This is a genomic window from Prevotella conceptionensis 9403948 (assembly GCF_000312305.1).
Lineage (GTDB): Bacteria > Bacteroidota > Bacteroidia > Bacteroidales > Bacteroidaceae > Prevotella > Prevotella conceptionensis.
Map to the genome: position 1 here is coordinate 150,442 of NZ_HE999447.1, position 57,671 is coordinate 208,112.

A 57,671-nucleotide genomic window follows, 5' to 3' on the forward strand; every position below is an offset into this window, starting at 1 on the left:
TTAACTCATAAACTCATCAACTCAAAAGTTGTCAACTTATCAACTTAAAAGTTCATCAACTCAAAAGCTCATCAACTTAAAAAATCATCAACTCAATAAACCATCAACTCAATAAACCATCAACTCAAAAAACCTTCAACCCACAAACCCTTCAACTCAAAAAGTTAAATTATTACCTTTTATTTTACAATATCGTACAAAATTTCGCTCCGTTCTAGCGAAAATATAGGCCATAAAGTAGGTAAATCGCCACTTTTTCTAGCCTTTTACGCCTTCCAGCATGTTCGTTTTTAAGAAAAAAGGCTGCATTTCGCACCATTTAGCCTTTCTAGTTTGGTTATTCACTCATAAATCTTCAAGCCTGATTACCCAAATTTAGCACCCAAAACCCCACTTTTTAATACCTATTTTGTCCTTTTGGGCAGGTTTTTACCGACCACAAAAGGTTTTGTTTATTCTATTACTGTGGATGTTTATGCATATCATCTCGCATTTTGCAGCATTTTGCACTGCATTTTGCACCATTTCACCTTGCGTTTAGCACCAAAACGCACTGCATTTAGCACCAAAACGCACTGCGTTTTGCGGCAAATTGCACTGCGTTTTGCGGCAAATTGCAGTACATTTTGCCGCAAATAGCCCCAAATGTGGTGCAAATGGCGGCCTTTTCAAATAAATATTCATTTCGCTGCATTCACACGCTAACCCCTTTTTGCATCAAAACAAACCTTCGCGAGAATCGATTTTTTGCGGCAAAGTGGGCAATTGGTGGATAAAAAGGGTACTCATAGTGTTAAAAATCTTGCTGAAAAGGTTACAATGATTAGCGTGTTAACGAGTGGACAGGTTGGCAAGAAGACAAGTGAACAAGTGAACGAGTTAATCGTTCTTTTGCCGTTCCTCTAAAAGTGCGTTTTCTCGCCATGACAATGTTCGAGTAAGCTCGACATAGTTCATTTGGCTTAACGAAAACGTTCATCTTTCATGTTCAGGCATAAATACGTCCATGTTGACATAAGAACATAAGAACCATGAAAAGTTCCTCTTTACTATTCCCTCTTAATATGCCACGGGAAAGATACCTTTAACTTGTAAAGAATATATTGAAAGAACTCCCGCCAAGTTTCCTTTTTGGGGCAAAGCCCTGTTTTGTCACAGACGAATGGGGCAGAATTTCAGATTTCATCATATATTTTTCCAACACTTCCTTACATGAACGGGGCGTTCATCTTGTTTTTGCAGACAAAGACACAAACTCCTCTCAATCTGCAGAAAGATTAAAGGGAAAGAGAATCTTATCTCCTCAATGCAAACAACGCTAAAGCCGTAACAAACTTTAACGAGAATTGTTAGATTTCCGCGCGTTGCGCGCAATATATAATAAAAAATATGTAATTTTGCACGACATGAACTTTTTAGAATCATTGAAACAACTCAAGGCGTTTGCTCGCCAAGACGGTGCCATTTTGGCATTGGTATGGATTGTGGCCTTTCTTTTCACCATGCGGCTACCCCAATCCATGACGGGAAATCTCCTAACCCTTTCCACACCATTCGTCGTGGCGTGGCGGTTGCGTGCGTTCCGTAACAACGCCCTTGATGGCGAAATCTCATATCGACGCGCGCTGGCCTACTCGTGGCACACCTTCGTTTATGCCTCGCTCATCTTCGCATTGGCTCAATACCTCTATATTCGTTTCTACGACCCTGAATCGCTCATCACCATGATGCGCGATTCGATACACTCATTTAGTGCAGCTTATCAGCAAATGGGTATGAACGAAACCCAAATGCAAGAGTCGGTTAAGCTACTTGGCACACTTCAACCCATCGAGTTGGTGTTCCTTTTCTTCACCCAAAACATCTTCATTGGGCTCTTCCTCAGTCTCATTATTGCCGCATTTGGAATGAAACATAGGAGATAACAAGCTTGGTTGACACTTGAAAGCAAACGGAATCAGCAATGAGAGCTGTCAAAACCATAACCATTGGCTAATTAAAGTTCCCAAAAGGTCAGACAAAACCCATCGCCGCCCCCTAATCAAGAATAAACGATTAAGAAATATAATAGATAATACAACACAAACAACAATGGACATTTCTGTAGTTATACCCTTGTTCAACGAAGACGAATCGCTGCCCGAACTCTACTCATGGATTGAGCGGGTGATGAACGACAACCATTTTAGTTTCGAAGTGATATTCGTCAACGACGGCTCTACCGACCGTTCGTGGGAGGTGATAGAAGAACTGAGCAAACAGTCCGAACACGTTCGGGGGATAAAGTTCAGGCGCAACTATGGTAAAAGTCCCGCTCTGTTTTGCGGTTTCAAGGAGGCCAACGGCAACGTGGTTATCACCATGGATGCCGACCTACAAGACTCGCCCGACGAAATACCCGAACTCTATCGCATGATTACGGAAGAGAAATACGACCTTGTTTCGGGTTACAAACAAAAGCGATACGACCCGCTTTCTAAAACAATTCCCACCAAACTGTTCAATGCCACGGCTAGAAAAATAAGTGGGATAAAGAATCTGCACGACTTCAACTGTGGACTGAAAGCCTATCGCAAGGCCGTGGTGAAGAACATCGAAGTGTACGGTGAAATGCACCGCTACATCCCCTACCTGGCCAAGAACGCAGGCTTTGGACGCATTGGCGAGAAAGTGGTACAGCATCAAGCCCGTAAATACGGTAGTTCTAAGTTCGGTCTGAACCGTTTCTTCAATGGTTATCTAGATCTCATCACACTTTGGTTTCTCAGCAATTTCGGCAAAAAGCCCATGCACGTGTTCGGTCTTTTAGGCTCGTTGATGTTCCTTTTGGGTTTCATTGCCACTTGTCTATTGGGTGCCGACAAGCTGTATTGCCTTGCCCAAGGCATTCCTCAACGCCTGATAACCGACTCGCCCTACTTCTACCTCTCGCTAACAACGATGATGATAGGCACGCAGCTTTTCCTTGCCGGTTTCTTGGGCGACCTTATCAGCCGCAATTCGCAAGGAAGAAACGATTACCAAATAGAGGAGGAGATAAGATGCGGAGACTGATTCCATTGCTCGTATTGGGCTCGGCCGTGCTGGCCGCATGCTCGTCGATAGACTGTCCGTACAACAATACGGTCTATTCACAATATGTACTGATGAAAGGTGGCGGCCTTAAACCAGACACCCTCACCGACACGCTAACCATTCTTACGGCACGGCGCGACGGACAAGACACCATTATATATAATAAAGGAGTTAAGACAACAAGTTTCAGCCTGCCAATGAGCTACACGCGCGATCAAGACGCGCTGTTCTTACAGTTGAAAGATACTCTTGGCAACGTCGTGCACGATACCATCAAGGTAAATAAAACAAACACACCGCATTTCGAATCGGTAGATTGCCCCATGTCTTATTTCCACACGATAACAGCTGTCAGTACGTCGCACCACGCCATCGATTCCATTATACTCGTCAATCCAAACGTAACATATGACACATCATCGCCACATTTCCGCATCTATTTCAAGAGTGGCCATTAGTGCCTTACTCGCCTTTGGCGCGTTGTCGGCCAGTGCGCAAGGATTGAAACCAAAAACCGAACGCCCCGATACAACTCGCTTTTTCCGTGGCCTTCAAGTCATGGCAGACGCAGTCGGCCCAATACAGCTGGCAGTAAGCGACTATGGACAATACGAGGCCGCCCTGCGCATAAACTTAAAAGACAAGTATTTTCCTGTGTTCGAGCTTGGCTACGGCACAGCCAATCACGAGGACGACCCCGTTACTCACGTAGTGTATAAAACCTCCGCACCATACGGCAAGGTGGGAATGGATTTCAACATCATGAAAAACAAGCACGACATTTACCGAGTTTATGTAGGGGCGAGATACGCTTTCACCTCATTTAAGTACGATGTGGCCAGCCCCGTGTTGACAGACCCCGTATGGAAAGACCCAGCCGAAATCGAGTTAAATAACATTCCAGCCTCATGCCATTGGGCAGAACTTGTGTTCGCAGTGGATGCCAAGATATGGGGACCACTACATTTAGGATGGTCGGTGCGTTACAGACGACGCTTAGCTCACAACGATGGCGAATCGGGAAATGTTTGGTATGTGCCAGGTTTTGGAAAAACGGGCAACTCTCGACTAGGTGGAACATTTAACATCATCATCAACTTGTAGATGTCTTTGTCCACCTTCAATATAATACAAAGCAAGAAAAGTATTCCCTTTCGGTCTTTTCAGGCCGTCGACAATAAGCACTAAACAAATAAGCAAATGACCACTCCCAATAGGAAACGACGCCTGCTTTGGCAAATACCCTTTCTGCTGTTCCTCATTATTGGAACAATCTACATCATCAAACAGCAGCAAGATGCACCCTATCAACACGACAAGGGTGCAATCTTCGGTACAACGTATAGTATCATTTACCAAAGCAACGAGAATCTGAACAAGGAAATTATGGCCGCGCTCAACGAGGTAGACCAATCGATGTCTACCTTTAATAAAGGGTCTGTCATCTCCAAAATAAACCGCAACGAACAGGTACAGCCCGACAAAATGTTCGTAGACGTATTCCAATTGGCCAACAAAATATCCATCGAAACCAATGGGGCATTCGATGTTACCGTTGCTCCTTTGGTTAACGCATGGGGGTTCGGCTTTAAAAATGGAGTCCACCCCACCCCACAAACCATTGACAGCCTGAAACAATTCATCGGCTATCAAAAGGTTGCTTACGTTAACGAGCGAATCAAAAAGCAAGACCCACGATTGATGCTCGATTTCAGTGCCATCGCCAAAGGTTATGGCAGCGATGTTGTTGCCAACTTACTAAAACGCAAAGGCATTGAGAACTTCATGGTAGAGATTGGCGGAGAAATCGTAACACGCGGCATTAGCGAAAAGCGCCTTCCATGGAAGGTGGGCGTAACCAAGCCCACTGACGATTCGTTAAATGTAAACCAAGAGTTGCAAACCATCTTGAACGTAACGGATAAGTCTATGGCCACAAGCGGAAATTACCGCAAGTTCTATTATAAGAATGGCAAGAAATACGCCCACACCATCGATCCGAACACAGGTTATCCTGTTCAGCACAACATTCTTTCGTCTACAGTACTAGCCAAGACCTGTGCAGAAGCCGATGCCTATGCCACGGCTTTCATGGTATTAGGGCTCGACAAGGCCAAGAAAGTATTGGAGCAGCATCCCGAACTCATGGCATATTTTATCTATTCAGACAAGAATGGGAAAAACGCCGTTTGGTTTTCGCCATCGCTAAAAGACAAAATTCAGAAGTAAGTCCTTTGTGCCCCCCGACGGCGACAATAGGGCTAATGTCAACAAGCAACAACAGATGCACCGCATTCCTCTATATGGCAAACTAATGGAATTGCCCATGTTTCAAGGCATGAGCAAAGATGATTTGGCCGCAGTACTTGGTCAAACCCGATTCGACTTTGCGCAAAAGAAAGCAGGGGCAACGATAGTTAGAGCAGGAAACGAATGCACGCACCTTTATTTTTTGCTTAACGGACGGATGGAAGTGAGCGCGCAAGCCCACGATAATGGCTACGTTTTCACAGAAGAGATAGGCGCGCCCTACATTCTCCAGCCCGAAAACCTCTTCGGTATTTCCCCCCGTTACACCCGAACATTCGTTGCCAAAGCTACATGTAGCCTGCTCTTGCTAAGCAAGTCTGAGGTATTAAGACTTACAGACGACTTCATTATCTTCAAGTTCAACCTACTCAACACCATCTCCACACAAGCCCAAAAAGCCGAAAGGCTACCTTGGCGACATTGCGCCCCCAACCTCGAACACCGCATCACCCGTTTCATCACGACGCATTGTATACATCCCGCAGGCAGTAAGCTTGTGCACATCAAGATGCAGAAACTTGCAAACGAGTTGAACGACAACCGTCTAAACGTCTCGCGAGCTCTCAATGGCATGCAAAAGCAGGGGCTAATTCAACTTAAACGCGGCTGTATTGTGATACCCATGCTCGAAAAACTTGTGGCCGAATGGGGTTAGCCTAGGCATGTTACCCAACATCTTCCATATCAAACACAGCCCTTCTTAACCTCCCTTCTCTTGCTATTCTGCCATTCTTACCACAAATATGCGGTAAAATGCGCGCCAAATCAAATAAAAAACCTTAACTTTGTAGCTTAAAGCTATTACATCAACATAAGAATGACAAGAACAAACAATTTGGTAAATACCATTATTAAAGGAATACAAGAGAAAAAAGGCAGCAATATCGTTGTAGCCGACTTAAAGGAAATAGAGGGTGCAATAACCAATTATTTCGTTATATGCCAAGGAAACTCGCCCACACAGGTAGAGGCCATAGCCGAATCTATCGGCGAAACCGTGCGTAAAGAACTCAAAGACAAGCCCACAAGTGCCGTTGGTCTAGGCCTAAACCAGTGGGTTGCAATGGACTTTGTGGACGTTATCGTACACGTTTTCATACCAGAGATGCGCTCTTTTTACGATCTTGAACACCTTTGGGCCGATGCCAAACTAACCCACCTCACTGACATCGACTAAAATTGGCATGGCATTTGATGGAACGTTCGTGTCACCAACAATTCAATTATGAGCAACAAACAACCATACAACAATAAGCAACCCAAGATGCCACGTTTCAACATGAACTGGATTTACGGGTTGATCATCATCGCGTTGGGGCTTTTCTTCTTCACGGGGAAAGGCGACATGATGGCTGGAAGTGTTAAGCAAGAGGCCACATACACCAAATTTAAGGAATATGTGAACAAAGGCTACGTCAACAACGTGGTGGTAAACAGCGAGCAACGTACGCTTAAAATGTACGTTAAGCCTGCCAACCTGCGCGACGTTTTCGGAAAAGACCCGAAACAACTAGGCGAAAAACCATACGTAAGTGTACAATATGGTTCGGCCGAGGAACTTGAAAAGTACCTCACTGAAATTCAACAGGCAGGTAAAATCAAAGACTTTGCTTTCGATAACGATAAAGGCGGACACTTCACCGACATCCTTATCCAGTTCGTTCCATTCATCGCCCTCATTGCCATTTGGATTTTCATCATGCGTAGAATGGGCAGTGGCGGAGCCGGAGGGGGTTCGGGCGTGTTCAGCGTAGGCAAAAGCAAGGCCAAGATGTACGAGAAAGGAAACGAAATCGGCATCACCTTTAAAGACGTTGCCGGCCAAGAAGGAGCCAAGCAAGAGGTTCAAGAAATTGTTGAATTCCTTAAAAGTCCACAGAAATATACCGACCTCGGTGGTAAAATCCCCAAGGGCGCATTGCTCGTTGGTCCTCCGGGTACGGGTAAAACGCTTTTGGCCAAAGCCGTTGCAGGCGAAGCGGGCGTGCCTTTCTTCTCCATGAGCGGCTCCGACTTTGTCGAAATGTTCGTGGGTGTAGGTGCAAGTCGTGTTCGCGACCTTTTCCACCAAGCCAAAGAAAAATCACCCTGTATTATTTTCATCGATGAAATTGATGCAGTGGGCCGTGCTAGGAGCAAAAATCCCTCGATGGGCGGAAACGATGAGCGCGAAAATACTCTCAACGCACTGCTTACCGAGATGGACGGATTTGGCACAAACAGTGGTGTTATCATTCTTGCAGCCACCAACCGTGCCGACATGCTCGACAGCGCACTACTTAGAGCAGGGCGTTTCGACCGACAAATAAACGTAGACCTGCCCGACCTGCCTGAGCGTAAGCAAATCTTTCAAGTACACCTTCGCCCCGTAAAGGTCGACTCCACCGTAGACCTCGATTTCCTCTCGCGGCAAACTCCGGGCTTTTCAGGAGCCGACATCGCCAACGTCTGCAACGAAGCTGCTCTTATTGCAGCTCGCCATAATAGTAAATCGGTAGGCAAACAAGACTTTCTCGACGCCGTAGACCGTATTATCGGTGGATTGGAGAAGAAAACAAAGATAATGACTGCCGCCGAAAAGCGCACCATTGCCTTGCACGAGGCAGGCCACGCCACTGTGTCTTGGTTCTGCCAACATGCCGACCCTTTGGTAAAGGTTTCTATCGTACCGCGTGGCCGAGCGTTGGGTGCAGCATGGTATCTACCCGAAGAACGCCAAATCACCACCAAAGAGCAAATGCTCGACGAAATGTGTGCACTGATGGGCGGACGTGCTGCCGAAGAATTGTTCACTGGCCATATCTCTACCGGTGCAATGAACGACTTAGAGAGAGCCACAAAGAGTGCATACGGCATGGTGGCATACGCTGGTATGAGCGATAAGTTGCCCAACATTAGTTTCTACAACAACCAGGAATACCAATTCCAAAAGCCATATTCTGAAACAACGGCGAAAGTTATCGACGACGAAGTGATGAAGATGGTAAACGAGCAGTACGACCGTGCGAAGAAAATACTTCAAGAAAACAGCTACGGTCACAACAAGTTGGCCGACCTGCTCATCTCTCGCGAAGTTATTTTCGCCGAAGACGTAGAAGAGATTTTCGGTAAACGACCTTGGGTTAGCCGCTCCGAAGAAATCATTGAAGACAATACACCGAAGTTGGAAGACATGCCCGACGAGGTGAAAGCGGCCGAGGAAGAACACCGCAGGTCGCGTGGACTTTAACCCATAACATGCTGTCGCCATCCGCCTATCTTACTTACAAGGCAGGCAGATGGCGATACGCTGTTACCACTTTCCACATTACGCCAACACGCAAAAACACGTTCAACCGCCCACACAAAATGCCGAGGATGCCACAACGCACCTCCATCAGTTACCATTATATAACGACGAAAAAAGAGAAGACAATGACTCCTAAAATTAAGAATTTGATTGCACGAACCATAACAGGTGTTCTTTTTGTAGCCATCATGGTTACTTGTTTCTTGCGCCCATTGAGCATGGTGTTTGTTTTTGCACTCATAACGTCGCTCAGCCTTTGGGAATACGCAGGGTTAGTTAACGAGAACAAGGGCACTAGCGTTAACCGATTCATATCAACCGTTGCCGGCACATACCTTTTCTTGGCCGTTGCAGGCGTCAACAGCGGGTTCATTGCCACCAATGCCGTGTTCGTTCCTTATCTCCTAACCATCGTTTATCTTTTCGTCAGCGAACTTTACACCAAAGCTAACGACCCCATCAACAATTGGGCATACACCATGTTGGGGCAGATGTACATCGCCCTACCCCTCTCAATGATAAACGTGTTGGCGTTCAGGCAAGCCGACAACCAAATTTACTTTTACCATCTCCTTCCCCTTAGTGTGTTTATCTTCCTTTGGACCAACGACACTGGTGCCTATTGTTCTGGTTCGCTCTTCGGCAAACACAAGCTTTTCCCACGCATTTCGCCTGCCAAGAGTTGGGAAGGCAGCATCGGCGGAGGCATTCTCGTGCTCCTAGTAGCCGGTCTTATCGGCTATTTGGAAACACAATCCACAGCTCCCACAAACCTCACCATCCCCCAATGGTTAGGCTTAGGACTTGTAGTGGTGGTGTTCGGCACGTGGGGCGACCTTGTTGAGTCGCTCTTCAAACGCACACTCGGCATCAAAGACAGCGGCAACATCCTGCCTGGCCATGGTGGAATGCTCGACCGTTTCGATTCCTCATTCATAGCCATACCCGCCTCTGTGGTATATCTCTATTCATTAACACTATTTCAATAACATCGTAGAGAACGTCTCAGCATTGTGCGTTCTCTCACATACATAATATGATAGACAGTTCAGCTTTTCAGGGTAAAACGGCTGCTTACTACACATTAGGTTGCAAATTAAACTTTTCGGAAACCTCCACTTTTGGGCAAATGCTCCAAGACATGGGCGTTACAACCGCCAACGAAGGCGAGCCTGCCGACATTTGCCTCATCAATACCTGCTCGGTTACCGAAGTGGCCGACCACAAATGTAGGCAGATTATCCACCGCATGGTGCGCGAAAACCCAGGAGCCTTTGTGGTTGTAACGGGATGTTACGCCCAACTTGAATCCGAAAAGGTTAGTGCCATCGAAGGTGTAGACCTCGTTTTAGGCAGCAACGAAAAGGCCAACCTCATACAATATCTTAACGATGCTTGGGCCGACGGGCAACACGGAAAGGCTTTACACCGTCATTTCTCGGTGAACACCAAAGACATCAAGACCTTTGCCCCCAGTTGCAGCCGTGGCAACCGAACGCGTTATTTCCTTAAAGTGCAAGACGGGTGCGACTATTTCTGCACCTATTGCACCATTCCCTTCGCACGAGGTTTTTCCCGAAACCCCTCCATAGCATCGCTTGTTCAGCAAGCACGCGATGCCGCCAACGACGGTGGAAAGGAAATTGTGCTAACAGGCGTAAACATTGGCGAGTTCAAGGGCGGAGGAAACGAACGCTTTATCGACCTTGTCAAGGCTCTCGACCAAGTTGAAGGCATACAGCGTTTCCGCATCAGCAGCATTGAACCCAACTTGCTTACCGACGAGCTTATCGACTATTGCGCATCCAGCAGAGCCTTCATGCCCCACTTCCACATACCCTTACAAAGTGGCAGCGACGAGGTTTTAAAACTGATGCAACGCCGATACGACACTGCCCTTTTTGCCCACAAGGTACAACTCATCAAGCAACGAATACCCAATGCCTTTATAGGTGTAGACGTCATGGTAGGCTCTCGTGGCGAAGAACCAGCCTATTTCGAAGAATGCTACGACTTCCTAAAATCGTTAGACATCAGCCAGTTGCATGTTTTCCCTTACAGCGAACGTCCAGGAACGGCTGCCCTTCGCATTCCCTACGTAGTTAACGATGCCGAGAAACGCCGCCGCAGCAAACTGCTTTTAGAACTCTCCGACGAGAAATTGGAAACCTTTTATGCCTCGCAGATTGGCTCACAAAGCCTAGTTCTCTTTGAGAAGGCGGCCAAAGGCAAGGCTATGCACGGCTTTACCCCCAATTATGTGCGCGTTGAATTGCCAGCCTCGCTAGCCAAAGACGAATTTGACAACCAACTGTTACCCGTTAGGTTAACCCAATTCAACCATAACAAGAGTGCCATAAAGGTAGAACTTATATAACATCTTCAACATAAAATTGAGTCATGCACAAGGTAGCAATCGTTATTCTGAACTGGAATGGGCAGTCAATGCTTGCCCAATATCTGCCTTCCGTTATGCGCCATTCGCGTAACGATGCAGCGGTTTATGTTGCCGACAACGCCTCTACCGACAACTCATTAGCCTATCTCGCCCAACATTTTCCCCATTGTCAAACCATCGCCTTGGAAAAGAATTGGGGATTTGCCGAAGGCTACAACAAAGCTTTGGCACAAATAGATGCCGAATACTACGTGTTGCTCAATTCTGATGTTGAAGTTACCCACCAATGGCTTACGCCGCTCATCGAAGAGATGGACGCCCACCCCGACATAGCAGCCTGCCAACCCAAACTTTTGGCCATGCACGACAGGGAATCGTTTGAATATGCCGGTGCGTCGGGCGGTTTCATCGACAGCTTGGGCTATCCCTATTGCCGCGGTAGAATATTCGAACACGTTAGAAAAAGACGAAGGACAATACGACTATCGCCAAGAAATACATTGGGCCACAGGAGCCTGTCTCATGGTGCGAGCCAAAGACTATTGGGCCGTAGGCGGCCTTGACGCGCGTTTCTTTGCCCACAACGAAGAGATTGACCTCTGCTGGCGACTAAGACTCAGAGGAAAAAGGATATTCTGCATACCCGAAAGCACGGTTTACCACGTAGGTGGCGGCACGCTCCCCAAGGTAAACCCAATGAAAACCTACCTCAACTTTCGCAACAATCTAACCATGCTTTACAAGAACCTTGCCCCTTCACAGATGCGCAAGGTTATGGTTTGGCGACTATTCTTAGACTATGTTGCGGCCTTCCAGACTCTCGTTTTCAACAGAAACTGGGGTGACTTCAAGGCCATTATCAAGGCGCGCCGCGACTTCAACAAATGGAAACACAGCTTTGACACCGCCAGAAAAGAAATACAAAGCACCAAAACTATACACACCGAAAACCCCAATAGCCCTTTCTCCATCCTGTGGAAGTATTATGTAATGGGCAAGCACACTTTCCATGCACTACCACAAAAGTAAGCAAAGGTCTTCCCCCGCAACAGCTGCAAGGGCGTGGAAAACACCCCATACTTGCTATTATCCCCCTGTTCCACAACACCTTTCCCACAACATTTGCAATAGTATGGCCAGCAACCCATACTTGCCTTTGCATTCCATTCTCCCCTACCCTCCCACAACCAATCCTGGTCAGCAATCAGCCAAATCAAGTACACACAATTCTACATTAGGCCGGCACTTGGTTAAACCGCTTGCAGCCTTTACTCTGTTCGGTAACTCCTTTCGCCAACTGCCGCACAACAAAAACTTTCTGCTGTGGGTAAATCCAAACCTGCTGTTTCTTCCATCTGATAACGACTTGCGGATACCCACTTCACCTCATTGAAGACACATGAAAACCAGACGAAGGCCACATCCTAAACCTCACAAAGATAAGGACGATTTTGTTATTCTAGCATCAAACTTGTCATGGGTGGCTTAATGTTTCTATAACTTAAGAAGAGTTAGTTGTCTTTGTGATGTCAACACAAAAATAAACACTACTCTCGTATACGAAATGCAGAACTAATCAACCCCTCTGACCTATATACTCACGAAAGCCTAACTACTCTCGAATACTTCAACTCAGCAACTCACAAACTCATCAACTTGCAAACCTATCAACTCAAAGAAACATCAATTCAAGAAATCATCAACTCATCTGCTAATAAATTCATCAACTCAAAAACTCAGCAACTCAACAACTTAAAAACGCTGAAAATCGGCAACTTAAAAACTCAGAAACTCAAAAACCCAGAAACTTATTACCTTAAAACTCAAAAATCATAAGCAGCTCATCTTAAAAGCTCCAAAACACACAAGCTTATCAACTCACCAACACAAAGTTTAAAATATTTCTTTTATTTTACAACATCGCTCTATTTTTCATTCCATTCTAGCGCAAAATTAGGCTATAAAGTAGGCAAATATCCACTTTTTGTAACCTTCCACACCTCTTATTTTGTCTATCTGTGAGAACAAAACCTGCATTTTGCACCATTTAGCCTTTCTAATTTGGATGCCAGCTCGTAATTTTCCAAGCCCAATTACCCACTTTTTAACCACTAAACCCCACTTTTTAGCAACCATTTTGCCCTTTTTAGCCATGTTTTTGATGGGTTTAAAAGGTTTTGTTTATACCATTGCCGTGTATATTTATGCTTTTCGTCTCGCATTTAGCACCATTTTACCTTGCGTTTAGCAGCAAAACACCTTGCATTTTGCACCAAAACGCACTGCATTTTGCATCAAAACGCACTGCATTTAGCGGCATATTGCACTGTGTTTAGCACCAAAATGCAACGTATTTAGCAGCAAATGGCAAAACAAATGGTACAAATGACGGTTATTGTAAATAAAAATTCATTTTGTTGCATTCACAGGCTAACTCCTATTTACATCGAAACAAACCCTCGCGAGAATCGATTTTTTGCGGCGAGGTTGGAGATTGGTTGGCAAAAAGGGCACTAATAATGTTAAAATTCTTACCGAAAATTATACAAAAAAGATATATCGCATACAGCACGCAGAGGAAAATGGCACGGAAAACACATACGCGTGCTGCCGCCAACGCGTGCGGTTGCAGGGATACTGCTCTTGGCCAACGGAGGCTGCATCGAGGAAAAGCAGAAGTTATTTGCCATTGACTACCAGTTTTCCAACTTGTAGAGAAATGTATGGAATGACTTCTGCAAGGTCACATTTTGAGTCCCAACCACGTTTTGTCACAAACAAATGAGGCAGAATTTCAGATTTTATCGTATCTTTGCCCAGTAATACATGAGCGGGGCGTTTATCTTGGCTTAACTGCACAAAGACAATGAACTCCTCTCAATTTATAGAAACATTAAAAGTCAGGGCGTCTCCAATATGGAGACCAGCCCCACGCCGCTAATAGTAAAATCTCTTTCAAGAATCATTCGCCGAACATTTTTGTTAAGACACAACCTTGTATTGGTGAGCCTATAATGAACCAGGGAATAAGAGCATTAAATTAACAATCATACGGATAGCTAAATTGTATTAATTATGAACAGAAACATTCTTTTAGTTGGCCTGCTTTTTGCATTTGTGCCAACAAGTATCTTTGCTCAAAAGCAGCGTTCGCAAGCATTCAGAGATAAGTACACTCTTAAAGAGGCTGTTATCCTTAGTAGGCACAACATACGTGCACCACTTTCTACAAAGGGAAGTTTGTTGGAACAAGTTACTACGCATCCTTGGTTCAAATGGACAGCAGGAGCCAGCGAACTAACAACTCGTGGGGGCGCATTGGAAAATCAGTTCGGCCTCTATTTCCGCAAATGGTCAGTAGATGCTGGTCTTTTCAAAGAGAACGCCACACCATCCCGCAACGAGGTAATCGTTTACGCCAACAGTATGCAGCGTTGTATTGCAACAGCCAATTATTTTACAACGGCACTCTTCCCTGTGGCCGACGTTCCTGTAAACCATCGTTTCGTACCAAGCAAGATGGACCCCATCTTCTTCCCACAACTTACCAAGTCGAGCAAGTCGTTCAGGGCACAAGCCATGAAAGAGATTGCCGCCATGGGTGGAAAGAAAGGTATCTTAGGTATTAATGAAGGTTTGAAGGAAAGCTACGAAATTACAGCCAAGGTTCTCGACTTGAAGGATTCGCCTGCATGCAAGGAAAAGAATTTGTGCGCTTTCGACAACTACAACACTCAGCTTATTCTCGACAAAGGTGATGAACCACGCATGAAAGGTTCTTTGAAAGATGCCACTACCTGCTCGGATGCGCTTATCCTGCAATTCTATGAAGAACCAGATGCCAAGAAAGCTGCCTTCGGACACGACATTACCCTCGACGATTGGACAAAGATTTCTAAGATTAAAGACGTTTACGGCGACGTGCTCTTCACAGCACCCGTAGTCGCTGTCAATGTGGCCCATCCACTTCTCGTCTACATGCGCGACGAACTAATGGATAAAGACCGCAAGCTGGCTTTCCTCTGTGGTCACGACTCTAACATTGCATCAGTAACTGCCGCTTTGGAAGTTGAACCATACGACCTACCCAATTCGATTGAGAAGAAAACGCCCATTGGCTGCAAGCTTGTTGTCGAAAAGTTTGAAGGAAAAGACGGAAAAATGTATTGCGACATCAACCTTACCTACCAGTCGACCGAACAGTTACGGCACATTGCGATGCTTAGTCTCGACAATCCCCCACAGATTTTCTCGCTTTCATTGAAAGGATTGCAGAAAAATGCAGACGGACTGTATCTGCTTAAAGATGTAGAGGGAAGATTTATGAAGGCCATTCGTGCCTACGACAAGATTGAGGACGAGCTTTAAAAGGCTCCTTAGATTTAAGAAACATGAACAAGAAACTATTGCTTGCATTTGCTGCCAGCCTTTACATGGGGGCCGCAAGTGCACAAGAAAAGCTAGAAATTAAGGTTACGGGGCGCGCCCTCTTTGATGCAGCAACTTACACCCAAAACGCCCAAGCAAAGAGCGAAGACGGCAAGATGAACGAGGGTGTTGGCATTAGGGACATGCGCGTTGGCTTAAAAGCCACCTACGGCAAGTGGTATTTCCGTGGAGATGTTTCATACTCCAACAATAAAGTGTCCTTGAAAGATGTGTACTTACAATACAGTTTCAACGAGAACAACTTCTTGCGTGCCGGTCACTACACCGCACCATTCGGACTTTCGTCGGCTTATAGCTCGGCCAAGAAAGAGTATATGGACGAGCCTGAAGGCAACATCTACCAGCCGGGACGTCGCATTGGTGTGATGCACACCATTGCCAACCACAACCTGTGGCTACAATATGGTGCATTTGCCGACAACTCGGCCCTAACAACCAGCACAGATAAGTCTGGTCCGCAGGGCTACACGGTTTCTGGAAGGTTTGTCTATCGCCCCATCATGACCGATGCAGGCGGTTTCCATGTTGGTTTCAGTGGCATGCACGTTAAGGCAGAGGCCGTAAAGGAAGGCGAACATGCCCACATAAAATACGACAAGAAGTACCTAACAGCAGTAGACAAGCGTACTGCCACGGCTATTGACATTACTGATGCACGCTGGGAAAACAAGTTCACAGCCGAGTTTCAAGGCATTTGGCACAACTACCAACTTAGCAGCCAATACTATTGGTCGCATATCAACCGCGACGAAAACAAAAGCTACAATACAGATGGTTTCTACGTTTCAGCACGTGGCATCATCATCAACCCGGCAGACTACAAGTATAACTATGCGTGCTCTGGAGTTGACAATCCTGCCGACAAGAACCTTGAATTGATGTTAGGCTTTGGGTATCTGAACTTGAAGGATGCAAAAGCATTGGCCGATGCTCCAATAGCTGGCATGGCCAAGGCTGGTCGCATGTCCGACCTTAGTGCTGGTCTTTCTTTCTTCTGGAACAAATATGTCACCTTGCGCCTGAACTATCACTACATACATTCGCACACATGGAATCAACCCACTGCTAAGGTTGTGAATGTAGTACAGATGCGTGTTCAGTATATGTTCTAATTACATAGTTTTAAGATCAGAAACATACAAAGTACGGTTCTCGTACAACTAAGCTAGATTACGCCAGCTACCGCATAATGGCAGCTGGCGTATCGTTTTTTCATCAGCAGGCCTATACAAATACAAAGGTTTAAATTCCATCGACAAACAATACATCGCGCATAGAAAACGACAAAATAATAAGAGAGGTTACACAGCTTGTGTACCTCTCTTATTATTATCCGCTCTACTTACAGAATTAATCCATATAGAATTGAACAGGGATATTGGCCGTCAAAGGCGAATGAGATTTCTTAACGGGAGCGTTTGTACAAACCTGCGGAATAATGCCATTGGTAGGCAAGAAACCGTTTGGCAGATCCTTACGGTAAAGTACATCTTTGCGATAATGAGCCTCCGCTCCTTCGGCAATGCTCATACCAAGCATTCCACTTCGCCAGTCCCCATCGTTGTCCACCTCGTTCATCACATCCACAAGTTCAGCACAATCAGATGGGATAGCAACTTTTCCCGCTTGCATATCTTGCAACTGTTTAATCACGCGTTGCATCCACGCTTCGTTGCATTGATGCGCTTTGTCTACGGCAACGATGGTAATCGCATGGTAAGCCTCCTCTCCTTTGTGGCCAGGTTTGTACAGTTCTGATTGTGCCGCTACAACTCCACGATACACAATTGGCCCCTCACAATACTTTCTTCTCCACTTGTCTTTGCCAAACCAAGGTGCCTTTCCGGCAACAGCCTTGAAAAATTCGCTATCGACACTGCGGGGTGTCTTCATATAAGGTTCAAGCTTGGAGAGATTGGTACAATTCTCATGGCCATTTCGTATTTCCTCCTGCGTAGTACTCCTTGGATGCTTAAATTACCAAAACATCACCCACTTACAACGAACGCCCGATTGCTATTAACAATCGGGCGTTCGTTGTAAGTACAGCGTTCTTTCGCCTTATCTTTGATACTTAAAGCGTTTGATACTCTTCTTAGGCGTTTTCTCAAATTCTTCTGCATGGATTTCAATACTTGACAACTTACTATACGCAGGCAATATAGCGTTTAGTTGTTGACGGTTCTGTTCCATCAGGTTCACAAGGTCGTCGTTGTTCAATCCCAGGTTCTTAGCCTCATCAAAGTCGGGGAACACTAGGCCAACAAGCTTGTCGCCGTCTTGTACCACCACACTTTCAGTAACCATCGTCATCGAATTGAGCTTGTCTTCTATCTCCTCCGGATAAATGTTTTGTCCATTCGACCCAAGGAGCATATTCTTAGAACGACCTTTGATAAACACATTGCATTCGGCATCCATCAATCCGAGGTCGCCCGTGTGGTACCAACCATCCTTATCAAGCGTTTCGCGTGTTGCCTCCTCATTCTTATAGTAACCCAACATCACGTTCAAGCCACGCGCCAAAATTTCGCCAGGTACGTTTTGTGGGTCGTGACTATCTATTTTCACCTCCATGTGAACCACAGCTTTGCCGCACGACGTGGGGACAAAGTCCTTATAATCTGCATAAGTGATGATGGGTGCACATTCTGTTGCGCCATAACCAACAGTAAAGGGCAAGTCGATGCGTGTGAGGAAAGTCTCAACTTCGCGGTTGAACGCCGCTCCGCCAATGATAATCTCATAGAATTCACCACCAAAAGCCGCCGCTACTTGTTCTTTAATCTTTTGGTTTATCTTCTTGTTTATCACAGGCATATTAAGCAACAAGCGCATCTTGTTGTTCTGTATCTTTGGGAAAACACGTTTCCTAATAATCTTTTCGATAACCAATGGCACGGCAATAATCACCTTGGGCTTAATCTCGGCGAACGCTTGAGCGATGATGGCAGGACTAGGCATGCGATTAAGATAATAGATGTGGCATCCACAACAGAACTCGAAAATAAACTCGAATGCCATGCCATACATGTGGGCCATAGGCAGAATGCTGATAATGTGGGCACCCGGCGACACATGCGGACCTAGCACGCCCATGGCGAAGTCTAAGTTACTCCACAGTGCGCGGTAGGGAATCATCACACCTTTCGAAAAACCTGTGGTGCCGCTTGTGTAGTTGATAAGCGCCAGTTCGTCGGGGTTCTCCTCTATATAATAGTTCACATGCTCTTTACGGAAGTATTTTGGGTACTTCTTTCCGAACATTTCATTAAGATGTTCGCGTGCGTAAGTAAGCTTATCGGTACGCGAAAGCACCAACGAATAGTCGGGAATGTAGATGATACCCTCAAGTGCGGGCATCTTGGTAGCGTCTATCGTAGTGGCCACCACATCGCCCACAAAGAGCAACTTGGCCTCCGAATGGTTCACGATGTTGTGCATTTGGTCGGCGGTAAACTCGTGTAGCACGGGTACGGCCACCGCTCCATAGGTGAGCGTTGCCAAAAAGGCCACTGCCCAGTTAGTGCTATTGCGCCCTGCAAGGGCAATCTTGTCGCCCTTTACTACCCCGCTGTTTTCGAAGAGAATGTGCAATTTCTCTATTTTGCGCGCCACATCATGGTATTGTAGCGTTTGCCCTTTGAAGTCGGTCAGCGCATCAAGGTCCCAATGGTCTATGATGCTCTTCTGAACACAGGCATTAAAGCTAGGTATCTTTTCCATATCTTGTTTGCTTTTAAACGTTATACTTGGTTTTGGTGCTAACCTTTAACCGCTATTCTCTGTTTATCGTTCTTTATTATATCACACGTTTTGGTAAAGGTAGCGTTTTATGCTACGCTTGGGGGTTTTCTCAAACTCTGTGTCGTGCAACTTAATGGCCGACAGCTTGCAGTAAGTGGGCAAGATGGTGTTCAACTCGTGTCGGTTCTGTTCCATGATGGCCTCCAACTCTTCGGGCGAGAGGTCGAGCGATGCAACTTCTTCCATTTCGGGGTACACCAACCCCACTAGTTTATCGCCCTTTTGTACCACAAGACTCTCGTTAACCAAGGTCATCGAGTTGAGTTTATCCTCAATTTCCTCCGGAAATACGTTCTGTCCATTCGATGCCAGCAGCATATTCTTAATCCGCCCGCGTATATAGATGTGTCCATCGGGGCTCATCGTAGCCAAGTCGCCCGTGTGATACCATCCGTCTTTATCTAATACTTGCCTCGTTGCCTCCTCGTTTTTATAGTAACCCTGCATCACATTGATGCCGCGCGCCACGATTTCGCCTGGAACATTTAGCGGGTCGTTGCTCGCAATCTTTACCTCAACGTGTCGAACAGGCATGCCACACGAACCTGCAGCAAACAGACTTTGGTCGGTAAAGGTTAATACGGGTGCGGTTTCGGTGGTGCCATACACCACCGTGATGGGGAAACCAATATCTGAAAGAAAGTCTTCTATCTCCTTATTAAGACTTGCTCCGCCCACAATCACTTCGTAAACGTTTCCTCCGAAGAGATCGCGAACCATTTGGCAAAGGCTGCTTTTCACCTTTTTACCTATCACAGGCATGCTGGTGAGCAACTTAATGCGGTTGTTTTGTACCTGTGGAAATATCTTCTTGCGTATAATTTTGTCTACCATAAGCGGCACTGCCGAAACGATAGCGGGCTTTACTTCGGCCATAGCTTCAACAATGAGCGAGGGCGAAGGTTGGCGTGTAAGGAAGTGGTTGTGCGCTCCAACGCAGATAGCCAATAAAAACTCGAACATCTGCCCGTACATATGAGCCATAGGCAATATGCTCAATATATTACTTCCTGCTGGTACGTGCGGTGCCAACTCGTGCATCACAAAGTCGAGATTACCCCACAACGCCCTATATGGCAGCATTACACCCTTGGAAAAACCCGTTGTTCCACTGGTGTAATTGATGATGGCCAGCTCTCCGGCTTGGTCACAATGGTAAGCCACATGCTCCTTACGGAAGAACTTGGGATATTTTTTACCGAATAACTCGTTAAGGTGTTCGCGCGCAAACGACAGCTTTTCCGACTTGCACTCGCGCAACGAGAAATCGGGAAGGTAAACAATGGCCTCGACAACTGGCATCGGCTCCATCGTTAGATTTGGTGCAACAACATCGCCCACAAAGAGCAACTTCGACTCCGAGTGGTTAACAATGTTATAAATCTGTTCGGGCGTAAACTCGCTTTGCACAGGAACAACAACCGCACCGTAAGTGATAATGGCCAAATAAGCCACTGCCCAGTGCGCACTATTTCGTCCGCAAAGTGCAATCTTGTCACCTTTCACGATGCCGCCACTTTCGAACAGTATGTGTAACTTCTCTATTTTACGTGCCACATCGTGGTATTGTAGCGTTTTCCCTTTATAGTCGGTAAGGGCATTAAGGTTCCAATGGTCCTTGATGCTCTTCTCGATATAAGCATTAAAGCTAGGTATTTGTTTCATTGCACATATTTCTTAATCTTGTGCAAAGATACAACGTTGTTTGCACATTCCCAAAACTTCTGTGCAATTTGTGGTTTAATATAGTAAAATCCTCTGCCGCAACTCGTTGTTTCTGTGTGTTACACTCTTATACGAACGACAGTGCAAGCATCATTTTAGTGTTATGCCAAGCCTATATCCTTTCGCTTAACAATTCAATAAGTTCGTCGCGCCTTTCACAACTGAACACATGTATGCGGTTAGGCGTATGCACCACCACCATTTGGTCGCCGTTTTTTACGTATGCCCGATACCTACCCAAGTTGCGATTATAAAACAAGCCATAATGGCCAAAGAAGAACGAGATACCCCAAAGGCGCAAGTCCAGCCCTATTTCGTCTTTGGTTTCTACCTTGGTGATGGTGTTTAGCGGTATTCGCACCTTACCTATTTGGCGATGAATAACAAGTGTGGAATCGTTTAACGTTACTTTGCGTATCTGTATACAAAAGGCATAGAGCACCACAAAGACACAAGCGGCGAAGATAAGTAGATAGGTAAAGAAACGGGCCGAACCGAAATCGCTACGAACCATTCCGCCCATGCAAGCCATAAAGGCACCGTGCATAAGCACCATACCTATAATGGTGGTTACAAGTATGAACTTTGAGTAGGGCGAACGAAATGTGGATGTATTCATTTTTATGATGCGTTTTGTTTTATTTGGGATGTGTTGGACAACCGGTTTAAATCTCACTCAGCTCTAACCAGCGCATGCTCTTCTCGTCCAATTCATCTTTCAGCATGGGCAAGCGTTTGCTTTTCTCCGTTATTTCGGCCACCGATAATGTGCCACTAGAAAGTTGCGCCTCTATTTCGGCTTGTTCGGTTTCAAGCGCAGCAATGTCTTTTTCCAACTGCTCAAACTCCGTTTTCTCCTTATAAGTTAGTTTGCGCTTGGTTTCGTTGCGATAGGCAGGTTTCTCTTTCTTCTCAACAGGCACTACCTTACTTTCTGCTTGGGATGACAATTGGCTCCACTGGCGATACTGGGTATAGTTGCCAGGGAAGTCTTGTACCTCTCCCCCACCCTTAAACACCAAGAGATGGTCTACCACCTTATCCATGAAATAGCGGTCGTGGCTCACAATGATAACGCAGCCTGGGAAGTCTTGCAGATATTCTTCAAGCACTTGCAGCGTCTTAATGTCCAAGTCGTTGGTAGGTTCGTCTAGTACAAGGAAGTTGGGATTGCGCATCAGCACCGTGCAAAGGTACAATTTTCGTTTCTCGCCACCACTCAACTTATATACATAGTTATACTGTTCTTCGGGCGAAAACATAAAATGCTGCAAGAATTGAGATGCCGAAAGATGTCGGCCACTGCCCAAATCAATATATTCGGCAATGTCGGTAACAACGTCTATCACCTTTTTTTGTTCGTCAAACTTCAATCCTTCTTGCGAGAAATAGCCAAAACGAACGGTTTCGCCGATGTCGAAACGTCCGCCATCGGGTTGCACCTCGCCAAGCAACATCTTAATGAACGTAGACTTTCCCGTACCGTTATTGCCCACGATACCCATCTTCTCGAAACGCGCGAAGTTGTAGTAAAAGTCGTGAAGGATAACTTTTTCGGGCGACCACGCTTTGGAAACATACTGGCATTCGAATATTTTAGAGCCAATATAAACATTGCTGCTTTTAAGGCGCACTTGCCTTTCTTCAATGCGTTGCTTGGCCTTGGCCTCCAATTCGTAAAACGCATCTTCGCGATACTTTGCCTTATGCCCGCGCGCCTGTGGCTGTCGGCGCATCCAGTCCAGTTCGCGCCGATACAAGTTGTTGGCATGTTGCACCTCGGCACGCGCGTTGTCTAGTCGTGCTTGCCGCTTTTCCAAGTAATAGGCATAGTTTCCCTGATAGGTGTAGATGGTGTTATTGTCCAGTTCTACAATCAAGTTGCACACGCGGTCCAGAAAATATCGGTCGTGTGTAACCATGAGCAAGGTTTTGTTTCCTCGCGAAAGAAACCCTTCCAACCACTCAATCATCTCCAAATCAAGGTGGTTGGTGGGTTCGTCTAGTATCAGGAAGTCGGGTTCGGTAATAAGCGTGTTTGCCAAAGCCACGCGCTTTTGCTGTCCGCCACTAAGCTCTCCCATGGGCTGGTTCAAGTCGGCAATTTTCAGTTGCGTAAGTACCTGCTTGGCTTTAAGCACTTTTTCTTCGTCGCCATGATGGTTGAAACAGGCATCAAGCACGGTTTCTTTAGGGTCGAACGTGGGCGATTGCACCAAGCATGCCACGCGTAAGCCATTGCGATAGATAACCTCGCCGCCGTCTTTACCCTCTTCGCCCATCAGTATCGACAACAAAGTAGACTTCCCTGTCCCATTTTGGGCAATTAGTCCTACGCGTTGTCCCTCGGCAATTGAGAACGAAATGTTTTCAAACAGCACCTTCGCACCAAATCTCTTGGTGAGGTTCTGCACGTCTAGCACAGGTTTGGGGTTTGCCATAAGCTTTATTGGGCCTCTATATTCTTGTTTATTTCGTCGATGTAGTTAAGCAGTTCTTCGCGTCCGATGCGCTTTTCCGAGCTGGTTATGAAGTAAGGTGGCAGTTCTTCCCACGAGTCTTCCAACTGTTTCATCCACTTCTCGGCATTCTGTTTGGCCTTTACCAGGCCCAGCTTGTCGGCCTTAGTAAACACAATTGTAAAGGGAACGCCACTTTCACCAAGCCAATCAATGAACTCGCGATCTATCTTTTGCTGCTCGTGCCTGATGTCGATTAACACAAAGAGGTTTACCAACTGTTCGCGTTGAAGGATGTAGCTAGAAATCATTTGTTGCAGTTTCTGCTGCACGGTTTTAGACCTCTTGGCAAATCCATAGCCAGGAAGGTCCACCAAATACCACGAATCGTTGATGATAAAATGGTTTATAAGTAGCGTTTTGCCAGGTGTGGCCGATGTTTTGGCCAAGCCCTTGTGGTTGCAAAGCATGTTTATGAGGCTCGACTTGCCCACGTTTGAGCGGCCGATAAAGGCATATTCTATCTTGTTGTCTGTGGGACAAAGCCCTATCGAGGGGGCTGAAAGGGTGAAAGCCGACTTCTTGATGTCCATAAGTTCCGTAATTTTGTACCTTATATATATAGGGTGATAAAAGTTCGTGGGCGCGTTACCCCCTGCAAACAGCAAAAGGACGTATCCCAAACATCTATAAATGGCATTGTATCAGCACACGACGCCCGCCTTAACAACTGCCATATTCCATTGCAAAGTTAGTGAAAACAATTGGTTTTCTTGCTTTTTAAGGTAAGAAAACATGATGCGAACGGGTATCAAACAGCTACCGTATGGCACTAGGGTATAGACGCGTCTGTAACTAACGATAGATAAAAACAATATGATATACATTGGGGATTAAGAATAAATGCCTAACTTTGAAGAAATAAATCATGCAGATATGACCGTACAATATATCATCATCGCCGCCATTATAGCCACCGCCATTGGCTATGCGGCCTATAAAATATACGAAACAATTAGCAACACAAACAGCCCTTGCGGGGGTTGCAAGGGCTGTTCTATGGGTGAACAGCAGCCTGAAAACGACCTGCCAGACAAGAAAAAACCTACTTGCGACCACAAAATGTAGAAAACATTTGGTGTTCCGAATAATTATCTATACCTTTGCATCGCATTTAACAAAAGGGTACCTTGGCCGATCGGTTAGGTAACGGTCTGCAAAACCGTGTAGGGCAGTTCGACTCTGCCAGGTACCTCCACAAAGTGGGAAAGTTCTTCATTGAACTTTCCCGTTTTATTTTGATTTTAATTTACCCGATTGGCATTATTAAGGCTCAGCGGAAGATTATTAACGAAGTAATGCTTTGTTGAGCCATTTATAGCAGGTTGTAAGATTAGTGATATTGGCTCAACAATCAAACAAAATCAGCACAGGCCAAAATGTCCGATTTGGTTTAAAACACAAGTCAAAATAAATTTCCAAAGGAAACCTTAAACCGGAATCGGTTATTACGTATTTTCAAAAGCAAAGTTCTAGGAAGTTCTTCATTTATTATTTGAAATACGACCGGCGAGCTAACTCTTTGCGCGTGTTCAGCGTTTTCTTCAGCAAAATGAAAACGATTTATATAATAACCGATTTGGGTTACACATCAATTTGTCTTGGCTTTTAGTATTTTGGCCTATGGGTCAGAATCATCGCAACAAAAACAGGTCTTGCACGCCTTTTAAGTAACGTACAAAACCTGTCTTTGGTATCGTTTAAAGAGCCACTAGGGGCACTTTAAGTATCAAGCTTAGTCTAACCACTTCACGTAAGCGAAGTCTTGGCGATGCGGCAGAAGGTCGTTCTTGGGGTACATCCTCACACAACTTCTGTACGTACCTGCGTTAGAAGGCTCAATCTCGGCCTCGAAGGTGAAGAGATTGCCCTCGCGCTTAATCATCTTAAATTGATGCGTGCTGTACACTTCGCGTTCAGAATCGTTTTGTTCGTTATTCAGCGAAACAAGTTCCAGCCCTACGGCATCATCCAAACCTTGCTCGTCGATAACATAGCGTATCTTGTACTTCATACCCGTTTCGCCTCCGTTCTCCAAGAACGAAGTTTCCTTCGAAACCACGTGGATGCCATCCCAGCGCTCGGCAACGGCCTCTTTCCACAGCGAAATCTTCTTGGCCAATTCGTTGTTGTTGGCCAACAACTCGGCAGAACGCTTTGCCTGACGGTTATAGAACTTGTCGAAGTAGTCGTCGAGTTGACGTTTCATCGTGTAGTGAGGTGCGATAGTGGCAATCGAATTCTTGATAACTTGAATCCACTTCTCGCTATACCCCTTCTTGTTCTTCTTATAGTACATCGGGATAATCTCGTTTTCGAGCAATCCGTAGATGGTAGCTGCGTCGAGTTTATCTTGATACTCTTGGTTTTGATAGGTGCGTTTCTCGTCCAAAGCCCATCCTGCGCCTTCGCGATAGCCTTCAACCCACCATCCGTCTAGTACGGAGAGGTTTACTACACCGTTTAGTTCGGCCTTCTCGCCCGAAGTTCCCGATGCCTCCAAAGGACGTGTGGGCGTGTTCATCCAAATGTCTACACCAGATACCAAGCGACGAGCCAACTGCATGTCGTAGTCTTCCAAGAAAATAATTTTGCCCAAGAACTCTGGTCGCTGGCTTATCTCGAAAATACGCTTAATAAGGCCTTGACCTGCGCCATCGGCGGGGTGGGCCTTACCAGAGAAGAAGAAGAGTACGGGATGTTCGGGGTCGTTAACAATCTTAGACAAGCGTTCAATGTCGGTAAAGAGCAAGTGAGCACGTTTGTAAGTGGCGAAACGACGGCAGAAACCAATCATCAATGCGTTGGGATTGATGCGTTCGAGCAGCGAAACAACACGTGAAGGGTCGCCTTGGTTTTTGAGCCAAGTCTCGGTAAACATCTCGCGGATAAAGCGAACAAGCTTGTTTTTCAACGCCATGCGCGTGTTCCAAATTTCCTCGTCGTCTACATTATAGATGCCATGCCAAATCTTTTCGTTGCTTTGGTCGGACATGAACGACGGATCGAAGTACTTATCGTAAAGCTTACGCCATTCGGTAGCGGTCCAAGTGGGCAGGTGAACGCCATTGGTTACATAGCCCACGTGGTTTTCTTCGGGGTAATAGCCTTTCCAAATGGGGGCAAACATCTTTTGGCTAACCCATCCGTGCAGGCGACTAACGCCGTTAACCTCTTGGCAAGTGTTGCAAGCGAACACCGACATACAGAATCTTTCATCGTGGTTATTGGGGTTTTCGCGGCCCATACCGATAAACTCGTCCCACGAAATGCCCAGGCGTGAGGGATAGCCACCCATGTACTTGCCGAACAAATTCTCATCGAAATAGTCGTGTCCAGCAGGTACGGGCGTGTGAACGGTGTAGAGTGAAGAGGCGCGAACCAGCTCCATCGCCTCGTTGAAAGACATACCTCCATCAACGTAATCGCACAACCGTTGCAGGTTACACAGTGCGGCATGACCCTCGTTGCAGTGATAAATCTGCTTTTTGATACCCAGTTTCTTCAACGTTAAGATACCACCCATACCCAAAAGAATTTCTTGTTTAAGGCGGTTTTCGTTGTCGCCGCCATATAGGGCATGCGTAATGGGGCGGTCGTATTCAGAGTTCAGCTCGTTATCCGTGTCTAGCAGGTATAGGCTAATGCGCCCAACGTTCATGCGCCACACGTAAGCGTGAACCATGTAGTTCCTATAAGGAACGTCTACAACCACGGGATTGCCGTTCTCGTCTAGCTGTCTAACCAGCGGAAGTGAGTTAAAGTTCTGTGCGTCGTAGTTGGCAATCTGCTGTCCGTCCATGCTCAACGACTGCTTGAAGTAGCCATATCTGTACAAGAAACCAACGGCACACATGTCGACATTGCTGTCTGATGCCTCTTTAAGGTAGTCGCCGGCGAGCATACCCAAGCCGCCCGAATAGATTTTCACCACTTGGTTGATGCCGTATTCCATGCTGAAATAGGCCACCGAGGGGCGTTTGCTATCGGGTTTTACATCCATATACTTGCGGAACATGGCGTACACGTCCTTCACTTTCTTCATCAGGGCCTTGTCCTTCACGATTTCTTCCTTACGGTCGTAGCTCAATCGTTCGAGCAACATCACGGGGTTGTGTCCCACTTTCTCGTAAAGCGTTTCGTCGAGGCTCTTCCACATGTTGCGTGCCTCATAGTTCCAAGCCCACCACATGTTGTGCGCAAGCTCGTCCAGACATTTCAGTTCTTCCGGCAGTCGCGACTTAATGGAAAGCTCTTTCCATACCGGATCATTTGAATAATCGGCTTTAATCTTCATAATTTCAGTTCAATTATTGAATAATGTTGTTTCTTCTTATTATTTTGTTCGTTCTTCCGCTTTTCTCAACGCAATGTCGTAAGCGTCTTCGTAATAGGCGATGAACTTTCTCCAAAGGGCTTTCTTCGAAAGGTTTCTTGCCTTTTCCCTTGCTTTCGCCACCTGTGTCTTGGTCAACAAGGCATAGTTTGCAACCGCATCCCTTATCTCATCGGCCACTTCGTGGTAGTTATAATCGGTGCGATGCACAACCTTCACGCCGTTTTCAAGGCTGTTTTCTGCCTTTTCGTCGGCCAAAACATGTTGTGCCCAGATGCCAAACCCAGCCAAATCGGTAGTAATGCAAGGTATGGAGAAAGCCACAGCTTCGAGAGGCGTGTAACCCCAAGGCTCATAATACGAGGGGTAAACGCAGAGATCGTTACCAAGGATGAGGTCGTAATAAGGCATATTGAAGATACCATCGTTGCCGTTGAGGTAGCAAGGAACGAAAATTATCTTTACCTTATCCTGCTTGTTGTTCGCAAAATCCAACGAACGCATCATCGACAAGGCCTTGTCTTGGTCCATGTTATGCAGCCAATGGGTGAGCATGGGACATTGTAGGGGTGTGTCGAAAGTGGTATTGGCCTTTGCTTTCAGGCGTTCGGCGAGGTCTTGGCGTGCGTTTCCCACCCAAGCGGGCACATCTATAAAGGCCACAACCTTCTTGTTCAGCCGTTCGTCGAAACGCAAACGGTTCATGGCATCAATAAAAACGTCGATGCCTTTATTTCTAAATTCGTATCGTCCACTAGTAGAAACGATGAGTGTATCGTCGTCGAAGGTGTCGCCCGTAAGACAATTAGCCACGCGTAACAATTCAGCACGTGCATGTTTTCGCTTGCTTGTGAAGGCATTAGACTTCGGAACAAAGTCGTCTTCAAATCCATTTGGCAGCACCACATCAACCTCTTTGTCCAGTAGTTCGCGGCATTCGTTGGCCGTGATGTCGCTAACGGTGGTGAAACAGTCAACGTTCCATGCCGTTTGTTTCTCTATCGAATGCTTGCTTTGCATGTTTAATTCGTCGGCCATTTGGTCTCCGTTGTAGGCAAACAGATATTCGTAGAGGGGCTTGTTGTTGCCGGCAATACTTCGTCCGATGCTTGTTGCATGGGTTGTAAATATGGTTGCAACCGCTGGAAGGTGCTTTCTTACGTACAACAGGCCCAATCCGGCCATCCATTCGTTACCATGATACACCACTTTTTCGTTCTTTCCTACCTGGCAATGGCAGAAACTCTCTACCACTTTGGCCGCTGCATACGAGAACATCGACGCCTCGTCGTAATCTCCATAGCCGTGCAAACTGTCCACTTGGAAGTCTTCCCACAGCTCCGTATATATTTTATCTTTCTCTGAAAAGAAGGGTTGAAAGTCTACCAACACAGCAACAGGCGAGCCAGGAACATCCCAACGGCCCACCTTAACGTTCAAACCATCCGTCCGAGCTTGCTTTACCCAATCGGCATAAAGGCTATTCACTTCCTGAAAACCCGTGTTCTCTCCATTCAAGAGCGGGCCTACGAAGATTATCCTGTCGGGCATTACCGCCTGTAAAGTCCGTGCCCGTGTAGAAAGAACCGTGTAAATCCCGCCAACCTTGTTACATACTTCCCAACTTGATTCTAGAATATAGTCGGGGAATAGCTTTTTTCTATTCATTTATATATATAAAATATTGTTGCAAAGATAGCATAATTTTTAGACAACGCCCAAGTTATAGTTCATTAATTTGCTAAAAGGTGGTATATACTTGATTTAGATTGGGTGGGCAAATGCACATTAGTGCTTGTGTTAAAAAGCCCACAACTGGGATGTATTCGGCCTCCTTTATATTCAAAATGCGCATATAAACAAGGTGCTAGAACCTGCCGATACAAGCCACACTCCTTACAACTGATTGCACAAGTCGGCGAAACTGGCATGCAAATAGTTGGGGATAATCACCTTAGTATATTGATTTATCACCTCAACGGAGTTTGAAGTGGCCAGTCCCACAAGCGGCATACCAGCCGACTTAACAGATTTAAAGCCACTAGTACTATCTTCGAAAGCCACACACTCGGTGGGCCTCACCCCGAAATAGCTTGCTCCAAGCAGATAGCAATAGGGGTCGGGCTTGCTTTTGGCAAAGTCTTCGGCCGTGAAAACGTGGTCGAAAAGTGCCTTAAAGTTGGGATGTTGGTCATAAACCTGCTGCATTTTTTCTTTGTTGCTGCTGGTAACAACGGCCGTATTAACTTTAAGCTGATGCAATTGGGCAATGAAATCCTCAAAACCAAGTACATACTCAAACTGCATATTGCGCTCGAATGTGTTAAGTTCTGCCGTTATTTTATTCTGCAAATCGGGTTTGTCAGCAAAGTAACGCTCGTAAATCCATGTCAACGTTTGTCCTTTAATGCTGGTGGCCAATTGGGGTTCGTTGGGATAATGGCGTGCGAACACGGTGCTCCAAAACGCTGTATACTGTGGTTCTGTGTCGAAAACAACACCATCCAAATCAAAAAGAGCTGCTTTTTTGTAACTCATATTCTCTATGTTTTAAAGGAAAATCCATCATATCATCCTACACGTGGCCTGGTGCGATGTCATTGCAAACAAAGCCATAAAGCCTGCCCTACCCTTTCTTTACTTGCGAACATACATGCCGGCATTTAGGTTTGCGATAAATTTTTCGCCCTCTTCAAACCCCTCTTCGTAAAGCATTTCCAGCTTGTTCGTGTCTTTTTCAATTCTGCCCACATCCATAGGGCGTTGCGGACGAATACAAACTATTCGCCCTTCGCGCTCCAAATCTTCGGCCAATTGCAGCTGTGCGTTGTACACTTCAAGTCTTCTGCTTAGTGCAACCCTCAGTCGCGGATACTTCTTATATATAAAATTAGGTATCTTATGGTCTTTTCCCGTAGCCCTAAACCCATAGTTGCGTGTCATCACCACCACATTAAAGTCGTGTCCTGTGTCGATAGCTCGTTGCACGGGTATGCTGTCTACGATACCGCCGTCAAGCATGGGAATGCCGTCTACCTCTACAATTTTACAAACAAAGGGTAAACTGCTCGATGCCCTAACCACATCAAGCGCGCGTTGCTTGTCGTTTTTCTCCGTCAGGTACATGGCACCACCAGTCAAGCAGTTGGTAGTAACCATTTCGAATGTTGTTCGATTGCTGAAATAAGCATCGTAATCGAAAGGCAATAGCTCATTGGGAAACTTGTCGTACAGCAAGTCTTGGTCGAATATACAACCTTGCGTAACCAAGTGGCGTAATCCCAAATAATCGTAACGGGCCAGAAAGTCGATATTCGAAAGTCTTGCCCTTCTTGGTTGCCAGCTCATATACGACATGCCGTTGCAGGCTCCGGCGGACACTGCAACAACATAATTAAATCGCAAGCCATGTTTCATAAAAGCGTCTAAAACACCGCTGGTAAACACCCCGCGCATGCCTCCGCCTTCAAGAACTAAGCCCGTATTTGCCCCTATTTGCATAAAACACTTTAAATTTTAGGGGCAAAGTTAATAAAACATGCTCATTTTTTCATATCTTTGCGTACAAATGTTTTAAAACTAATTATCATGTTCAGCAAGGAAACTTACATCCGTAGGCGTACCGAACTTAAAAAGTTGGTACAAAGTGGTGTGATTGTCATTTTTGGCAACAACGAATCACCATGCAATTTTCCCAACAATGGATACTATCCATTCCGTCAAGACTCGTCGTTCCTCTACTATTTCGGCGTACAACGCGATGGACTTGTTGGAGTAATCGACATTGACAACAACGTCGACACACTCATTGGCGACGACATCGACATTGACGACATCGTGTGGTATGGGTCGGTTGACAGTGTAAAAGACTTGGCCGCGCAGGTGGGCGTAGAACATTCGGCCCCTATGAAACACCTCAAAACCGTTTGCCACGATGCCATTAAGCAAAAACGGAAGATACATTTCTTGCCTCCCTATCGGCACGACATCAAGTTGCAGATATTCGATCTCCTAGGCATTCACCCCAACCAACAAAAGGATGCTGCCTCTATGCAACTTATCAATGCCGTGGTGAAAATGCGTTCGGTAAAAGAAGACCAAGAGATTGAAGAACTAGAAAGGGCCTCTGAGATTGGTTACCTGATGCACACCACAGCCATGAAACTGATAAAGCCCGGCGTAACAGAGAAGTATGTGGCAGGACAAGTCAGCGGAATTGCCGGCTCGTACGGTGCAATGGTAAGTTTCCCGACAATCTTTTCGCAACACGGAGAAATTATGCACGGCAATCCTTCGATGGCCGTACTAGAAGAAGGCAGGCTGGCCTTGTGCGATTGCGGTGCCGAAACGATTAACAACTACTGTTCGGACAACACGCGTACAATGCCCGTTAGCGGCAAGTTCACACAACGCCAATTGGAGATATACACCATCGTTGAGGCTTGCCACGACCATGCGCTCGAGCTTTCTAAACCCGGCGTAAAGTATTACGATGTGCACATGGGTGTTTGCCGCATGATGACCGAACGCCTGAAAGAGCTGGGACTAATGAAGGGCGACACCGACGAGGCGTTGGCAGCTGGCGCACATGCCATGTTCCTGCCCCACGGACTTGGACACATGATGGGCATGGACGTGCACGACATGGAGGCCTTAGACCAAAAATATGTTGGCTACGACGACGAAATACAGCCTTCTACCCAATTCGGCACCTCGGCCCTGCGCATGGCACGCCGCTTGGAAAAGGGATTTGTGGTTACAGATGAACCAGGAATATACTTCATTCCCGACCTTATCGACGATTGGCGAGCCAAAGGACACTGCAAAGACTTCCTTAACTTCGACCTCATCGAAACTTACAAAGACTTCGGCGGCATCAGATTGGAAGACGATGTGCTGATAACCGACAATGGTTGCCGCATGCTTGGCAAGCAAATCATACCCTACCACCCCAAAGACGTGGAAGAGTATATGGCCAAACACCGCGTGTAAGAACTACGCCAATGCCAGCAACGCCGGCACACACCTAAAAGGATGCCCACACGGGGGTGCGCCCTTGTGTGCGGCATCTCTTTATAAGGGCAGGCCAATGTCTTCGCTTATGCAACACAACTTCAAGCATGCAAACAGCAAATAGTGGCAGCCCCGAACAAACATGGCCGCATTTACAATGCCCACAACATAACAAACAAACCTACCGCGAAAGCGGTTAAGAACATGGTTTCAATTAACAATTTAAATATTTAAAAACAAGCAGAACAATGAAAAAAGTATTCTTCGCTGTACTTGTTGCGCTCACTGCTACAGGTTTGAACGCTAAGACTCCTAAGACAAAAACCACCCCTACTAGGAGCAAACCCGTGTTTACGGTGGTAAAGGAGAACAAAATTACCAGTATCAAAGACCAAAACCGCAGTGGAACGTGCTGGGACTACGCCACGATGAGTTTCATCGAGAGCGAAATCCTACGCAAGTCGGACAAGACCTACAACCTCAGCGAAATGTTTATCGCGAGCAAAAACTACATGGATCGTGCTGTTAAGGCTGTTAGAATGCACGGCGACGTGTCGTTCGCACAAGGCGGTAGCTTTGACGACCCCATCCACGTTATCAGGCAACACGGTATCGTTCCCGAAGAAGCAATGGCTTTGCCTGGCACAATGACAGGCGACTCGTTGGCCAACTTCGGCGAGTTTTTTAGTGTGATGTCGCCTTATGTGTCTGCCGTTGCTACAAGCAAGGCCAAGAAACTTTCTCCTGCATGGAAAAAGGGCTTGCAAGGCATTCTCGATGCGTACCTAGGCAAATGCCCTGAAAACTTCACTTACGAAGGAAAGAGCTACACGCCGCAATCGTTCGCAGAGAGTCTAGGCCTTGATTGGGACGATTATATCACCTTCACCAGCTACACCCACCATCCCTGGTACTCCAAATTTGCCGTAGAGGTGCAAGACAACTGGCGTTGGGCACAAAGCTATAACGTACCTATCGAAGACCTTACCCGCATTATCGACAATGCCATCATGAACGGCTACACCATTGGTTGGGGCGGCGACGTTACCGAAGATGGTTTCACTCGCAAAGGTTTGGGTATTGCTATCGATGCCAAGAAGGTGCGTTCGATGGCTGGAACAGATGCCGACCGCTGGTTTAAGCTTTCGCAAGACGAGAAGAAACACCGCTACGACTCGCTGGGCGTAAACGTTCCCGAACTTGTTCCCACACAAGCACTTCGCCAAGAGGCTTACGACAACTGGGAAACAACCGACGACCATGGCATGCACATCTTTGGCATTGCTAAGGACCAGAACGGAAAAGAATACTATATGGTGAAGAACTCGTGGGGTAAGTATGGCGACTATAAGGGCATTTGGTACATGACCAAGGCTTACGTTGCCCTCAAAACGATGGACTTCATGGTAAATAAGAACGCCGTTCCTGCCGACTTGTTGCAGAAGATTGGCTTGTCGAAGTAATTCGAGAATAAAGGTACATTTACCTTTCCTAGTAAACAATCGTCTAGGTTGGGCTTGAAACATTTTCTTCTTGCCCGCCCTAGACGATTTTTTGTGCGCCAACAGATGGTGCATACAACATTGTGCATCGCTTAAAGAAACAAACAGCCAATATCTCATCTGTTTTTTAGGCAGACTATCTTCCGCCTATCGGCGCATTACACAGAGCAAAGCCGTCTTGACTTTTAATATTTCTGTAAATCGAAAGGAGTTTGCTATCTTTGTGATGCCAACATAAGATAAACACTCCTCCCAGATACAAAGTGCAGAACAAATCAATTCACGGGCTTATAAACTCGCGAAAGCCCAACAACTTCCAAATACAGCAACTCATCAAATGACAAACTCAAAAACTCATCAACTCAAAAACTTATAAACTCACACACTCATCAACTTATAAACTCACACACTCATCAACTTACAAAGTCATCAACTCAAAAGCTCATCAACTCAAAAACTTAAATTATTTCCTTTTTGTTTTACAAAACCTCTTAAATTTTCACTCCGTTCTAGCGAAAATATAGGCTATAAAGTAGTTAAATTGGTACTCTTTCTTGTTTTTCAGGCCTTCCAATATGTTCGTTTTTAAGAAAAAGACCTGCATTTTGCACCATTTAGTCTTTCTAGATTGGTCGTTGACTCATAATTTTTCATGCCCAAATACCCACTTTTAGACCCTAAAACCCCACTTTTTAACGGTCATTTTGCCCTTTTGCACCATGTTTTTGATGGTTCGAAGAGGTTTTGTCCGTACCATTGCAGTGTATTTTTATGCACACTATTACACATTTAGCAGCATTTTAGCTTGCGTTTTGCACCATTTTGCACGGCGTTTTGCACCATTTTACCTTGCATTTAGCACCGAAACGCACTCCATTTTGCACCAAAACGCACTCTATTTTGCACCAAAACGCACCCTATTTTGCAGCAAATAGCCCCGAAAATGGTGTAAATGACGGTTCTTTGAAATAAATATTCATTTTGCCTGCATACACATACTAACCCTTTTTGCATCAAAACCAACCTTCACGAGAATCGATTTTTTGCAGCAAGGTGGGCGATTGGTGAACGAAAATGGCACTCATAATGTTAAATTTCTTACCAAAAACCAGACAAAAATACTTATACTGCGTACACGCGCGCGTGCATCGACACCTAATGTACGTACGCTTACAATCGCCAGCGCAAGGGGTTGCAGGGCATGCAGCCCACGGCCAACGGAGGCAGCATCATGGAAACGCAGAAGTAATCTGCCATCGACAGTCAGTTTTCTGGCTTGTAGTTTTCCAACTCGGTAACTTTGTTAACCAGGTTACTTCCTACCTCATCAACTCGTTAACTTTATGGTTGAATGAAAGTAAACATACCTAAATACCCCCGAAACGTGCGCGAACCAGCCGACGTAAAGAACCTATCACAATGCGATGAGACAGCGGATAAGGACATATTTGAGCGGCACATAAAGCACGAAAAACATTATTTCGTGCTAAAATCGTGCTAAAATCGTTTGTCCGTGCAATGGGTTCACACACTTTTTACTATATTTGTATCTGCAAAAGACGAAAAAGACATGGTCCTACCACAAGAATTTACCGCTTATACAAGGGCGCTTATGGGCAACGAACTGTACGAAAAGTTGCTTGCCGCACTAGAAGGAGAGCCTCCTGTGAGCCTCAGATTGAACCCGTTTAAGACGAAAAACGGCGAAACCGAGGTGTGTAACGCGGACGAAGGCGTGGCATGGACTGACTATGGTTATTACCTTTCGGGACGTCCAAACTTTACGTTCGACCCGCTTTTTCACGCAGGCACCTATTATGTACAAGAGGCATCGTCGATGTTTGTGGCGTGGATAGTGAAACAATTGGTACACTCGCCCATCACGATGCTCGACCTTTGTGCGGCTCCAGGTGGTAAATCTACGGCTTTGAGAAGTGTTCTTCCACAAGGAAGTCTGCTGTTTTGCAACGAACCCATAACGCAAAGGGCGAGCATCTTGGCAGAAAACGTGCAGAAGTTTGGCCATCCCGACATGGTGGTGAGCAGCAATTTCGCAGCCGACTACCGCAAAAGCGGCTTGCAATTTGATGCCATCCTAGCCGATGTGCCCTGCTCTGGCGAGGGTATGTTCAGAAAAGATGCAGGGGCAATTGCCGAGTGGAGCGAAACAAATGTGGAACACTGTTGGCGATTGCAGCGCGAGATAATTGCCGATATCTGGCCTTGTCTAAAACCTGGCGGACTGCTTATATACTCTACTTGCACCTTCAACGACAAGGAAAACGAACGCAATGTGGAGTGGATTGCACAAGAATTTGATGCTGATTTCGACCTGCCGCCCATCCCTTCTGCATGGAACATCACGGGGAGCATCGGTTCGGACATTCCTGCATGCAGGTTTATTCCAGGCATATCTAAGGGCGAAGGGCTCTTCTTATGTGTGCTTAGGAAGAGGTACGAGCATGGTATGGTACACGATGAGCGGAAAAAGCGTTCCTCAAAAAGCATGACAACAAAGGTAAGCTTGCCCGAAATGCCACAGTGGTTAAACGCAGATTTGGCGTTCGACACACGCCAAATAAACGGCAACATCCACGCCATACCCTGTCAATGGACAAGTCTGTTAGACAAGGCTAGTGCAACATTGCGCATTGTTCATGCAGGAGTTGCGCTGGCTACACCAAAGGGAAAAGACCTAGTTCCACACCCTGCGCTCGCCCACTCCATTGCTCTTAACAGCAGCGCATTTTGCAAATGCGAGTTGGATTACGCCTCGGCTATCGCCTTTTTGCGCCGCGAGACCATCACTTTACATGCAGATACACCCCGTGGATACGTGTTAGTTACCCATCAAGGCATGCCACTGGGCTTTGTAAAGAACATCGGTAACCGTGCCAACAACCTCTATCCGCAAGAGTGGCGCATAAAAAGCACGCACATTCCACAACCACAACAGATTATAAAGTTAAAATGAAACAATATCTAGACTTGCTTCAACGCATCGTGAACGAAGGCACACGCAAGGAAGACCGCACCGGAACAGGAACGCTAAGCGTTTTTGGACACCAGATGCGCTTTAACCTCGAAGAGGGTTTTCCGTTGCTAACCACGAAGAAACTACACCTCAAATCCATCATCCACGAGTTGTTGTGGTTTCTTAAAGGAGACACTAACGTAAAGTATCTGCAAGAAAATGGCGTGAGGATTTGGAACGAGTGGGCCGACGAGAACGGGGAACTGGGTCCTGTTTATGGCCATCAGTGGCGGTCGTGGCCCGACTATAACGGCGGACATATCGACCAGATACAAGACATTGTGAACGCCTTGAAGAACAATCCCGACTCTCGACGGATGATTGTCAGTGCGTGGAACGTGGCCGAAGTAGACCAAATGGCACTCCCACCCTGCCATTGCCTGTTCCAATTTTATGTGGCCAATGGCAAGCTAAGCTTGCAATTGTACCAACGTTCGGCCGATACTTTCCTCGGCGTGCCCTTTAATATTGCCTCGTATGCTCTGCTAACGATGATGATGGCACAAGTTAGCGGGCTGAAACCAGGCGACTTTATCCACACCACAGGCGACACGCATCTTTACCTAAACCACTTGGAACAGGCCAAAGAGCAGCTGAAACGCACTCCGCGTACATTGCCGAGGATGGTGATTAACCCCAATGTGACCAGCATTTTCGACTTTAAATACGACGACTTTACCCTCGAAGGCTACGACCCCTTGCCGCACATCAAGGCCGAAGTGTCGGTGTAGCCCCCTAACATAATAAGGACATGCAGATAAACATCATCGCAGCCGTGGCCCGAAACAGAGCCATAGGCCATCAAAACAAACTTATATATTGGTTGCCCAACGACCTAAAACGCTTTAAGGCACTTACCACTGGGCACACCATCATCATGGGGCGAAACACCTTTCTGTCACTTCCCAAGGGCGCATTGCCCAATAGGCGCAATGTGGTGTTGAGTAGCACACAGTCTGTTTTTGCGGGTTGCGAGCACTTCTCTTCGCTATCCGATGCGTTACAAAGTTGTGCACCCGACGAAGACGTATATATAATAGGTGGCGCAATGCTTTACAACGAGGCCATTAACATTGCCGACAAGCTGCTTTTAACCGAGGTTGACGACACGCCCAATGTGGCCGACGCCTTTTTTCCCAACTATGACGGATGGAAAGAAACGGCACGCGAATGCCACGAAAAGGACGAAAAGCATGCCTTTAACTATTGTTTCGCCGACTACGAACGCACAACTACGCCCTCTCGTGGCTAAATATAACACCTAAAATTACACCGATACACAAACGTATGATTATAAAGTTATGTGGCATGCAACATGCCGACGACATCAAAGCAGCCGCGCAATTAGGCATTAACCTTCTTGGTTTCGACTTCATTCCCAAAAGTCCGAGATATGTAAGAATGATTTCATCGCAAGCTGGCATCATTCCCGATTTCAGCGAAGAGCGACTTCGCGCCCTCAAAAAGCCCAATACGCCTCACCAACAGCCGCCCGTAAAAATCGGCCGTGTGGGTGTTTTTGCCGATGATATGCCGCAAAACATCGTTACGCGCGTTTATAACTACGAACTCGACTATGTGCAACTTAACGGCGATGAACCTGCCGTTACACTCGAAAACCTGCGTCGTAGCATCGACCCAGACATTAGGAAGGGCATTAAAATCATCAAAAGAATAGCCGTCGACACACAAGCCGACCTTGCTAAGGCCACAGAATACGAGGGAAAAGCAGACTTGTTGCTGTTTCATATCACGGCGAAAGAAACCGAATTACAAGCCACTAGCGACGACAATTCGCCACTGAACCAGCTGCTTTCGGCTTACCACGGCTCTACACCTTTCTTAATAAGCAAGCCCAACGCCCCTTTCGACACCTTATTAATTAAGAGTATCACTCATCCACAGTTCGCAGGGATAAACCTTGATACGCAATTCGAATTGGAACCAGGCAAGAAAGACATGGAACAATTGCAGAAGTATGTTGAAGCGGTTAAAGCCATTAAGTAAATGTGTGCACAACAAACGCAACAACCCATAAGTACAACCATGAATGTTGCAATTATCGACAACTACGACTCGTTCACGTTTAATCTAGTGCACCTCATTGCAAGCCTAGGAGCAAACGTAACGGTATTGAAGAACGACGACTTTGAGCTTGCCGCCCTCGAACACTACGATAAGATTGTGCTTAGTCCAGGACCAGGACTTCCTCCGGAGGCTGGAAAGACAATGGATGTGATAAGAACTTATGCCGAAACCAAACCCATTTTGGGCGTATGTCTAGGCCATCAAGCCATAGCGCAAGCCTATGGTTGTAAGCTAACTCACCTTTCGGAGGTTTGCCACGGACAGTCAACCCGAGGTTTGAACCTTGGTAACGACCCTATCTTTGAGGGATTGCCCACAGAAGTACTGATGGGCAGATACCATAGCTGGGTGGTGGAACGCGAAAGCGTGAGCAGCCCGCTGGAAATAACCGCCATAAGTTCCGCAGGAGAAGTGATGGGCATCCGACATAAACAACTTAGACTGCATGGCATACAGTTTCATCCTGAGAGTATTTTAACACCCAATGGCAAAACAATAATGAATAATTGGTTGCATAAAGGTTAGGCAAAAACATCGAACAACAAGTTAATTACAAATAATAACCATTTACATAACAACGAATTACGCGCATAAGATAAAGCTATTGTGTACCAATTAGCACTGCAAGTACAAACCTTATTTTATAAGAAAATGTATATTTAGTACTTAAAAATTAGGTGTTTTATAAAATAAAATCATACCTTTGTAAGAGAAAAAAGGACTTTATGAATACCACGAGCCCCATTATCATGACAACCAAACACTAAAACAGCCTTTAAAATGGAGCAGATGGTATCGGAACCTTAAGCTTGCCAGAACTTATGACGAGAAAACAACGACACTACAAATGGCACCTTGTTGGAAATGTAATTCTAAACATGGTCATGTTTACCGCTATCTCGGTAATCCTTAAACCTGTATTCATGTTTTACAACCACAGTGCCTTTAAGGATTGTAACTTTACAGATTATCTTGCAGTAATTTGGCATGGCCTTCCAATGGACGTATCTGTGGCTGGCTATTTCACAATCATTCCAGCTCTGCTTGCCCTTATCTCCATTTGGTTGCACCCTGCCCTTATTCGCATTCTGCACAGAACGTATTTGGCCCTTGCCTCGTTTTTAATCAGTATCGTTTATTGCACAGATGCCGTGCTATACGGCTTTTGGCAGTTCAGGATAGACTCCACACCGTTTTTCTACTTTCTCAGTTCGCCCAAAGATGCGCTGCATCAGTGCCCATCTGGTGGGTACTGTTGGGCGTTGTGGTGGTGTTGCTGCTCACTGCCGTGTTGTTCTTCATTCTATGCAAGACCATAGGCACGTTCCCCGAAAGCAAAGGCATCGCCAAAGATAGGCTTATCGCATCGGGCGTAATGGTTGTTGTGCTTGCCTTGCTGTTCGTTCCCATACGCGGAAGTCTGGGAACATCCACGATGAATCTTGGACGTGTATATTACAGCGAGAACCAAAAGCTAAATCACGCCGCCATCAATCCCTGTTTCAGCCTGCTCAGTTCGTTGATGAACGACGAAGACACCAAAGACCAATACCGCTTTATGGCTGCCGACGAAGCCAACAAGTTGTTTTCGCAAATCACCGATAAGACAAAGCAAGGGGGAACAGATGCGGTTTTTAAGTTACTCAACACCAACAGGCCCAACATTGTGATGGTGGTGCTAGAAAGCTTTTCGGCACACATCATGAAAAGCATGGGAGGAACGGCTAACGTGGCCGTGAACATGGACAAATGGGCTAACGAAGGCGTACTGTTCACCAACTTCTACGCCAACAGTTTCAGAACCGACCGCGGATTGGCAGCCATCTTAGCCGGTTATCCTGCCCAACCCACGATGAGCATCATGAAGTATCCCAACAAAACAGGCAACATGCCCATGTTTCCACAAAAGTTAAAGAAGGCGGGATACCAGCTAAAATACTATTATGGCGGCGATGCCGACTTCACCAACATGCGTTCGTTTGTAACAACAGCGGGCTTTGAAGACCTCGTTTCGGATGCCGACTTCCCCATTAAGCTGCGGCTTAGCAAATGGGGAGTGCCCGACCAATACGTATTCGACCGCGCATTGGCCGACATCAAGAGCCAAGCACCCAACGCAACACACCTCAGCGTGATACAAACAAGCAGCAGCCACGAACCGTATGACGTGCCCTTTAAGAAACTGAACAACAAGATACTGAATGCATTTGCCTATACAGACAACTGCCTAGGCAAGTTCGTAGCCGCCTTAAAGAAGTTGCCGTCGTGGAAAAACACGCTCGTTGTGCTTGTTCCCGACCATCAAGGATGCTACCCCGAAGACATGGATAACTATTCGCCACAACGTTATCACATCCCATTGCTTTTGCTTGGCGGCGCACTTAAAGCCAAAGGCCCCATCACCACGCTTGGTTCGCAAGCCGACATTGCAGCAACCTTGCTGTCGCAGCTAGGCTTTTCGTACAGCGAATTTACGTTCAGCAAAGACATGCTCAACCCCAACGTACCCCATTTTGCCTTCGCAACCGTACCCAACGCGTTCATGATGAAGACAACCGACAACACCGTGTTCTACAATTGCGAAACAAATAAAACCATTTTGGACAACGGAAAGACGCCAGGAAAGAACCTGCCCTACGGCAAAGCCTACTTGCAGAAGCTTTACGACGACATTTCCAACCGCTAACAACATTAGATGATAAAGACGCTCAACGACTTAGATGCAGCCTTGCTGCTATGGATTAACAGTTTCCACTCGCCTTTCTTCGACCAGTTTATGAACCTCGTCTCAGGAAAATGGGTGTGGGTTCCCATGTACGTGGGCATCTTTATTGTGCTAGCCATGCGCCTTGGCTTTAAGCCCAAGCTTGTTGCAATACTGGCAACCATCGGTATTGCGCTTTTCTTTTCCGACTTTGTTTGCGCCGAAGTCATCCGCCCAATCTTTAATCGCCCCCGCCCAACCCAATTGGGAAGTGGCATTAGTCACCTCGTTCACATTGTAGACAACTATCGTGGTGGCGATTACGGATTTCCCTCTTGCCACGCATCCAACTCGTTTATGCTCGCCACTACGGCCACCCTACTCTTCCGCAACAAGATTTTATCTGCGTTCTTTTTCCTCTGGGCAATTGCCCTGTGTTATAGCAGAGCCTACTTAGGCGTTCATTATCCTGGCGACCTACTTGCAGGAGCCATATGGGGCACCATCGTTGCCTTTGCGCTTTATGCCCTTGTAAACCGCTACTACACGCTTACCGAAGTTAAAACGGCCAAACACACCCAGCTTATCTCCATCGTGGGGGCATTAACCTTCGTGCTTTTAGCCATCGTTTCGGCCGTACAAACCTGTGTGGCATAACACGCAGACAACCGTCAACGACCGCATATTAGCCCCTTATCACATGGGCAAAACAACCAATAGCGCATACTTTACCCCACAAAGTACAACCAATAAAGCCAAAACAAGTGAGCCTTTGTTTGCGTTGTCAATCTTTTTAAGTACATTTGCAGATACAATAACATAACAGGTAAACAATGAAACCAACACTTTTACTACTCGCCGCAGGCATGGGAAGCCGCTATGGTGGGTTGAAACAACTCGATGGTCTTGGCCCTAATGGTGAAACCATCATGGACTATTCCATCTACGATGCCATCAAGGCGGGGTTCGGAAAGATTGTCTTTGTTATTCGCAAAGACTTTGAGAAAGACTTCAAAGAGAAGATACTGTCTAAGTACGAGGGTCATATCCCTGCCGAATTGGTATTCCAAAGCTTAGACGCACTGCCCGAAGGGTTCGCCGTTCCCGAAGGAAGAGAGAAACCCTGGGGTACAAACCACGCCGTAATGATGGCCAAAGACGTTATCAAAGAGCCGTTCTGCGTTATCAACTGCGACGACTTTTACAACCGCGACTCGTTCATGGTGATTGGCAAGTTCCTTAGCGAACTACCCGACAATGCGAAGAACGCTTACGCTATGGTGGGTTTCCGCGTTGGAAACACGCTTAGCGAGAACGGAACAGTGGCTCGCGGCGTTTGCTCGACAGACGAAAACGAACTGCTTACCACTGTGGTTGAGCGTACCGAGATTATGCGCGTAGACGGTAAGGTGTGCTATAAGGACGAGCAAGGACAATGGGTAGCCATTGCAGACAATACGCCCGTATCAATGAATATGTGGGGATTTACTCCCGACTACTTCGATTATAGCGAGGCTTATTTTAAGGAATTCTTGTCTGATGAGAAGAACCGAACCAACCTGAAAGCCGAGTTCTTCATTCCATTGATGGTCAACAAGCTTGTTAACGACAAGACGGCCACCGTGAAAGTGCTTGACACCACCAGCAAATGGTTTGGCGTTACCTATTCGGCCGACCGCGAAGGAACGGTTGAACGCATACAATCGCTCATTAACGAAGGCGTATATCCTGCCAAACTGTTCTAAGGCAGGTTCAAAAAGATAAAAGACAAGTGGTAGTCTATTGCGTGCTCAGCTATGCGCATAATAGGCTACCACTACTTTTTTGCATGGGGCTTAGCGAGTACGAAAACATTTATAGCCACAATATTCCGTGTATAGCAGGATTGCAATCTCAAAAAAGAACTGCCTCACGAACTTAAAAAATCACAACACACCAACTTAAAAAATCATCAAGCAACAAACTCACAATCCTAAGTACTCACCAACTTAAAAGACATGAACTAACAAACTTACAACTCTAACAACACATCAACTTAAAAACTTACGAACTAACAAACTTACGAACTAACGAACTTAAAACCTCATGAACTGAGATACTCAAAAACTTAAAATCTTACATAATACTTTACAAAACACACTCTCCTACACATTCTATTCTAGCGAAAACAGAGCCCTCTAACCAGACAATTAGATGCTAAATTCCGCCAAATCCGTTTCCTTATTAGTCAATTATTGAGCATGTCGGTTGCATTTAGCATCATTTTGCCTTTCTAGTTTGGTTGCCAGCTCGTAATTTTTCAAGCCCAAATACTCGCTTTTGACCCCTAAAAACCTACTTTTTAACACCTATTTTGCCCATTTTAGTCATATTTTTAATGGCTCGAAAGAGTTTTGTTTATACCATTTCAATGGATATTTATGCTTTTCGGCTCGCATTTAGCAGTATTTTACCTTGCATTTGGCACCAAAACGCATTGCATTTAGCACCAAAACGCGCTGCATTTAGCACCAAAACGCACTGCGTTTAGCTGCATATTGCACGCCATTTAGCAGCAAAACGCACTACATTTTGCAGCAAATAGCCCAAAATCTGGTGCAGATGGCGGTTCTTTGAAATAAATATTCATTTTGCCTTATGCACAAGCTACCCCCATTTTGCATCAAAACAAACCTTCGCGAGAATCGATTATTTGCGGCAAGGTAGGCGATTGGTGAACGGAAAGGGCACTCACAATGTTAAAATTTGTACTAAAATTTGTACAAATTCGGGGGACGTCTGCATCATCTTGATGCTATCCAAAAACATAAAGGACATAAGAAATAAGGCCTAACGCTGATGTGCAAAAGGCATAAAGGCGGCTAGTAGGATGATGGCTTAATCCTTATCTGCATACAACGATGCTGCCCTAACACGCGAAAGGGTTTCGGGGGTCATCTGCAAATAGCTGGCCACATACACCAATGGGGCACGCAAAACTACTTGTGGCGACTGCTTACAAAGTTTCAGATAACGGTCTTGAGCCGTTTCAAAACGCAACATGTCGGCATGCACTTGCGAGATAATGAGACTCTCCTCCAAAATCTTTCTGTACAATATCTGAATGTTTACGTTGTGCAACGCCACCTCTTCCAACCTATGCTTAGGCATGGCATAGACGAGCGTAGGTTCGAGCGCTTCCAGTTGTAAGTAAGTGGGTTTCTCCTTAAAAAGGCTTTCGATACACATCACGATAGTATGTTCCACCCCGATATGCTCGGTAAGTTCCTTACCATTCTTAAAGTAGAATTGGCGAGTAAGGCCGCGCTCCACATAATATATATGTTCGCAAACGTCGCCCTCTTTGAGAATGATTTCCCCCTTGGCAAACTTCATCGGCACCAAGACGCTCTCTAAGATGTCGAGTTCGTCGTGAGTCATGGTGCTATACTTTCGCGCCAACTCGCGAGCAATGTCGCGTGTTGTGTTGTTGAGTTCTTTCATGTCTCCACTCCTTTCTTCTCTCTTGCAGCGGTTTAGTCGAGTTTCAGCACGGCCAAGAAAGCCTTTTGCGGAACTTCCACGTTTCCAATCTGCTTCATACGTTTCTTTCCTTTCTTCTGTTTCTCAAGTAGCTTACGCTTTCTACTAACGTCGCCTCCATAACATTTGGCCGTTACGTCTTTTCTTAGGCACTTCACCGTTTCGCGTGCTACAATCTTCGCACCGATGGCGGCCTGTATGGCGATGTCGAATTGCTGTCTGGGTATAAGTTCTTTCAGCTTTTCGCACATTCGACGACCAAAGGTCGTGGCATTGTCGAAGTGGGTAAGCGTAGACAAGGCATCAACGGCCTCGCCGTTCAACAAGATGTCGAGTTTCACCAATCGCGAAGGCCTAAAACAATCGACATGGTAGTCGAACGAGGCGTAACCCTTGGAAATAGACTTCAACTTATCGTAGAAGTCGATAACGATTTCGCCCAAAGGCAGCATGAAATGCAGTTCAACGCGATTGCCGCTAACATATTCTTGGTTGATAAGTTCGCCTCGCTTATCCATGCAAAGTTTCATTATCGGCCCAATATAGTTAACGTTGGTAATGATAGACGCCCTGATGTAGGGTTCTTCTATATGGTCTATCATCGTTGGGTCGGGCAATCCCGAAGGGTTATGCACCTCGCGTTCGTTGCCCATCTTATCGTACACCATGTACGAAACGTTGGGCACCGTGGTGATGACATCCATGTTAAACTCGCGGTCTAGTCGCTCTTGTATAATCTCCATGTGCAGCAATCCCAAGAAACCGCACCTAAAACCAAAGCCCAAAGCCACCGACGATTCAGGCGAGAACGTCAGCGAGGCATCGTTCAGTTGCAGTTTTTCGAGCGATGCACGCAGGTTTTCGTATTCGGAAGGCTCAATGGGATAGACACCTGCAAACACCATTGGCTTTACTTCTTGAAAGCCTTCTATGGCCTGTTGGCATGCTTTGTCGCGATGGGTAATGGTATCTCCCACCTTCACTTCCTTGGCATCTTTTATTCCGCTGATGATGTAGCCCACCTCACCGGTATGCAACTCTTGCTTGGGCACCATATCCATTTTAAGCACGCCCACTTCATCGGCCGCATACTCCATGCCTGTATTGAAAAACTTCACGTTGTCGCCTTTGCGTATAACGCCATTCAACACCTTGAAGTAGGCTATAATTCCACGGAAGGAATTAAACACCGAGTCGAAGATAAGCGCCTGCAAAGGAGCATTATCGTCGCCTGTGGGATGTGGCACCCTTTGCACAACGGCTTGAAGGATGTCTTCAACGCCCTCGCCCGTCTTACCCGATGCGCGTATGATGTCGGCCTTATCGCAACCCAGCAGTTCAACAATCTCGTCTTCAACTTCTTCTGGCATGGCGCTGGGCATGTCCACCTTGTTGATGATGGGAATAATCTCCAAATTGTGTTCGATGGCCATATAGAGGTTCGAGATGGTTTGCGCTTGTACGCCTTGTGTTGCGTCTACAACGAGCAACGCCCCTTCGCAGGCGGCGATACTGCGTGAAACCTCATAAGAAAAATCCACGTGTCCCGGGGTGTCGATGAGGTTAAGCACATAGTTTTGTCCCTCGTGCTGGTATCCCATCTGTATGGCGTGGCTCTTAATGGTTATGCCGCGCTCTTTTTCCAAGTCCATATCGTCGAGCATTTGCCCGCCTGTAACTTGAATAGTTTTGGTAAATTCCAGCATACGGTCGGCCAAAGTAGACTTTCCGTGGTCAATGTGTGCGATGATGCAGAAGTTTCTTATATGGTTCATTCTTGGAAAAGAAGATTTATTTTTAACGGCAAAGTTAAGTATTTTAATTGGGATTTTATTGCTTACGCCTATAATTTTGGCAAATAATAGCTACCTTTGTACTAAAATAAAGAAACGATGAGAAAGATATACATCTTATTATTGGGTGCGGCGATGCTTACCGCATGCCACGAAAGCTTAGAAAAACGGGCAGAAAGAGAGGCTAAAGAGTACACGGCTAAGTATTGTCCCACGCCCGTAACCAACTATACGCGCACAGACAGCGTGGTGTTTTACCCCGAAACAAAGACCTATCACTATTATTGTTCGTTTGTAGACAAGATGGACGATGCCGCCATCATCGACAAGAACAGGCAGTATATAGACGACATGCTGCTTAAATCTATTATCGAATCAACGAGTTTGAAACCATATAAAGAGGCAGGTTTTACCTTTGCCTACACCTGCCATTCGGATAAAGAGCCACAAAAGGTGCTGTTTGAAACGAAGTATACCAAGAAAAGGTATTAACTAACAGTTGGGCCAACAAGCACTTATCTTGTTGGCCCAATTGCTTACCTGCTGTGCAAGGTGTGGGTATCTTTGCAATACAATAAAATATCTTTGATGGTGTTTTGTCTTATTTTTATCCATGAAACAAGGGTGAAACACAGCTGGTTAATCATTATTCAAGGCCGAAAGCAATATCTTTTCGGCATTCTCCACGCGTTCGCTTGTTGGGCTGTCAATGTGGTCGAGCGTATAGTTCAGACCCAATTTCTGCCATTTGTAGGCTCCCATCGAATGATAAGGCAACACCTCTATGCGCTTTACGTTGTGCAAGGTCTTGATAAAGTCGCGCAGACCATATAGATAATCGTCGTTGTCGGTGATGCTAGGAACAAGCACGTGGCGTATCCACACGGGTGTTTGGATTTGCGAAAGGTAGCTGGCGCAATCCAACACGTTGGTGTTGTCCCACCCTGTTAGCTTTTTATGCTCTTGGTTATCTATGTGTTTGAGGTCGAGCAGCACCAGATCGGTGAGGCTCATCAGCTTAGTAAACTTAGAGAAAAAGGGTTCTTGGCGTGTAAAAGGCTGTGCAGCCGTGTCAAGACAAGTGTTTATGCCTAGTGCTTTTGCCTTTTCGAAGAGTTCGAGCATAAAGTCTATTTGCAGCAGAGCCTCTCCCCCGCTCACCGTTATGCCGCCTTCCTTACCCCAATAGGGGCGAAAGCGTAACGCCTGCTGCAAAAGTTCGTCGGCCGAACGCATGTCGGTAGATTTCATTGCCCACGTGTCGGGATTGTGACAATAACGGCAACGCATCTTGCATCCACTTAAAAAGATGATGAAACGAATGCCTGGCCCATCTACCGAACCAAACGATTCGATGGAATGGACGTAAGCTTTACGTGGCATGGCCTCGCTGCTTGCGTTCGTGTTGACAGGAAGAAACGTGTTATTGTTATCCATTATTTATTCTGCCGGGCATTATATAGCCCTCTTTATTGTTGTTCGCTAAGTGCTGATGTGATAAAATGGTGAACGGCGTTAGAAGAAAGTCCCTCCACGAAACAGCGCGGAGGGACTTATATATATGGCTGTAATGCCAAGTCTTTTTATGCCAGTTTGCTGTGAGCCTGACGTGCAATAACGTCGAGTTGCTGCTCTTTGGTCAAGTCGATGAACTTAACGGCATATCCACTTACACGGATGGTGAAGTTGGCATACTCTTCTTTCTCAGGATGTTCCATGCAATCGATGAGTTTCTCAACGCCAAACACGTTCACATTAAGATGGTGTGCGCCTTGGTCGAAGTAGCCGTCCATCACGCCAACAAGCGTATTTACGCGCTCCTCTTCATTGTGACCGAGTGTGCTGGGGGCGATAGTCTGCGTATTAGAGATACCATCGAGTGCATATTCGTACGGAAGTTTGGCCACCGAATTAAGCGATGCCAGCAATCCGTTCTTCTCTGCGCCATACGAAGGATTAGCACCTGGTGCCAAAGGAGCACCCTCGGGGCGGCCGTCGGGCATGTTGCTGGTGAACTTACCATAAACAACGTTCGAAGTAATGGTAAGGATACTAGTGGTGGGTTCTGAGTTGCGATAGGTTTGGTGCTTACGAATCATATTCATGAACGTCTTCAACAGCCACACGGCGATGTCGTCGGCACGGTCGTCGTCGTTACCATAGCGTGGGAAATCGCCCACCGTTTCGAACTTAACAGGGAAGCCTGTGTCATCGCGAACGATGTTAACCTTGGCGTATTTGATGGCGCAAATGGAGTCGACCACATGACTAAAGCCTGCAATACCTGTTGCGAATGTGCGGCGAACATCTGTATCTATCAATGCCAATTCTGCTGCCTCGTAGAAGTATTTATCGTGCATGTAGTGGATAAGGTTAAGTGTGTTGACATAAACGCCAACCAACCATTCCATCATATCCATAAATCGGGGCATGAATTCTTCGTAAGTTACCACGTCGCCAAGTATCGGACGGAGCACAGGACCGCATTGTTCGCGGGTTTTAGAGTCGACACCGCCGCTGATAGCGTAGGTTAGACACTTGGCCAAGTTGGCACGAGCGCCAAAGAACTGCATCTCCTTACCCGTCTGTGTGGCCGAAACGCAACAACAGATGGAATAATCGTCGCCCCAAATAGGCCGCATAACGTCGTCGTTCTCGTATTGAATGGAGCTTGTTTTCACCGAAATTCTCGATGCATAACGCTTAAAGCCTTCGGGTAAGCGCGAACAATAGAGCACCGTGAGGTTGGGTTCGGGCGATGGTCCCATGTTTTCGAGGGTATGAAGGAAACGGAAATCGCTCTTCGTAACCATCGAACGGCCGTCTTGTCCCATACCAGCCACTTCGAGCGTTGCCCAAACGGGGTCGCCAGAGAAAAGCTGATTGTAAGCAGGAATACGGGCAAACTTCACCATACGGAACTTCATCACAAGGTGATCGATTAGTTCTTGCGCCTCGGCCTCGGTGAGTGTGCCTTCGTTAAAGTCTCTTTGGATATATATATCGAGGAAAGTGGAGATGCGTCCAACAGACATTGCCGCACCATTTTGCGTTTTAATGGCACCAAGATAGCCAAAGTAAAGCCATTGCACGGCCTCGCGAGCGTTGTTGGCAGGTTTAGAAATGTCGTAACCGTAAATCTCGGCCATTTCTTTCAATTCTTTCAATGCCTTAATTTGCATTGAAATCTCTTCGCGCAAACGTATGATATCCTCGGTCATAACGCCGCAACCACAGTTGCGTTTGTCTTTCTCCTTCTCGTCGATAAGGAAGTCTACACCATAAAGCGCAACACGACGATAGTCGCCAACGATACGCCCACGACCATAAGTGTCGGGTAAACCCGTAAGAATGTGATTGTGGCGAACGAGTTTCATCTCGTCTGTATAAGCATCAAAAACGCCGTCGTTGTGTGTTTTACAGTACTTCGTGAATATCTCGTGCAGTTTTTCAGATGGTTTATAGCCATAAGTGGTGCAAGCCTGCTCGGCCATGTGGATGCCGCCATAAGGCATAAAGGCACGCTTGAGGGGCTTGTCGGTTTGTATGCCTACAACCTTTTCGAGGCTTTTAGTGTTCTCGCCGATGTAGCCTGGGCCGTAAGCCGTCATCCCAGACACCACTTCGGTCTCCATATCCAAGACGCCTCCCTTGGCGCGTTCTTCTTTTTGAAGGGCTTGGAGCATATCCCAAAGCTTATTGGTGGCGTCAGTTGGTTCGGCCAGAAAACTCTCGTCGCCATCGTAAGCGGTGTAGTTGTTCTGTATGAATTCACGCATGTTGACTTCATCAAGCCATTTCTTGCCTGTGAAGCCTCTCCATTCTTGTCTCATTTTTGTTCAATGTTTGTTTGACATAATGTGCCGTAACGCACAAAAACATAGCTGAATATCTGCTCAATAGCTGATTTCGGATGCAAAGTTACATCGAAAAACAGTACCAAACAATACTAATTTATGGGTATTTTGCATTAATTACAAAACAAAGAGTGCGTGCCTATCTCCCTATCAGCCAATAAGTAAAGAACAAAATAACACCAAAAAGAACATTTACCCGAACGCTTTATGCGAAAACATCATAAACTGATGGACAAAAGTAAGCACATATAACGTAAGAGCAAAAAAAGAGATAGGCAGCGAAATGAACGTAATTGACGATACGACAGGAAGGAACAAACGGTTAAAATAGCAAAAAGGAGATAGGCTGGTAGCCAAACGAAACCAAACTAACAATTGGGTTTCGTTTGACAACCAACCTAATATGGTATAAGCACAGCCCTAAGCCGCTGCCGACGGATGTGGCCTACACCAACTTGAAACGAACGCGGAAAGTACGTGTCGTTTCGTCCCAATTGGTACCCAATAGCACGAATTTGCCAATCTGCCCCGTAGAACGCACGTGCTTGCCTATGCAGGGACAAGCATCGAAATCGCCTATTCTAACAATACGCACCATGTTTGAATAGTCGTCGGGCACGCGCGACAGGTCGATACCTTCGGGTAAGTCGTACCTATCTACAAGTTCGTAGGTAACCGGGAGGTCCTCTTCTATCAGCTCGTTCATGCGCCGTTCTATCTCCTTTTCGTCTTGTCGCGTAGGTTTTCTATCAAGCGTATAGCTTATCTTGCTCTTCTTCCGCTCTACGTGCGCATTGGTTGAACGTCCGCAATCGAACATTCTAATCATCACTTGGTTAAGTAGATGTTCGGCCGTATGCGCAGGTGGGAACTCGTCCTTATTGTGCGTGCACAGCAATAGTTCGTCGTCTTTCATCTTAGTGTTAAACTTAAAAATTCTTCCGTTAAATGGAGCGAGTGTCATTGAGATGTTTCCATCGCGGCCGAGGTTCTCAATGGTTGTTTCGCCAGTGAGCAAATCTATCGCGCCAAAGTGTCCTTCGGGCAGTTGCAGATAATCAAACGCGTGCCCAGGGATATTTACTTGCACGCTATTGCTTTCGCCAGAGAAGTTAACCACCACCAAAAGCAATTCGTCTTGCCATTTTCTTAGGAAGGCAAAATGCCGTGCTGGATTGAAATGGTCTGACTGCGGATTAACGTACATCAGGTCGAAGAAAAGACCTTTACCAATAGCCGACTCACCACGCGCAATGCGAAGGATGTGCTGATACTGGGCATAAATCTCGTTTTCTTGTGCAGAAAGCTTTTCGCGGTCGAAGTAACCACGATAAAGAGAGCCAACCGTCCAATAGTCGAAGATGGTTGTGCGCCCATCTATACCGCTAAACCCTTCGTTGTCCATGCCTGGTTCGCCAAACTCTTGGCCTGCATATATCAGCATGGGGTTGCGTTGCATCAAGGCCGACACGATAAGGGCAGGTATCGCCCGCTGGGCATCGCCGCAGAAAAAGGGACTTGCAATGCGCTGTTCGTCGTGGTTTTCAAGGAAGTAAAGCATGTGCTTACCAATATCGTCGAGCGATTGCCACTGATAAGTGATGGCTGCCGCATGGCTTTCTTGGCGCACAATGCTCTTCATACAATCGTACATACCCACCTTATCATAAAGGTAATCAAAGCCCGACTGCACATAAGCGCGGTATTGGTAGGGGTCGTAAACTTCGCCAATGACGATAGTTTGCGGATAATTTTCCTTTAATATGCCCGTGGCGTATTGCCAAAAGGCTGTTGGAACCATTTCAACCATGTCGCAACGGAAACCATCCACGCCCGCATCTGCCCAAAACAAAAGAATGTCTACCATCTTTTTCCAAGTGTTGGGCACAGGAACAAAATGCTCGCTACGCCCAGCAGCATTGCAATAGTCTACACCATAGTTCAGCTTAATGGTTTCGTACCAGTCGTTAATGCCAGGGTGATTGTCGAAACGATCGTTGCCTGTGGCCTTTGCAGGCTGTTCATGATAGGTGTTTCCTGCGCTATCGGTAAGCGAAATGGAGGGTCCGAACGGCTTTCCCCAACAATAATAAAAGTTATTGTTAGTGGAAAAATGCAGGCTGGTATCGTCGTTTTCACCTAAGTCGGCCACGCCATTCGGCCTGCAAACCGACTTATATTCTCGTGCAACATGGTTGGGTACAAAATCAACGATTACCTTCATGCCGCACTTGTGCACCCTTTGCACCAATGCCTTGAACTCTTCTAACCGATGTTCAACGTCTACGGCCAAGTCGGGCGAGACGTCGTAGTAGTCGGTAATGGCGTAAGGCGAGCCGGCCTTACCCTTCACTATAACACTGTGTTGCGTGGGAATGCCGTACTCAGAATAGTCTGTTTGCGATGCGTGACGGATAATTCCCGTAAACCAAATGTGGCTAATGCCCAACTTGCGGATGCGTTGCAGGGCTTGTTCGTCGAAGTCGTTCATCTTCCCACAGCCATTTTCGGCAATCGTTCCCCACCTTTTGTTAGTGAGGTTGCGATTGCCGAAAAGCCGTGGAAACACCTGATATATGATAATCTTGTTGTTCACGATGGTGTGTTTATTCCAAAGGTGGTGCGCAGAAAGGCGCTCCCAAGTAATGATTATTCTATGCCGTGTGCAGCAACAGCCTTGTCTATGCGACCAATCATGCCCTGCAAGGCCTTACCTGGACCGCATTCGGTGAAGTCGTTGGCACCGTCTTTTATCATGTTTTGCACGCTAGAAGTCCATCTTACCGAGCTGGTAAGCTGTGCTATGAGGTTCTTCTTAATCTCTTCGGGTGCAGTGTGAGCCAGTCCGTCAACGTTTTGGTAAACGGGACACTTTGGTTCAGCAAACGTAGTGTTCTCAATGGCAGTCTGCAATTCGTCTTTTGCTGGCTGCATCAAGGGCGAATGGAAGGCTCCCCCCACCTTCAAGGGCAACGCACGTTTTGCACCAGCCTCTTTAAGCAGTTCGCAAGCTTGGTTTACGGCACCAATATTACCGGAAATAACAAGCTGTCCGGGACAGTTGTAGTTGGCAGCAACCACCACGTTGCCCGTTGTGCTTACCTGTTGGCAAACCTTTTCCACCGTTTCATCGTCCAAACCAACGATGGCGGCCATTGTTCCGGGAGCCACTTCGCAAGCCTTTTGCATGGCCATTGCACGGGCATAAACCAAGCGTAAGCCATCTTCAAAGCTCAACGCGCCTGCTGCTACGAGTGCAGAAAACTCGCCCAAGCTATGTCCGGCAACCATTGATGGGGTAAATTCGTCGCCCAAACAAAGGGCCGAAATAACGCTGTGCAAGAACACAGCAGGCTGAGTTATCTTTGTTTCTTTAAGTTGCTCATCAGTTCCGTTGAACATTATGTCCGTGATACTATAACCAAGGATTTCGTTGGCCTTATCAAACAGTTCCTTTGCCAAAGGCTTTGAGTCGTACAGGTCTTTACCCATACCCGCAAATTGTGCTCCCTGACCAGGGAAAACGTATGCTTTCATACCGAATTTAATTTGTTGTTGTAATTGATTTTAACTATTATGCAAAATTAATACTTTTCTTCCAACTCTGCAAATAATCGCCGCCCTATACTTATTTGCTCACTGCAAATGCTGTACATTATTCCATTACACACATTTAACCACAATCAGTTCATTAGAAAAAAACGCTTTGATTTTGCCAAAGGAAATACTGAACAGGCGCAAAGCGTCAACTCGCAAGTCGTATTCCAAATAATAAAGAAGGATGTTCATAACACGTTGCTTTTGAAAATCTGTAATGAACCGATTTCGGTTTAATAAAATGCAACCGAGCATATAGGGTTTCCAAACTCGTTGTCTTCTTGACAACAAAACACCTTATACACCTGCAAGGTTTGGATTATCATTTAGTTCGCTTACGGCGATATTTTGAGGAACAAACTTTGCTCGATTATGAATCATGAAATTACCTGACTTACCATTATAGTTTACAGCAGCATCAGGAAATGCAACCAGATTGTTCTCTGGCTTAGGTGAAATTTCTCTTGTTCCATCGGGTAAGGTGTAATACCAATATACTTTCTGTCCTATTTTCTTTAGAATAGCATACACCTTATTCTTCCATGCCCTTTCTTCTTTGTCTACTATCTTATACGAATCGGCTATCCTGCCATGCTGCAAACAACCTTCTACATTTCTATCAGGTGCTGAACGTAAGAATTGCATTTGAGCTCGGCCTAGTTGGAAAAAGTGGTAATATCCGCTACGCATTTTGTAACACTTGCTCAATTCTCCCTTACTAATCATGTCAAGATTGACTATTGAGAAGATATCACTATCCAATCTCGTTACATCGGTAACTAAGCGCTCGTCTATACACGCTTCAAAAGAGGGCTTTACATCCAAAAAGTATATATTAGGATTAAAAACTCTCAAGGCCTTACAAAACATCTTTTCGTCTGTTGTTGTCATAAACAACTGACAATCTCTGACCTTTTCCATCATTAATGGTGTTAATGGTTGGATAACTCCCTCATATTTAGTCGCACATAAACCAATGGGGGCATGTCGAAAACCACAGTGATCACTGCCCTCGGTAGAACAGCGGACACGATGTCGCTGCTATTGCACATTGTTTATCTCCTTATTGTCCAAAACTTTTTTACAATGAAGTTGTCTCGACTTTTATTGTTTATACGAATTGAGAGGAGTATATTATCTTTGTGATGCAAAACCAAAACAAACACCCCTCTCATGCACGAAGTACTGGACAAAGATACGATAAAATCCAAAATTCTGCACCATTTGTCTGTGGCTAAACGTGGTTATGTCTCAAAAATGACCTGATGGAAGTCATTCTATACATTCTCTACAAGCCCAAAAACCGGCTGTCGATGGCAGATGACTTCTGCGTTTCCATGATACTGTTTCCGTTGGCCATGAGCAGTATGTCCTACAACTACTCGCGCTGGCGGTCGTAAGCGTACGTGCTTTCTGTGCCGTTGCCCATGCGCGCGTACTTAGCACAACCGCTTTTGTCTAGTTTTATGTAATAAATTTAACATTATAAGTGCCCTTTTCGTCCACCAACCGCTCACCTTGCCGCGAAAAATCGATTCTCGCGAAGGTTGGTTTTGACGTAAAGGGGGGTTAGCTTGTGCATACGGTAAAATGAATATTTATTTCAAAGAACCGCCATTTGCACCAGTTCTTAGGCTATTTGCAGCAAAATGAAGTGCAATATGCCGCAAAACGCAGTGCATTTTGGTGCTAAACGCAGTGCGTTTTGGTGCTAAATGCAATGCGTTTTGGTGCAAAATGCAGTGTGTTTTGGTGCTAAACGCAAGCTAAAAAGCTGCTAAATGCGCAATGATACGCATAAATATACACCACAATGGTATAAACAAAACCTTATAGAACCATTAAAAACAAGACCGGAAAGGGCGAAAATGTAGTTAAAAAGTAGGATTTTAGGGTCTAAAAGTGGGTAATTGGGCTTGAAAAATTACGAGCCGGCAACCAAACTAGAAAGGCTAAATGGTGCAAAATGCAGCTATTTTTCTTAATAACGGACACATCAGAAGACGTGAATGGCTAGAAATAGTGGCTATTTACCTACTTTTTTACCTTAATTTTCGCTAGAACTGAGTGGAAATTAGAACACTATTGTAAAATAAAAATAATATTTTTAAGTTGATGAGTTGATGGGTTGGGGTGGGTTTGAGTAGATGAGTTAGTGAGCTCTTGAGTTGATGAGTATTTGAGTTTACGAGTTTTTGAGTTGATGAGTTAATGAGTTAATGAGTTATGAGCTTGTGGGGTTGATGAACTTGGGGGTTGAAGAGTTGATGAGCTTGTCTGGGTTGGTGAATTGATGAGCTTGCGGGTTTGTGGGTTGAGCAGAATTTCGTTCAATATCTCAAAATTACACATCCCACCTTATTAGTCTGATGCCTAGATGTAGAAGGCATAAAAACAGAAACCCCGACTGACCTTTGGCCAATCGGGGTTCATATAGATTTGCTTTACAGTGCAAAATTATTCTGCTGCGGGAGTTTCCTCTACTTCGGCGTTGGGGGTTTCCTCAACAACCTCAGCTACGACCGTTTCTTCTACTGCGGGTGTTTCAACCACTGCGTTTTCGGCAACAACCTTAACAGGAACAACTATTTCCACTTCTTTATGGAAGTGAACAACAGCCTCGAAATCGCCAACACGCTTTATATCGCGCATG

The 57,671-nt window shown here is 46.0% G+C and carries 44 protein-coding genes, 1 tRNA gene and 2 pseudogenes (1 of these 47 running past the window's edge); 28 read left to right on the forward strand and 19 right to left on the reverse strand.

Features of this window, described 5'->3' with window-relative positions:
* Positions 1–1,424: 1,424 nt before the first annotated feature.
* The 11 genes and pseudogenes from BN93_RS08490 (at position 1,425) to BN93_RS08540 (ending at position 12,101) form a co-directional block, all read left to right on the forward strand.
* The gene (locus tag BN93_RS08490; RefSeq protein ID WP_232211148.1) at positions 1,425–1,925 is read left to right on the forward strand and encodes a DUF4199 domain-containing protein; all 501 of its coding nucleotides are present in this window, start codon (positions 1,425–1,427) and stop codon (positions 1,923–1,925) included.
* A gap of 166 nt (positions 1,926–2,091) precedes the next feature.
* Complete coding sequence (locus BN93_RS08495) at positions 2,092–3,054, forward strand: glycosyltransferase family 2 protein (RefSeq protein ID WP_019187918.1); 963 nt, start codon at positions 2,092–2,094, stop codon at positions 3,052–3,054.
* Positions 3,042–3,533: a DUF6452 family protein gene (locus BN93_RS08500; protein ID WP_044260225.1), complete on the forward strand. Its 492-nt coding sequence runs from the start codon at positions 3,042–3,044 to the stop codon at positions 3,531–3,533. Before BN93_RS08495 ends, BN93_RS08500 begins: the two co-directional genes overlap by 13 nt.
* The gene (locus BN93_RS08505; RefSeq protein ID WP_044260227.1) at positions 3,484–4,179 is read left to right on the forward strand and encodes a DUF6048 family protein; all 696 of its coding nucleotides are present in this window, start codon (positions 3,484–3,486) and stop codon (positions 4,177–4,179) included. Before BN93_RS08500 ends, BN93_RS08505 begins: the two co-directional genes overlap by 50 nt.
* 96 nt (positions 4,180–4,275) lie before the next feature.
* The gene (locus BN93_RS08510; protein WP_019187921.1) at positions 4,276–5,304 is read left to right on the forward strand and encodes an FAD:protein FMN transferase; all 1,029 of its coding nucleotides are present in this window, start codon (positions 4,276–4,278) and stop codon (positions 5,302–5,304) included.
* Positions 5,305–5,311: 7 nt separating this feature from the next.
* On the forward strand, positions 5,312–6,040 hold the full coding sequence (locus BN93_RS08515; RefSeq protein WP_019187922.1) for a Crp/Fnr family transcriptional regulator: 729 nt from the start codon (positions 5,312–5,314) through the stop codon (positions 6,038–6,040).
* 162 nt (positions 6,041–6,202) lie between these two features.
* A complete protein-coding gene (gene rsfS, locus BN93_RS08520; RefSeq protein WP_009229497.1) occupies positions 6,203–6,562 on the forward strand; it encodes a ribosome silencing factor in 360 nt (119 codons plus the stop codon).
* Positions 6,563–6,610: 48 nt separating this feature from the next.
* Positions 6,611–8,614 carry an ATP-dependent zinc metalloprotease FtsH gene (gene ftsH, locus BN93_RS08525; protein ID WP_019187923.1) on the forward strand — a complete coding sequence of 668 codons (2,004 nt, stop codon included), beginning with the start codon at positions 6,611–6,613 and terminating at the stop codon, positions 8,612–8,614.
* A 185-nt stretch (positions 8,615–8,799) separates the two neighbouring features.
* Positions 8,800–9,663, forward strand: coding sequence for a phosphatidate cytidylyltransferase (locus BN93_RS08530; RefSeq protein WP_044260286.1), 864 nt, complete (start codon positions 8,800–8,802; stop codon positions 9,661–9,663).
* Between the two features lie 47 nt (positions 9,664–9,710).
* On the forward strand, positions 9,711–11,051 hold the full coding sequence (gene mtaB / locus BN93_RS08535) for a tRNA (N(6)-L-threonylcarbamoyladenosine(37)-C(2))-methylthiotransferase MtaB (protein WP_019187925.1): 1,341 nt from the start codon (positions 9,711–9,713) through the stop codon (positions 11,049–11,051).
* Between the two features lie 23 nt (positions 11,052–11,074).
* Positions 11,075–12,101: pseudogene (locus tag BN93_RS08540) on the forward strand (glycosyltransferase family 2 protein).
* Positions 12,102–13,025: 924 nt separating this feature from the next.
* On the opposite strand, the gene BN93_RS08545 reads toward BN93_RS08540, so the two are convergent.
* Positions 13,026–13,226, reverse strand: a complete 201-nt coding sequence (locus BN93_RS08545) for a hypothetical protein (RefSeq protein ID WP_019187927.1) — start codon at positions 13,224–13,226, stop codon at positions 13,026–13,028.
* Between the two features lie 921 nt (positions 13,227–14,147).
* Between BN93_RS08545 and BN93_RS08550 the strand changes: the two genes are divergently transcribed.
* Complete coding sequence (locus BN93_RS08550) at positions 14,148–15,440, forward strand: histidine-type phosphatase (protein WP_019187929.1); 1,293 nt, start codon at positions 14,148–14,150, stop codon at positions 15,438–15,440.
* A 23-nt stretch (positions 15,441–15,463) separates the two neighbouring features.
* A complete protein-coding gene (locus BN93_RS08555) occupies positions 15,464–16,633 on the forward strand; it encodes a porin (RefSeq protein ID WP_019187930.1) in 1,170 nt (389 codons plus the stop codon).
* Positions 16,634–16,871: 238 nt separating this feature from the next.
* Here the strand turns inward: BN93_RS08555 and BN93_RS08560 are convergent, their stop codons facing one another.
* From BN93_RS08560 to yihA, 6 genes are all read right to left on the reverse strand, one after another.
* The gene (locus BN93_RS08560; RefSeq protein WP_019187931.1) at positions 16,872–17,414 is read right to left on the reverse strand and encodes a hypothetical protein; all 543 of its coding nucleotides are present in this window, start codon (positions 17,412–17,414) and stop codon (positions 16,872–16,874) included.
* Positions 17,415–17,582: 168 nt separating this feature from the next.
* The gene (locus BN93_RS08565; protein WP_019187932.1) at positions 17,583–19,247 is read right to left on the reverse strand and encodes an AMP-binding protein; all 1,665 of its coding nucleotides are present in this window, start codon (positions 19,245–19,247) and stop codon (positions 17,583–17,585) included.
* An 81-nt stretch (positions 19,248–19,328) separates the two neighbouring features.
* Positions 19,329–20,993, reverse strand: a complete 1,665-nt coding sequence (locus BN93_RS08570) for an AMP-binding protein (protein ID WP_019187933.1) — start codon at positions 20,991–20,993, stop codon at positions 19,329–19,331.
* 172 nt (positions 20,994–21,165) lie between these two features.
* Positions 21,166–21,672, reverse strand: coding sequence for a PH domain-containing protein (locus BN93_RS08575; protein WP_044260291.1), 507 nt, complete (start codon positions 21,670–21,672; stop codon positions 21,166–21,168).
* A 46-nt stretch (positions 21,673–21,718) separates the two neighbouring features.
* Positions 21,719–23,494 carry an ABC-F family ATP-binding cassette domain-containing protein gene (locus BN93_RS08580; protein ID WP_019187935.1) on the reverse strand — a complete coding sequence of 592 codons (1,776 nt, stop codon included), beginning with the start codon at positions 23,492–23,494 and terminating at the stop codon, positions 21,719–21,721.
* Between the two features lie 5 nt (positions 23,495–23,499).
* Positions 23,500–24,105 (reverse strand): ribosome biogenesis GTP-binding protein YihA/YsxC, encoded by a 606-nt coding sequence (gene yihA / locus BN93_RS08585; RefSeq protein WP_019187936.1) that lies wholly within the window; start codon positions 24,103–24,105, stop codon positions 23,500–23,502.
* 343 nt (positions 24,106–24,448) lie between these two features.
* Between yihA and BN93_RS08590 the strand changes: the two genes are divergently transcribed.
* Together BN93_RS08590 and BN93_RS08595 are read left to right on the forward strand one after the other, a co-directional pair.
* A complete protein-coding gene (locus tag BN93_RS08590) occupies positions 24,449–24,640 on the forward strand; it encodes a FeoB-associated Cys-rich membrane protein (protein WP_019187937.1) in 192 nt (63 codons plus the stop codon).
* Between the two features lie 56 nt (positions 24,641–24,696).
* A tRNA-Cys gene (locus tag BN93_RS08595) sits at positions 24,697–24,770 on the forward strand.
* 537 nt (positions 24,771–25,307) lie between these two features.
* Here the strand turns inward: BN93_RS08595 and glgP are convergent.
* The 4 genes from glgP to BN93_RS08615 form a co-directional block, all read right to left on the reverse strand.
* Complete coding sequence (gene glgP / locus BN93_RS08600; RefSeq protein WP_019187938.1) at positions 25,308–27,869, reverse strand: alpha-glucan family phosphorylase; 2,562 nt, start codon at positions 27,867–27,869, stop codon at positions 25,308–25,310.
* A 39-nt stretch (positions 27,870–27,908) separates the two neighbouring features.
* The gene (locus tag BN93_RS08605; RefSeq protein ID WP_044260228.1) at positions 27,909–29,576 is read right to left on the reverse strand and encodes a glycogen/starch synthase; all 1,668 of its coding nucleotides are present in this window, start codon (positions 29,574–29,576) and stop codon (positions 27,909–27,911) included.
* Between the two features lie 228 nt (positions 29,577–29,804).
* Positions 29,805–30,446, reverse strand: coding sequence for an HAD family hydrolase (locus BN93_RS08610; protein WP_019187940.1), 642 nt, complete (start codon positions 30,444–30,446; stop codon positions 29,805–29,807).
* A gap of 99 nt (positions 30,447–30,545) precedes the next feature.
* The gene (locus tag BN93_RS08615) at positions 30,546–31,409 is read right to left on the reverse strand and encodes a patatin-like phospholipase family protein (protein ID WP_019187941.1); all 864 of its coding nucleotides are present in this window, start codon (positions 31,407–31,409) and stop codon (positions 30,546–30,548) included.
* An 87-nt stretch (positions 31,410–31,496) separates the two neighbouring features.
* Between BN93_RS08615 and BN93_RS08620 the strand changes: the two genes are divergently transcribed.
* The 11 genes and pseudogenes from BN93_RS08620 to BN93_RS08670 all read left to right on the forward strand — a co-directional run bounded on the left by BN93_RS08620 (position 31,497) and on the right by BN93_RS08670 (position 43,994).
* Complete coding sequence (locus BN93_RS08620; protein ID WP_019187942.1) at positions 31,497–32,900, forward strand: aminopeptidase P family protein; 1,404 nt, start codon at positions 31,497–31,499, stop codon at positions 32,898–32,900.
* A 269-nt stretch (positions 32,901–33,169) separates the two neighbouring features.
* Positions 33,170–34,384 carry a C1 family peptidase gene (locus BN93_RS08625; protein WP_019187943.1) on the forward strand — a complete coding sequence of 405 codons (1,215 nt, stop codon included), beginning with the start codon at positions 33,170–33,172 and terminating at the stop codon, positions 34,382–34,384.
* Between the two features lie 1,390 nt (positions 34,385–35,774).
* The gene (locus BN93_RS17565) at positions 35,775–35,924 is read left to right on the forward strand and encodes a hypothetical protein (protein WP_157462778.1); all 150 of its coding nucleotides are present in this window, start codon (positions 35,775–35,777) and stop codon (positions 35,922–35,924) included.
* A gap of 69 nt (positions 35,925–35,993) precedes the next feature.
* Positions 35,994–37,397, forward strand: a complete 1,404-nt coding sequence (locus BN93_RS08635; RefSeq protein WP_019187945.1) for a methyltransferase RsmF C-terminal domain-like protein — start codon at positions 35,994–35,996, stop codon at positions 37,395–37,397.
* A complete protein-coding gene (locus tag BN93_RS08640; protein ID WP_019187946.1) occupies positions 37,394–38,188 on the forward strand; it encodes a thymidylate synthase in 795 nt (264 codons plus the stop codon). Before BN93_RS08635 ends, BN93_RS08640 begins: the two co-directional genes overlap by 4 nt.
* 20 nt (positions 38,189–38,208) lie before the next feature.
* The gene (locus BN93_RS08645; RefSeq protein ID WP_019187947.1) at positions 38,209–38,709 is read left to right on the forward strand and encodes a dihydrofolate reductase; all 501 of its coding nucleotides are present in this window, start codon (positions 38,209–38,211) and stop codon (positions 38,707–38,709) included.
* Positions 38,710–38,744: 35 nt separating this feature from the next.
* A complete protein-coding gene (locus BN93_RS08650) occupies positions 38,745–39,464 on the forward strand; it encodes a phosphoribosylanthranilate isomerase (RefSeq protein ID WP_019187948.1) in 720 nt (239 codons plus the stop codon).
* Positions 39,465–39,503: 39 nt separating this feature from the next.
* On the forward strand, positions 39,504–40,070 hold the full coding sequence (locus tag BN93_RS08655; RefSeq protein WP_044260294.1) for an anthranilate synthase component II: 567 nt from the start codon (positions 39,504–39,506) through the stop codon (positions 40,068–40,070).
* A 359-nt stretch (positions 40,071–40,429) separates the two neighbouring features.
* Positions 40,430–42,231, forward strand: a pseudogene (locus BN93_RS08660) (LTA synthase family protein).
* A 9-nt stretch (positions 42,232–42,240) separates the two neighbouring features.
* Positions 42,241–42,906, forward strand: a complete 666-nt coding sequence (locus tag BN93_RS08665) for a phosphatase PAP2 family protein (RefSeq protein WP_019187951.1) — start codon at positions 42,241–42,243, stop codon at positions 42,904–42,906.
* Positions 42,907–43,082: 176 nt separating this feature from the next.
* A complete protein-coding gene (locus BN93_RS08670) occupies positions 43,083–43,994 on the forward strand; it encodes a sugar phosphate nucleotidyltransferase (protein WP_019187952.1) in 912 nt (303 codons plus the stop codon).
* Between the two features lie 1,132 nt (positions 43,995–45,126).
* On the opposite strand, the gene BN93_RS08675 is transcribed toward BN93_RS08670, so the two are convergent.
* Together BN93_RS08675 and lepA are read right to left on the reverse strand one after the other, a co-directional pair.
* Entirely contained in the window at positions 45,127–45,732 is a 606-nt protein-coding gene (locus tag BN93_RS08675; protein ID WP_019187953.1) for a Crp/Fnr family transcriptional regulator, read from the reverse strand.
* Positions 45,733–45,764: 32 nt separating this feature from the next.
* The gene (lepA, locus tag BN93_RS08680; protein WP_019187954.1) at positions 45,765–47,546 is read right to left on the reverse strand and encodes a translation elongation factor 4; all 1,782 of its coding nucleotides are present in this window, start codon (positions 47,544–47,546) and stop codon (positions 45,765–45,767) included.
* 117 nt (positions 47,547–47,663) lie between these two features.
* Here lepA and BN93_RS08685 point away from each other — a divergent pair, with 117 nt between their 5' ends.
* Positions 47,664–48,056 carry a hypothetical protein gene (locus BN93_RS08685; protein ID WP_019187955.1) on the forward strand — a complete coding sequence of 131 codons (393 nt, stop codon included), beginning with the start codon at positions 47,664–47,666 and terminating at the stop codon, positions 48,054–48,056.
* A 147-nt stretch (positions 48,057–48,203) separates the two neighbouring features.
* Here the strand turns inward: BN93_RS08685 and pflA are convergent, their stop codons facing one another.
* From pflA to BN93_RS08715, 5 genes are all read right to left on the reverse strand, one after another.
* On the reverse strand, positions 48,204–48,947 hold the full coding sequence (gene pflA, locus BN93_RS08690; RefSeq protein ID WP_084768756.1) for a pyruvate formate-lyase-activating protein: 744 nt from the start codon (positions 48,945–48,947) through the stop codon (positions 48,204–48,206).
* 200 nt (positions 48,948–49,147) lie between these two features.
* A complete protein-coding gene (gene pflB / locus BN93_RS08695) occupies positions 49,148–51,397 on the reverse strand; it encodes a formate C-acetyltransferase (RefSeq protein ID WP_019187957.1) in 2,250 nt (749 codons plus the stop codon).
* A 469-nt stretch (positions 51,398–51,866) separates the two neighbouring features.
* Positions 51,867–54,017: an alpha-amylase family glycosyl hydrolase gene (locus tag BN93_RS08700; RefSeq protein WP_019187958.1), complete on the reverse strand. Its 2,151-nt coding sequence runs from the start codon at positions 54,015–54,017 to the stop codon at positions 51,867–51,869.
* A gap of 53 nt (positions 54,018–54,070) precedes the next feature.
* Complete coding sequence (fabD, locus tag BN93_RS08705) at positions 54,071–54,958, reverse strand: ACP S-malonyltransferase (RefSeq protein ID WP_044260230.1); 888 nt, start codon at positions 54,956–54,958, stop codon at positions 54,071–54,073.
* Between the two features lie 357 nt (positions 54,959–55,315).
* Positions 55,316–55,942, reverse strand: a complete 627-nt coding sequence (locus tag BN93_RS08715; RefSeq protein ID WP_019187961.1) for a hypothetical protein — start codon at positions 55,940–55,942, stop codon at positions 55,316–55,318.
* A 341-nt stretch (positions 55,943–56,283) separates the two neighbouring features.
* On the opposite strand from BN93_RS08715, the gene BN93_RS19070 reads away from it, so the two are divergent.
* Complete coding sequence (locus BN93_RS19070) at positions 56,284–56,418, forward strand: hypothetical protein (protein ID WP_009229461.1); 135 nt, start codon at positions 56,284–56,286, stop codon at positions 56,416–56,418.
* Between the two features lie 1,057 nt (positions 56,419–57,475).
* Here BN93_RS19070 and rplI read toward each other — a convergent pair.
* On the reverse strand, positions 57,476–57,671 hold the 3' portion of the coding sequence (gene rplI / locus BN93_RS08720) for a 50S ribosomal protein L9 (RefSeq protein ID WP_019187962.1). Its footprint extends 344 nt past the window's final position; the window shows 196 of its 540 coding nt (coding positions 345–540); its start codon lies off the right edge, out of view — the gene reads right to left on this strand; it ends in the stop codon at positions 57,476–57,478.

Excerpts from the sequence above, each read along its gene's own strand:
- BN93_RS08615 (WP_019187941.1), bottom strand. The coding sequence starts at position 31,409 with ATGCAAATAGGGGCAAATACGGGCTTAGTTCTTGAAGGCGGAGGCATG.
- BN93_RS08655 (WP_044260294.1), top strand. The coding sequence starts at position 39,504 with ATGAATGTTGCAATTATCGACAACTACGACTCGTTCACGTTTAATCTA.
- lepA (WP_019187954.1), bottom strand. The coding sequence starts at position 47,546 with ATGAACCATATAAGAAACTTCTGCATCATCGCACACATTGACCACGGA.
- BN93_RS08620 (WP_019187942.1), top strand. The coding sequence starts at position 31,497 with ATGTTCAGCAAGGAAACTTACATCCGTAGGCGTACCGAACTTAAAAAG.
- BN93_RS17565 (WP_157462778.1), top strand. The coding sequence starts at position 35,775 with ATGAAAGTAAACATACCTAAATACCCCCGAAACGTGCGCGAACCAGCC.
- BN93_RS08570 (WP_019187933.1), bottom strand. The coding sequence starts at position 20,993 with ATGAAACAAATACCTAGCTTTAATGCTTATATCGAGAAGAGCATCAAG.
- BN93_RS08590 (WP_019187937.1), top strand. The coding sequence starts at position 24,449 with ATGACCGTACAATATATCATCATCGCCGCCATTATAGCCACCGCCATT.
- BN93_RS08665 (WP_019187951.1), top strand. The coding sequence starts at position 42,241 with ATGATAAAGACGCTCAACGACTTAGATGCAGCCTTGCTGCTATGGATT.
- BN93_RS08685 (WP_019187955.1), top strand. The coding sequence starts at position 47,664 with ATGAGAAAGATATACATCTTATTATTGGGTGCGGCGATGCTTACCGCA.
- ftsH (WP_019187923.1), top strand. The coding sequence starts at position 6,611 with ATGAGCAACAAACAACCATACAACAATAAGCAACCCAAGATGCCACGT.
- BN93_RS08605 (WP_044260228.1), bottom strand. The coding sequence starts at position 29,576 with ATGAATAGAAAAAAGCTATTCCCCGACTATATTCTAGAATCAAGTTGG.
- BN93_RS08560 (WP_019187931.1), bottom strand. The coding sequence starts at position 17,414 with ATGAAGACACCCCGCAGTGTCGATAGCGAATTTTTCAAGGCTGTTGCC.
- BN93_RS08555 (WP_019187930.1), top strand. The coding sequence starts at position 15,464 with ATGAACAAGAAACTATTGCTTGCATTTGCTGCCAGCCTTTACATGGGG.
- mtaB (WP_019187925.1), top strand. The coding sequence starts at position 9,711 with ATGATAGACAGTTCAGCTTTTCAGGGTAAAACGGCTGCTTACTACACA.
- glgP (WP_019187938.1), bottom strand. The coding sequence starts at position 27,869 with ATGAAGATTAAAGCCGATTATTCAAATGATCCGGTATGGAAAGAGCTT.
- BN93_RS08565 (WP_019187932.1), bottom strand. The coding sequence starts at position 19,247 with ATGGAAAAGATACCTAGCTTTAATGCCTGTGTTCAGAAGAGCATCATA.
- BN93_RS08550 (WP_019187929.1), top strand. The coding sequence starts at position 14,148 with ATGAACAGAAACATTCTTTTAGTTGGCCTGCTTTTTGCATTTGTGCCA.
- BN93_RS08500 (WP_044260225.1), top strand. The coding sequence starts at position 3,042 with ATGCGGAGACTGATTCCATTGCTCGTATTGGGCTCGGCCGTGCTGGCC.
- BN93_RS08675 (WP_019187953.1), bottom strand. The coding sequence starts at position 45,732 with ATGAAAGAACTCAACAACACAACACGCGACATTGCTCGCGAGTTGGCG.
- BN93_RS08495 (WP_019187918.1), top strand. The coding sequence starts at position 2,092 with ATGGACATTTCTGTAGTTATACCCTTGTTCAACGAAGACGAATCGCTG.
- BN93_RS19070 (WP_009229461.1), top strand. The coding sequence starts at position 56,284 with ATGGAAGTCATTCTATACATTCTCTACAAGCCCAAAAACCGGCTGTCG.
- BN93_RS08580 (WP_019187935.1), bottom strand. The coding sequence starts at position 23,494 with ATGGCAAACCCCAAACCTGTGCTAGACGTGCAGAACCTCACCAAGAGA.
- BN93_RS08510 (WP_019187921.1), top strand. The coding sequence starts at position 4,276 with ATGACCACTCCCAATAGGAAACGACGCCTGCTTTGGCAAATACCCTTT.
- BN93_RS08625 (WP_019187943.1), top strand. The coding sequence starts at position 33,170 with ATGAAAAAAGTATTCTTCGCTGTACTTGTTGCGCTCACTGCTACAGGT.
- BN93_RS08530 (WP_044260286.1), top strand. The coding sequence starts at position 8,800 with ATGACTCCTAAAATTAAGAATTTGATTGCACGAACCATAACAGGTGTT.
- BN93_RS08505 (WP_044260227.1), top strand. The coding sequence starts at position 3,484 with ATGACACATCATCGCCACATTTCCGCATCTATTTCAAGAGTGGCCATT.
- BN93_RS08610 (WP_019187940.1), bottom strand. The coding sequence starts at position 30,446 with ATGAGTTACAAAAAAGCAGCTCTTTTTGATTTGGATGGTGTTGTTTTC.
- BN93_RS08545 (WP_019187927.1), bottom strand. The coding sequence starts at position 13,226 with ATGGCTAAAAAGGGCAAAATGGTTGCTAAAAAGTGGGGTTTAGTGGTT.
- pflB (WP_019187957.1), bottom strand. The coding sequence starts at position 51,397 with ATGAGACAAGAATGGAGAGGCTTCACAGGCAAGAAATGGCTTGATGAA.
- BN93_RS08645 (WP_019187947.1), top strand. The coding sequence starts at position 38,209 with ATGCAGATAAACATCATCGCAGCCGTGGCCCGAAACAGAGCCATAGGC.
- BN93_RS08670 (WP_019187952.1), top strand. The coding sequence starts at position 43,083 with ATGAAACCAACACTTTTACTACTCGCCGCAGGCATGGGAAGCCGCTAT.
- BN93_RS08640 (WP_019187946.1), top strand. The coding sequence starts at position 37,394 with ATGAAACAATATCTAGACTTGCTTCAACGCATCGTGAACGAAGGCACA.
- BN93_RS08635 (WP_019187945.1), top strand. The coding sequence starts at position 35,994 with ATGGTCCTACCACAAGAATTTACCGCTTATACAAGGGCGCTTATGGGC.
- BN93_RS08650 (WP_019187948.1), top strand. The coding sequence starts at position 38,745 with ATGATTATAAAGTTATGTGGCATGCAACATGCCGACGACATCAAAGCA.
- BN93_RS08715 (WP_019187961.1), bottom strand. The coding sequence starts at position 55,942 with ATGATGGAAAAGGTCAGAGATTGTCAGTTGTTTATGACAACAACAGAC.
- pflA (WP_084768756.1), bottom strand. The coding sequence starts at position 48,947 with ATGCCACGTAAAGCTTACGTCCATTCCATCGAATCGTTTGGTTCGGTA.
- yihA (WP_019187936.1), bottom strand. The coding sequence starts at position 24,105 with ATGGACATCAAGAAGTCGGCTTTCACCCTTTCAGCCCCCTCGATAGGG.
- rsfS (WP_009229497.1), top strand. The coding sequence starts at position 6,203 with ATGACAAGAACAAACAATTTGGTAAATACCATTATTAAAGGAATACAA.
- BN93_RS08575 (WP_044260291.1), bottom strand. The coding sequence starts at position 21,672 with ATGAATACATCCACATTTCGTTCGCCCTACTCAAAGTTCATACTTGTA.
- fabD (WP_044260230.1), bottom strand. The coding sequence starts at position 54,958 with ATGAAAGCATACGTTTTCCCTGGTCAGGGAGCACAATTTGCGGGTATG.